At 39.3% G+C, this 57671-nt stretch carries 52 protein-coding genes (1 of these 52 running past the window's edge); 24 read left to right on the plus strand and 28 right to left on the minus strand.

All coding sequences use genetic code 11. From position 1 onward, the window contains the following. The first annotated feature begins 104 nt into the window (after window positions 1-104). Window positions 105-269, plus strand: coding sequence for a hypothetical protein (locus ACNQGS_RS07185; RefSeq protein WP_491486743.1), 165 nt, complete (start codon window positions 105-107; stop codon window positions 267-269). 237 nt (window positions 270-506) lie between these two features. Here the strand turns inward: ACNQGS_RS07185 and ACNQGS_RS07190 are convergent, their stop codons facing one another. Both ACNQGS_RS07190 and ACNQGS_RS07195 read right to left on the minus strand, forming a co-directional pair. Further along, a complete protein-coding gene (locus tag ACNQGS_RS07190) occupies window positions 507-1760 on the minus strand; it encodes a DHH family phosphoesterase (protein ID WP_491486852.1) in 1254 nt (417 codons plus the stop codon). Window positions 1761-1873: 113 nt separating this feature from the next. Then, window positions 1874-2551, minus strand: coding sequence for a M50 family metallopeptidase (locus ACNQGS_RS07195; protein ID WP_423798780.1), 678 nt, complete (start codon window positions 2549-2551; stop codon window positions 1874-1876). Between the two features lie 189 nt (window positions 2552-2740). Here ACNQGS_RS07195 and ACNQGS_RS07200 point away from each other — a divergent pair, with 189 nt between their 5' ends. Continuing rightward, window positions 2741-3865 carry an ABC transporter ATP-binding protein gene (locus tag ACNQGS_RS07200; protein WP_491486744.1) on the plus strand — a complete coding sequence of 375 codons (1125 nt, stop codon included), beginning with the start codon at window positions 2741-2743 and terminating at the stop codon, window positions 3863-3865. Further along, on the plus strand, window positions 3865-5424 hold the full coding sequence (locus ACNQGS_RS07205; protein WP_491486745.1) for an ABC transporter permease/substrate-binding protein: 1560 nt from the start codon (window positions 3865-3867) through the stop codon (window positions 5422-5424). The genes ACNQGS_RS07200 and ACNQGS_RS07205 overlap by 1 nt, the downstream gene beginning before the upstream one ends. Before the next feature lie 36 nt (window positions 5425-5460). Here the strand turns inward: ACNQGS_RS07205 and ACNQGS_RS07210 are convergent, their stop codons facing one another. Then, a complete protein-coding gene (locus tag ACNQGS_RS07210) occupies window positions 5461-6078 on the minus strand; it encodes a GntR family transcriptional regulator (protein WP_491486746.1) in 618 nt (205 codons plus the stop codon). Between the two features lie 158 nt (window positions 6079-6236). Here ACNQGS_RS07210 and ACNQGS_RS07215 point away from each other — a divergent pair, with 158 nt between their 5' ends. After that, the gene (locus tag ACNQGS_RS07215) at window positions 6237-6803 is read left to right on the plus strand and encodes a DUF2238 domain-containing protein (protein WP_491486747.1); all 567 of its coding nucleotides are present in this window, start codon (window positions 6237-6239) and stop codon (window positions 6801-6803) included. A 15-nt stretch (window positions 6804-6818) separates the two neighbouring features. Beyond that, a complete protein-coding gene (locus ACNQGS_RS07220; protein WP_491486748.1) occupies window positions 6819-7397 on the plus strand; it encodes a DUF2238 domain-containing protein in 579 nt (192 codons plus the stop codon). A gap of 32 nt (window positions 7398-7429) precedes the next feature. Here the strand turns inward: ACNQGS_RS07220 and ACNQGS_RS07225 are convergent, their stop codons facing one another. From ACNQGS_RS07225 to ACNQGS_RS07260, 8 genes are all read right to left on the minus strand, one after another. Then, window positions 7430-8791 carry an aspartate kinase gene (locus tag ACNQGS_RS07225; protein WP_491486749.1) on the minus strand — a complete coding sequence of 454 codons (1362 nt, stop codon included), beginning with the start codon at window positions 8789-8791 and terminating at the stop codon, window positions 7430-7432. 172 nt (window positions 8792-8963) lie between these two features. Continuing rightward, window positions 8964-9584: an NUDIX hydrolase gene (locus tag ACNQGS_RS07230; RefSeq protein WP_491486750.1), complete on the minus strand. Its 621-nt coding sequence runs from the start codon at window positions 9582-9584 to the stop codon at window positions 8964-8966. A 109-nt stretch (window positions 9585-9693) separates the two neighbouring features. After that, entirely contained in the window at window positions 9694-10857 is a 1164-nt protein-coding gene (locus ACNQGS_RS07235; protein WP_491486751.1) for a homogentisate 1,2-dioxygenase, read from the minus strand. 40 nt (window positions 10858-10897) lie between these two features. After that, a complete protein-coding gene (gene hppD / locus ACNQGS_RS07240) occupies window positions 10898-12013 on the minus strand; it encodes a 4-hydroxyphenylpyruvate dioxygenase (protein ID WP_491486752.1) in 1116 nt (371 codons plus the stop codon). A 223-nt stretch (window positions 12014-12236) separates the two neighbouring features. After that, entirely contained in the window at window positions 12237-13031 is a 795-nt protein-coding gene (locus tag ACNQGS_RS07245) for an ABC transporter ATP-binding protein (RefSeq protein WP_213145206.1), read from the minus strand. Further along, window positions 13006-14037: an ABC transporter permease gene (locus ACNQGS_RS07250; RefSeq protein WP_378583553.1), complete on the minus strand. Its 1032-nt coding sequence runs from the start codon at window positions 14035-14037 to the stop codon at window positions 13006-13008. Before ACNQGS_RS07250 ends, ACNQGS_RS07245 begins: the two co-directional genes overlap by 26 nt. 168 nt (window positions 14038-14205) lie before the next feature. Further along, window positions 14206-15204, minus strand: coding sequence for an ABC transporter substrate-binding protein (locus tag ACNQGS_RS07255; protein ID WP_491486753.1), 999 nt, complete (start codon window positions 15202-15204; stop codon window positions 14206-14208). A gap of 223 nt (window positions 15205-15427) precedes the next feature. Then, the gene (locus ACNQGS_RS07260) at window positions 15428-15556 is read right to left on the minus strand and encodes a hypothetical protein (protein ID WP_491486754.1); all 129 of its coding nucleotides are present in this window, start codon (window positions 15554-15556) and stop codon (window positions 15428-15430) included. 235 nt (window positions 15557-15791) lie between these two features. On the opposite strand from ACNQGS_RS07260, the gene ACNQGS_RS07265 reads away from it, so the two are divergent. Both ACNQGS_RS07265 and ACNQGS_RS07270 read left to right on the plus strand, forming a co-directional pair. Further along, window positions 15792-16328 (plus strand): cupredoxin domain-containing protein, encoded by a 537-nt coding sequence (locus ACNQGS_RS07265; RefSeq protein ID WP_213145203.1) that lies wholly within the window; start codon window positions 15792-15794, stop codon window positions 16326-16328. A 2-nt stretch (window positions 16329-16330) separates the two neighbouring features. After that, complete coding sequence (locus tag ACNQGS_RS07270) at window positions 16331-17809, plus strand: cbb3-type cytochrome c oxidase subunit I (protein ID WP_491486755.1); 1479 nt, start codon at window positions 16331-16333, stop codon at window positions 17807-17809. Between the two features lie 36 nt (window positions 17810-17845). Here the strand turns inward: ACNQGS_RS07270 and ACNQGS_RS07275 are convergent, their stop codons facing one another. The 3 genes from ACNQGS_RS07275 to ltaS form a co-directional block, all read right to left on the minus strand. After that, window positions 17846-19006: a cation:proton antiporter gene (locus tag ACNQGS_RS07275; RefSeq protein WP_491486756.1), complete on the minus strand. Its 1161-nt coding sequence runs from the start codon at window positions 19004-19006 to the stop codon at window positions 17846-17848. A 208-nt stretch (window positions 19007-19214) separates the two neighbouring features. Further along, on the minus strand, window positions 19215-22616 hold the full coding sequence (locus tag ACNQGS_RS07280; RefSeq protein ID WP_491486757.1) for a hypothetical protein: 3402 nt from the start codon (window positions 22614-22616) through the stop codon (window positions 19215-19217). A gap of 241 nt (window positions 22617-22857) precedes the next feature. Beyond that, complete coding sequence (gene ltaS, locus ACNQGS_RS07285; RefSeq protein WP_491486758.1) at window positions 22858-24816, minus strand: lipoteichoic acid synthase; 1959 nt, start codon at window positions 24814-24816, stop codon at window positions 22858-22860. Between the two features lie 431 nt (window positions 24817-25247). Between ltaS and ACNQGS_RS07290 the strand changes: the two genes are divergently transcribed. Further along, a complete protein-coding gene (locus ACNQGS_RS07290) occupies window positions 25248-25427 on the plus strand; it encodes an H-type small acid-soluble spore protein (RefSeq protein WP_213145198.1) in 180 nt (59 codons plus the stop codon). 36 nt (window positions 25428-25463) lie between these two features. Further along, on the plus strand, window positions 25464-25625 hold the full coding sequence (locus ACNQGS_RS07295) for a hypothetical protein (RefSeq protein WP_241113956.1): 162 nt from the start codon (window positions 25464-25466) through the stop codon (window positions 25623-25625). A gap of 68 nt (window positions 25626-25693) precedes the next feature. Here ACNQGS_RS07295 and ACNQGS_RS07300 read toward each other — a convergent pair whose 3' ends face one another. From ACNQGS_RS07300 to ACNQGS_RS07310, 3 genes are all read right to left on the minus strand, one after another. Continuing rightward, a complete protein-coding gene (locus tag ACNQGS_RS07300; RefSeq protein WP_491486759.1) occupies window positions 25694-26842 on the minus strand; it encodes an acyl-CoA dehydrogenase family protein in 1149 nt (382 codons plus the stop codon). Between the two features lie 71 nt (window positions 26843-26913). Continuing rightward, window positions 26914-27567 (minus strand): potassium channel family protein, encoded by a 654-nt coding sequence (locus tag ACNQGS_RS07305; protein ID WP_491486760.1) that lies wholly within the window; start codon window positions 27565-27567, stop codon window positions 26914-26916. 28 nt (window positions 27568-27595) lie between these two features. Further along, entirely contained in the window at window positions 27596-28936 is a 1341-nt protein-coding gene (locus ACNQGS_RS07310; protein ID WP_491486761.1) for a TrkH family potassium uptake protein, read from the minus strand. Between the two features lie 307 nt (window positions 28937-29243). Between ACNQGS_RS07310 and ACNQGS_RS07315 the strand changes: the two genes are divergently transcribed. From ACNQGS_RS07315 to ACNQGS_RS07325, 3 genes are all read left to right on the plus strand, one after another. Then, a complete protein-coding gene (locus ACNQGS_RS07315; RefSeq protein WP_491486762.1) occupies window positions 29244-30728 on the plus strand; it encodes a nitrate/nitrite transporter in 1485 nt (494 codons plus the stop codon). A gap of 262 nt (window positions 30729-30990) precedes the next feature. Next, entirely contained in the window at window positions 30991-32445 is a 1455-nt protein-coding gene (locus ACNQGS_RS07320) for a zinc ribbon domain-containing protein (protein ID WP_491486763.1), read from the plus strand. A gap of 830 nt (window positions 32446-33275) precedes the next feature. Next, complete coding sequence (locus ACNQGS_RS07325) at window positions 33276-34583, plus strand: MFS transporter (RefSeq protein WP_491486764.1); 1308 nt, start codon at window positions 33276-33278, stop codon at window positions 34581-34583. 802 nt (window positions 34584-35385) lie between these two features. On the opposite strand, the gene ACNQGS_RS07330 is transcribed toward ACNQGS_RS07325, so the two are convergent. From ACNQGS_RS07330 to ACNQGS_RS07340, 3 genes are all read right to left on the minus strand, one after another. Continuing rightward, window positions 35386-36231 carry a 3D domain-containing protein gene (locus ACNQGS_RS07330; protein ID WP_491486765.1) on the minus strand — a complete coding sequence of 282 codons (846 nt, stop codon included), beginning with the start codon at window positions 36229-36231 and terminating at the stop codon, window positions 35386-35388. Between the two features lie 220 nt (window positions 36232-36451). Beyond that, on the minus strand, window positions 36452-38494 hold the full coding sequence (fdhF, locus tag ACNQGS_RS07335) for a formate dehydrogenase subunit alpha (RefSeq protein WP_491486853.1): 2043 nt from the start codon (window positions 38492-38494) through the stop codon (window positions 36452-36454). A gap of 149 nt (window positions 38495-38643) precedes the next feature. Then, a complete protein-coding gene (locus ACNQGS_RS07340; protein WP_491486766.1) occupies window positions 38644-40824 on the minus strand; it encodes a PAS domain S-box protein in 2181 nt (726 codons plus the stop codon). Window positions 40825-41092: 268 nt separating this feature from the next. On the opposite strand from ACNQGS_RS07340, the gene yhfH (ACNQGS_RS07345) reads away from it, so the two are divergent. From yhfH (ACNQGS_RS07345) to ACNQGS_RS07355, 3 genes are all read left to right on the plus strand, one after another. Further along, the gene (yhfH, locus tag ACNQGS_RS07345; protein WP_213120552.1) at window positions 41093-41227 is read left to right on the plus strand and encodes a protein YhfH; all 135 of its coding nucleotides are present in this window, start codon (window positions 41093-41095) and stop codon (window positions 41225-41227) included. 85 nt (window positions 41228-41312) lie between these two features. After that, window positions 41313-41447 carry a protein YhfH gene (gene yhfH, locus ACNQGS_RS07350; protein ID WP_213145188.1) on the plus strand — a complete coding sequence of 45 codons (135 nt, stop codon included), beginning with the start codon at window positions 41313-41315 and terminating at the stop codon, window positions 41445-41447. Window positions 41448-41552: 105 nt separating this feature from the next. Further along, window positions 41553-41738 carry a hypothetical protein gene (locus tag ACNQGS_RS07355; protein ID WP_213145187.1) on the plus strand — a complete coding sequence of 62 codons (186 nt, stop codon included), beginning with the start codon at window positions 41553-41555 and terminating at the stop codon, window positions 41736-41738. Between the two features lie 58 nt (window positions 41739-41796). On the opposite strand, the gene ACNQGS_RS07360 is transcribed toward ACNQGS_RS07355, so the two are convergent. After that, window positions 41797-42030 carry a cold-inducible protein YdjO-related protein gene (locus tag ACNQGS_RS07360; protein WP_491486767.1) on the minus strand — a complete coding sequence of 78 codons (234 nt, stop codon included), beginning with the start codon at window positions 42028-42030 and terminating at the stop codon, window positions 41797-41799. A 35-nt stretch (window positions 42031-42065) separates the two neighbouring features. On the opposite strand from ACNQGS_RS07360, the gene ACNQGS_RS07365 reads away from it, so the two are divergent. Continuing rightward, window positions 42066-42203, plus strand: coding sequence for a hypothetical protein (locus ACNQGS_RS07365; protein WP_423798803.1), 138 nt, complete (start codon window positions 42066-42068; stop codon window positions 42201-42203). Window positions 42204-42355: 152 nt separating this feature from the next. Here the strand turns inward: ACNQGS_RS07365 and ACNQGS_RS07370 are convergent, their stop codons facing one another. Further along, window positions 42356-44293: an endonuclease MutS2 gene (locus ACNQGS_RS07370; protein ID WP_491486768.1), complete on the minus strand. Its 1938-nt coding sequence runs from the start codon at window positions 44291-44293 to the stop codon at window positions 42356-42358. A 423-nt stretch (window positions 44294-44716) separates the two neighbouring features. On the opposite strand from ACNQGS_RS07370, the gene ACNQGS_RS07375 reads away from it, so the two are divergent. Continuing rightward, window positions 44717-45319: an SCO family protein gene (locus ACNQGS_RS07375; RefSeq protein ID WP_491486769.1), complete on the plus strand. Its 603-nt coding sequence runs from the start codon at window positions 44717-44719 to the stop codon at window positions 45317-45319. A 50-nt stretch (window positions 45320-45369) separates the two neighbouring features. Here ACNQGS_RS07375 and ACNQGS_RS07380 read toward each other — a convergent pair whose 3' ends face one another. Beyond that, window positions 45370-45507 (minus strand): hypothetical protein, encoded by a 138-nt coding sequence (locus tag ACNQGS_RS07380; RefSeq protein WP_213145184.1) that lies wholly within the window; start codon window positions 45505-45507, stop codon window positions 45370-45372. Window positions 45508-45738: 231 nt separating this feature from the next. Between ACNQGS_RS07380 and ACNQGS_RS07385 the strand changes: the two genes are divergently transcribed. After that, a complete protein-coding gene (locus tag ACNQGS_RS07385) occupies window positions 45739-47358 on the plus strand; it encodes an ABC-F family ATP-binding cassette domain-containing protein (protein WP_491486770.1) in 1620 nt (539 codons plus the stop codon). 187 nt (window positions 47359-47545) lie between these two features. Here the strand turns inward: ACNQGS_RS07385 and ACNQGS_RS07390 are convergent, their stop codons facing one another. Then, complete coding sequence (locus tag ACNQGS_RS07390) at window positions 47546-47686, minus strand: YuzL family protein (RefSeq protein WP_213120545.1); 141 nt, start codon at window positions 47684-47686, stop codon at window positions 47546-47548. Window positions 47687-47782: 96 nt separating this feature from the next. Between ACNQGS_RS07390 and ACNQGS_RS07395 the strand changes: the two genes are divergently transcribed. After that, complete coding sequence (locus tag ACNQGS_RS07395; RefSeq protein WP_213145182.1) at window positions 47783-48025, plus strand: YkuS family protein; 243 nt, start codon at window positions 47783-47785, stop codon at window positions 48023-48025. 40 nt (window positions 48026-48065) lie between these two features. On the opposite strand, the gene ACNQGS_RS07400 is transcribed toward ACNQGS_RS07395, so the two are convergent. After that, the gene (locus ACNQGS_RS07400) at window positions 48066-48482 is read right to left on the minus strand and encodes a hypothetical protein (protein ID WP_241113954.1); all 417 of its coding nucleotides are present in this window, start codon (window positions 48480-48482) and stop codon (window positions 48066-48068) included. 85 nt (window positions 48483-48567) lie between these two features. Then, entirely contained in the window at window positions 48568-49059 is a 492-nt protein-coding gene (locus ACNQGS_RS07405) for an Hsp20/alpha crystallin family protein (RefSeq protein WP_491486771.1), read from the minus strand. A 149-nt stretch (window positions 49060-49208) separates the two neighbouring features. Between ACNQGS_RS07405 and ACNQGS_RS07410 the strand changes: the two genes are divergently transcribed. After that, window positions 49209-49481: a hypothetical protein gene (locus ACNQGS_RS07410; RefSeq protein WP_213145180.1), complete on the plus strand. Its 273-nt coding sequence runs from the start codon at window positions 49209-49211 to the stop codon at window positions 49479-49481. Window positions 49482-49586: 105 nt separating this feature from the next. Then, window positions 49587-50249, plus strand: a complete 663-nt coding sequence (gene modB, locus ACNQGS_RS07415; RefSeq protein WP_423798809.1) for a molybdate ABC transporter permease subunit — start codon at window positions 49587-49589, stop codon at window positions 50247-50249. Between the two features lie 32 nt (window positions 50250-50281). On the opposite strand, the gene ACNQGS_RS07420 is transcribed toward modB, so the two are convergent. Together ACNQGS_RS07420 and mprF are read right to left on the minus strand one after the other, a co-directional pair. Beyond that, window positions 50282-51442 carry a D-alanyl-D-alanine carboxypeptidase family protein gene (locus tag ACNQGS_RS07420; protein ID WP_491486854.1) on the minus strand — a complete coding sequence of 387 codons (1161 nt, stop codon included), beginning with the start codon at window positions 51440-51442 and terminating at the stop codon, window positions 50282-50284. Window positions 51443-51561: 119 nt separating this feature from the next. After that, complete coding sequence (gene mprF / locus ACNQGS_RS07425; protein WP_491486772.1) at window positions 51562-54102, minus strand: bifunctional lysylphosphatidylglycerol flippase/synthetase MprF; 2541 nt, start codon at window positions 54100-54102, stop codon at window positions 51562-51564. Between the two features lie 223 nt (window positions 54103-54325). Here mprF and ACNQGS_RS07430 point away from each other — a divergent pair, with 223 nt between their 5' ends. From ACNQGS_RS07430 to pflA, 3 genes are all read left to right on the plus strand, one after another. Next, entirely contained in the window at window positions 54326-54778 is a 453-nt protein-coding gene (locus ACNQGS_RS07430; RefSeq protein ID WP_491486773.1) for a cupredoxin domain-containing protein, read from the plus strand. Between the two features lie 290 nt (window positions 54779-55068). Next, complete coding sequence (gene pflB / locus ACNQGS_RS07435) at window positions 55069-57294, plus strand: formate C-acetyltransferase (RefSeq protein WP_491486774.1); 2226 nt, start codon at window positions 55069-55071, stop codon at window positions 57292-57294. Between the two features lie 55 nt (window positions 57295-57349). Further along, window positions 57350-57671: the start of a pyruvate formate-lyase-activating protein gene (gene pflA, locus ACNQGS_RS07440; protein ID WP_491486775.1), read on the plus strand. Its footprint extends 428 nt past the window's final position; the window shows 322 of its 750 coding nt (coding positions 1-322); the start codon lies at window positions 57350-57352; the stop codon falls past the right edge of the window.

A 57671-nucleotide genomic window follows, 5' to 3' on the forward strand; every position in this document is an offset into this window, starting at 1 on the left:
TAATAAAAACTTCAACTCACAAGATGATGTAACTACCTTCTTACCAGAAAAACGATGAAGAACAAAATCGATGAAATCCAGGAGGAAATGTCCCTCTAAAACTAATGAAGGACAAAATTGAAGGAATCTTCGAGGGAAATGCCTTTTATAAAGCCGATGAAGGACAAAAGCAAAAAATCCAAAAGAAAATGTCTATGATAAAGGCCACACACTTAGCATTGTTCGAAAAAGTGTGTGGCAATGATGTAGGTTGTTTTCCTCCCTGTTGATTGGAGCGGAGGGCACTCGACTCCTGCGGGAAATAGAGGTCACTGGAGACCCCGCAGGCGCTTTCAGCGCCGAGGAGGCTCCAGGATCTCCCCGCGGAAAGCGAGTGCCCGGAGCGGAAATCAACAGGCCCGCTAGCATAGATAAATCTTTTAATAAAAATCGGAACTTCGAATTCAGAAAAAATAGAAACTGCGAGAAAAATACCCTTTCTCGATTATCTGAAGCCGCTCCAGCTCTCATTTTCCTCCAACGATATCCACCAATCGATTGGTGATAATTTCTGCATAGTTTTCCTTTAATTCCTTCTCTGATATCTTTAAGTATTTGGAAAGTTCTACAAGGTACTCTCGGTCATACCGCAGCCATGAGGAAAAGCTTCTTTTAACAAATCGCTCAGCTTCCATAAAGGTCGAGAACATCGGCGAGACCTTTTCACCGTTATGAAAGACATAAAACTCCCCGTCTCCAGAGGGGAATATATAAGAAATCTCCCCTTTATGATTCTGGTAGCTGCTCCCTGTTTCCGACTCCTTCAGATTAAATTCATTGCGGTCAGCATCGGGTTTAAGCGGTAAGATATCAAATACATTAATAACAAATGTTTCAAAGGCCGCTTTGGTCAAATCTGCCCCTGAAGCTTTCGGATGTCCCCCTCCTCCATACCTTTTAGCAAACTCCGCGACATTCACTTCATCATGAATGGTCCTAAAGCCCATCTTTTTTCCACCCAAATTAAGAAGGACGATCATATCCAAATGTGGATTTTGCGTGTTTAATGCATTCCCCAGCTCTGACATGTTTTGTTCCGCAGGGACAATACCAACACAATAATCTTCCACAAAGGTTTGGACCATTTGCCTGCTTTTAGAATGGATATATCGGTTAATTTTTTGTTCCTCGATATCCAAAATTATGTTTTCTGTTTCGGTAAAATCAAATGATTCCCTGTTCTCCGTTAACCTTTTTATCATTTCCTCTTCAAACTGTTCCCGGTTCATAATATGGAACAAATCATTTAAGCGTTTGGCCTTAATATTGTTATTTTCATCCCATTCCCAGGTATCGTACTGCCTGATTAAGTCTACAAATTCATCGAGCGCTTTGCTTTTATCCAGTCTTCCCTTCTCAATTAGATAGTCGTAAAACAGCGATGTGGCACAGGTTTTATTTCCAGATTCATATTCTGTTTTGACACTGCCCCATTTGTAGTTATTAAAATGCAACGCTGTCACATGATGATCAATCACCTGAATATGTTTTCCAGCCTGAAATCTTTCGGCTAATTTTTTCTCAGTTTCTTCATTTACAGCTAAATCGGTAATAAACGTTTCTTCATTATTATTTTCTTGGTTAGTTATAAAAGCTTCGACCCGCTGATTTAAATTACGATAAGAGCAATAGGATACTTTTGCCTGTTCCCCAAAAGCGAGCTTTGCCAACACCCCGCTGCCAAGGCCATCTAAATCAACATCAGTAAAAAGTTTGACCATTCCATACACCATCCCATATTTTTTCCATAACGTATATTTTGGTTTTGATTTTATCTTCTTATTCATTAGAAAAGCTGACCCGATTAGAGCCAGCTCCATTCCCTAGTATAAGCTTAAGTTTTGTAATATCCTCTTTTTAGGCCGTAATAACAAAACCAGAGTGCCTGAAAGAAAAAGAGTGCTCCCCAAAAAGGGGCGGGAATAATTATGGTCAAATTCGCCAAATTCGCTGCATCTCCCGCAAATTGCGGGCTTAGTAAACTTATATAAAATATTTCATATGCACTTTGAACCGAATCCACCAGTAAAATGGAGGCGATCAGCATCAATAAATGATCTCTAAATCCTTGGCTCCCTTTAATGAGCAGGAACAGGAACCCCGCAGCAAATGAACTTAGCCAAAAGATTCCATATGGGTTACGTACCCAGAAAAGGAGATTAATAAAAATGAATCCCAATATGATATCGATCAATAGTATCTGCTTTTTCCTTCCAAGTAATAAAAAGAAAAGGAAGGCTGAAAATGATGCAAATGTATAACCCGCCAAACTGGTAAAAAAACTGCCAATCCAAGTGGACTGATTGCTATACGTGGCACCTTCAGAATTCATAAATAACGAAATTCTTTCCACATTACCGCCCAGTAAAGCCACAAATGCGTGTCCGGACTCATGAATTAATGTATTTATCATCCGAAAATAATTCCCCATAAACGGAATATGAATTAACAGAACGCTAGTCACGAGGAAAAGAAAAAACTTCGCACTGAATTTTTCACGAACAAAGCTCAATTGACATTCTCCTCTGCTTTAAAAATTTTCAATATTTTCTATATTTTATCACTATTAATTAAAAAAGAATAACAATAACCACGCCATTTTATAGCCGCATATCTTTAGGACAATTTTTGAAAGGATTCGACAACCAACAACTTATGTGTTACCATAAAGTTGTTACATCCCAAAAAGGAGGGAATGAGATTGATAGAGTTTAAGAATATTATTAAAAAATATCGATCCAAAACAGTTATAAATTCTTTTTCATTAAAAGTTGAAGCTGGACAGCTTGTTGTTTTTATCGGTCCAAGTGGCTGCGGGAAGACAACCTTGCTAAAAATGATTAATAAGCTGATACAGCCAACTTCTGGGAAGATTGTGGTAAATGGATCTGATATTTCTACCGTGAATCCGATTGAGCTTCGCCGAAATATTGGCTATGTCATTCAAAACACGGGTTTGTTCCCACATATGACGATTAAGGAAAACTTGGAGTTGATTCCTAAACTGAAGGGTGAAGATCCTGCTGCTATTGAGAAGAAAACGAACGAGTTACTTGAAATAGTAGGGTTAGATCCTAAAGAGTATCTGCACCGTTATCCAAAGGAATTAAGCGGCGGTCAGCAGCAGCGAATTGGCGTAGCAAGAGCCTTCTCCACAAACTCCGACATTATCTTAATGGATGAACCATTCAGTGCACTCGATCCCGTCACACGATCATCACTTCAGGATGAACTGTTCCAAATGCAAAAGGAATTAAACAAAACAATCATCTTTGTCACTCATGATATGGATGAGGCTATTAAAATAGCTGACAAGATTTGTATTTTAAAAGACGGGGATATTCTACAGTATGACACGCCAGAAAACATCTTAAAAAATCCTGCTAATGATTTTGTTTCCGATTTTATCGGCAAGCGCAGGGTATGGAATAATCCTGAATTGTTAATGGCCGAGGATATCATGATTCCAAATCCGGTTAAAATTACCGCCAAACGGAACGTCCTGCAGGCAATTGAAATCATGAAGGAAAACAAAGTAGACAGTTTATTGGTAACTGACAAGAATAACCGTCTTATCGGGTTGGTGACCTTGAAAGGAATTCAATTGTTAAACCGCAACTCCGAAATTGAATGGATAATGGAGAAGAATGTCCTGTCGGTATCACAGGATGCCAATTTGATTTCCGTTCTCGCAACCATGAATGAACATAAGATTGGTTATGTGCCTGTTATTAACAGTACTGGACAGTTAACAGGTCTGATTACAAGAAGCAGTATTTTATCTGCACTAAGCAGCCAATTAATCGATATGGAGGTGGCCTTTTAATGGGTGAATTATGGAACTATGCAAGTAACAACTATAACCAACTCCTTGAACTTTTAGGACAGCATATATATTTAAGTGTCATGTCTGTTCTGATTGCTACCGTTATTGGAATTCCACTTGGAATATTGATTTCCAGAGAGCCAAAGCTTTCTAAACCAATCATAGGCACTACAAATGTCATTCAGGCGGTGCCAAGTCTGGCCTTGCTCGGATTTCTAATTCCATTTATCGGCATCGGCAGTACCCCTGCCATTGTAATGGTGGTATTGTACTCCCTGCTTCCAATTGTGAAAAATACCTATACGGGATTAACCAATATTGATCGAGACATTCTGGAAGCCGCCAAAGGCATCGGTCTGACCAAGGGTCAAACAATGAGAAAAGTGCAGCTGCCGCTGGCCTTCCCGATGATTATGGCGGGTATCAGAATTTCAGCCGTTACGGCTGTTGGGTTAATGACGATTGCAGCCTTCGTAGGAGCAGGCGGATTGGGTTATCTTGTCTTCTCCGGTGTGCAAACGGTCGATAATGCCATGATTTTGGCTGGTGCGATTCCGGCCTGTATTCTTGCATTATTAATCGACTTTATTGTCGGAAAGCTTGAGACCTCCCTATCTTATAAGACAAAACAATCGTCTGCGTCGAAAACAGGAAAAACAACCAAAAAAATCATTCTTTCTTTTGCCAGTGTCCTTCTCGTCATTGCCGGCGTCTTTACCGTTTATTCAAAGGCCCAGGCTGGCGATAAAATTGTCATTGGTTCGAAGAATTTCAGTGAGCAGCTGATTCTTGGTAATATGCTTGCCGACTTAATTGAAAATAAAACTGATTTAGAAGTTGAAAGAAAGCTGAATCTCGGCGGTTCTCAGGTTACCTTCAGTGCCCTTAACAGCGGCGATATTGATGTTTATGTAGAATACACTGGAACAGGACTTGTCAATATTTTAAAACAGCCGCCACAGAATAATCCTGAACAGGTTTATGATTATGTTCAAAAGGAATTTAACAAAAAGTATGGGATTAGATTGTTAAAGCCGCTTGGTTTTAATAACACCTACGCATTGGCCATCCGTAAGGATACCGCTGATCAATATGGACTCAAAACCATCTCCGACTTGGCCAAGGTAAGCAATGAGTTAATCATGGGACCGACCATCGAGTTCCCAAATCGAGAAGACGGACTAATCGGTCTCTCCAAAACGTATAATATGCAATTTAAAGACGTTAAAGCCGTTGACGGCGGCCTGCGTTATACAGCGCTCGACAACCACAAAAGCGACGTTATTGACGCTTTCTCAACCGATGGCTTGATTGAAGCCTTTAAGCTAAAAGTGTTAAAGGATGATAAGAACTTCTTCCCGCCTTATTATGCAGTTCCAATCATCAAGGAGGAAACTTTAAAAGAACATCCTGAACTGAAAAATGTTCTTAACAGCCTTGCCGGCAAGATTACAGAGGATAAAATGAGGGAACTAAATTATAAGGTTGATAGTCTAAAACAATCCCCAGCAAAAGTTGCGAAGGAATTTTTAGAAAAAGAGGGATTATTAGATAAATAAAACAACAGGAGGCTGACAACACGTCGCCTCCTGTTCTTATTCCTGTATAAAATGAACCACCCTGTCATAGGTTTCCTCGCTGCCAATCACGAGCAATACATCCCCTTCTAGAATGAGCGCGTACGGTCCTGGAGAAATCACGAGGCCTCCTTCTCTTTTAATCCCAATTACCGTGCCGCCAGTATTTTGCCAAAATTTCAACTCTGAAATAGTCTTGCCGATATGGCTGCAGTTTGGAAGAATTTCAATTTCAATCGGGGCAAGCGGATTTGTGTGACGAAGCTTCCCTGAATAATCCAATATTTTTCGGAGCGTATCAAACAACTGGTCATCCAGCTTATTTCGTTCCAACATAACTGTATTCATTTGTTTTTCTAATTCCTTAATGCTAGCCAGATCCGAAAAACGTGAAATATATTTAAAAGCATTTTCACGGGATGAGATGACAATTCCGCTTCCCTTTGTGGACTGGACAATTTCCACATCCTCCAAAATCTTGATGGCCCTCCTGACTGTTTCAGGAGATACCTTGTAATCACTAGCCAATGTTGATCTTCCATGAATCTTATCCCCAACTTTAAATTCCCCATCGTAAATTCGGTTGGCCAAATCGATGGCGATTCGTTCATATGTCGGTATTTGTGCCCTTTGCATAAGAAGCCTCCACAAAGTTATTCAATATACGTTACTATCTATTCCAGTATTACTATACATTTTTAATAAGCAGTTGGCGAGTGCCGGATACATACTTGGGTAAAATCGGAACATAATGGGCATAATATCAGGCAGAACTCTTGTAAAGAGGTGCAATTATGTGGCGAAAGGTTCTTGGTATTTTAAGTGTAATTTTTATTTTATTTATGGCTGTCCTATTTATTATATACATTATGAAGGGGGACTCATCCAGATGGGAAGTAGCCCTTGGCGGAATTTTGGTCAGTGCCCTTCCTCTTTTGCTATTGCGCTTTAAAAACAATCCGTTCAACATCCCCCTTATCATAGGGTATTATTTCTTTTTATTTTGCTCGTTATATTTAGGGTCCATCGCAAGTTTTTATTTGCATCACAAATGGTGGGATTCCACTCTTCATTTTTATAAAGGAGTGTATGTGGGAATTGTAGGAATTGCCTTATTTAAGAATATGATAAGAGCGAACATAAGAAATGAGGTCTCCTCCTGGATTCTTTTTCTGTTTGTCCTCTCATTATCCGTTTTAGCAAGTGCCCTATGGGAGATTTACGAGTTTTTAGGGGATATCACCTTTACGCACACGATGCAAAGAGGCGGCAATAAAGATACGATGCTAGATTTGCTGTTCGGTCTTGCAGGGGGAATCCTCGTGGCTGTTTATGCAAAGGTTAGAAAACAGACTGTTTAGGTTAGGGTGGCATATATGAATCGAAAACTTGTCCTATTTTTAAGTAGTTTGTACGTAATTTTCATGGCAATTTTAGCCGTCTATTACCATAATCAGGGGCAATCCTTTAAATCAACGGTGGCGATAGGCGGCATTGTCTGCGGGGCAATCCCTCTTCTCTTGGCGTTATTTACAAAGCTCCAATTTAATCTGCCCATAGTCATCTCCTATTTAATTTTTTTAGTGGGTTCACAATATTTGGGTTCTATCCGCGGCTGGTATGGGCTCGGCTGGTGGGACACCTTTATGCATGTGGTCAGTGGGGCAATTTTAGCTTTTGCCGCCATCGCCTTGTATGAACGGCTGATACACAGGTCCGCCGGAGGAGATATATCTCCATGGTTTGTGTTTTTATTTACGTTATCATTTGCCGTTCTCGGCGGTGTGCTATGGGAGGTTTATGAATTTAGCTGTGACCAGTTTTTGGGGATGACTCTACAAGGCGGCGGGAATAAAGATACAATGACCGACCTGATTGCCGACACCCTTGGCGGTTTAGTGATAGCGATATGGTCCGGGATAAGGACAAAGATAAAACTGAACAAAATAAGATAAAAGCAGCCCCAATCACAAAGGCTGCTTTTATCTTATACGGTCACCGCTGTAAAAAACTCCTCATAAATCGCCTTTACCGCTCTTTTTTCATCAACTGATTTAACACCGAACATCATACTAACCTCGGAGGAACCCTGATTAATCATTTCGATATTAACCTTGGCTTTTGCCAAGGCCTTGGAGGCTCTGGCCATTGTCCCTACATTTCGGCGCATTCCCTCTCCAACCACCATAATCAGAGAAAGTCCATGAACAAGCTTTACTTCATCTGCGTGTAGTTCTGTTTTAATACGCTGCAGAATTTCCTTTTCCATTTCCCCGTCAAACTGGTTTTCTCGTAAAATCACGGAAATATCATCAATTCCTGACGGCGTATGCTCATATGATAATCCGAAATCTTCTAAAATCCCAAGAAGTTTACGTCCGAAGCCCACTTCACGGTTCATTAAGTATTTGCTCACATAAATGCTGCAAAAGCCTTTATCACTGGCAATCCCGATGGCAGGACCGTTGGTGTTTTCCCGCTCAGCCACAATCCTCGTACCTGGGGCACTTGGATTATTAGTGTTCTTGACATGAACTGGAATTCCCGCACGGAAGGCCGGCACAAGCGCCTCATCATGCAATACACTAAAACCTGCATAGGAAAGCTCCCGCATTTCCCGGTATGTTAATTCCTTTATTTCCTTTGGTTTTTCAACAATATAAGGGTTAACGGAATAAACGGCATCCACATCCGTAAAGTTCTCATACAAATCAGCCTTTAAAGCATTCGCGAGAATGGAACCAGTAATATCGGAGCCGCTTCGCGAAAACGTAAAGACTTCACCTTCTTCGCTGTAGCCAAAGAATCCTGGGAAAATTAAAATGCCAGGCTGATTCCGGAGTGCAAACAAGCGTTCATATGCTTCAGGCAGTGCCTGTGCATTTCCCGGTTCTGGGCTTACAACCAGCCCAGCCTCTTTCGGATTGACATAATAGGCCTCCACTTCCCGCTTGCGGAAAAATGCTGCCACCAATTTGGCATTATTATCTTCACCAGCGGCTTTTAACCGGTCTATGTAACGATCAGGCTTATCCTTGTCACCGTTCAATCTTGCAAATAAATCATCCTCGATATCTGCAATGATTTCTCCTGGAAGCGATAGCTCCTCTGCAATATCCCGATATCTTGCTAGAACGGTGTTAATTTCTTCTACAGGATTACTGTTTGCCAGCGATTTTTCGGCACATGTTATTAATAAATCAGTTACTTTTATATCTTCCGGGTTCCGCTTACCCGGTGCTGATACAACAACCACTTTTCGTTCAGGATCTGACATGACAATTTGGAATACCTTTTCAAGTTGTTTTCCTGAAGCTAAAGAGGAGCCCCCAAACTTAACGACCTTCATTCTGACATCTCCTAATTTTTAAAAATATAAACTTAATTTTAGTACAATTTTGAAATTATTCAAGTGTTTTTTCCGTTATACGTGTACAAATGTTCATTCCAGGTGGACATTTGGAAAAAATGGGCAAAAAAACAGTGTATTTTTAAGATAAACACACTGTCTAGGCGAAAGCTTATTCTCCGCGGATTAGCTCAATAAAATGGGCAAGAATTCTGGCTGTTAATCCCCAAATGACCTTATCTTCATAAAGATAGAAATATTCCTCCATCCCTCGTGCACGCCAATTATAATTCTCACCGCCAACAATCAAATCAAACGGAAAATTTTTCTCCGGCTCCATTTTAAATTCAATATGATAAACTTCCGGCTCTTTTTCAAAAAAGAAGGACAACGGCACGGTAAAAACTTCTCCAACTTCAGATGGATTTGGATTTACCTTTTCCGGATTCTTTATGAACCCTGCATAAGGATATATAATCATGCCAAAGGGCGAAACCATGTAATCAAGCGGATAGACTTTTGATATCTCTTCTCTGTCAATCCGGAGTTCCTCATTTGTCTCACGGATGGCAGCGGCTTCAGCGTCCTCGTCATGGGAATCAATCTTTCCGCCAGGAAAACAGATTTCACCCGGCTGTCTTTTTAATTGAAGAGACCGAACCTCAAATAAGACGTGAACTTCATCACCTTTTAATACTAGCGGCACCATAACCGCATATTTTGAAAATTTCTTGCTCCCTAGTATTTCTGGAGTATGCTCCTTTAATTTTGCTAATATAGCTTCCAAATTCATTCATTTCACCTCTCACAAAACCTCTATCTAAAGCATACCATTTTTATTAAAATAATCCTCCTTAAATGAAAAAACAACCCAACCTTAATGTTGGATTGCTTCAGCCATTCTATTCTTTCCTTTCGTACCAGGAATACATATAGGCAGGGTCCTCATATTCATGAGCATTTTTTACAGCCTTCAATGGGTGAAAGGTATCAATCATAACAGCCAATTCAAGTGTCTCTTTCTTCCCAATGCTCGCCTCCGTTTTCCCCGGGTGAGGTCCATGCGGAATTCCGCTCGGGTGCAGGGTAATCGATCCTTCCTGGATACCCTTACGGCTCATAAAATTGCCCTTTACATAATAGAGAAGCTCGTCACTGTTTACATTGCTATGATAATATGGTGCCGGGATGGCCTCAGGATGATAATCGTAAAGACGCGGAACAAATGAACAAACAACAAAATTTTTTCCTTCAAATGTTTGATGAACCGGCGGCGGCTGATGAATCCTTCCTGTAATTGGTTCAAAGTTTTCTATATTAAAGGCCCACGGGTACAAATAACCGTCCCAGCCTGCCACATCAAGCGGATGATGGCCAATAATGTGCGAATGGATAGCCCCGCGTGACTTCGTTAACACCTCGAATTCCCCAGATTGATTATAGGTTTCTAACCTTTCCGGACCGCGGATGTCCCGTTCGCAAAACGGACTATGCTCCAGCAGCTGCCCGTATTCGTTCCGATAACGCCGCGGTGTCGTAATTTGACTGAATGCCTCAACAAAGAGAATCTTTGTCGGTTCAGCACCGTTAGGAAGCAATCTGTATATTGTTCCTATCGGAATGAGCAGGTAATCACCTGGTCCGTACGATAACGTCCCAAACATCGTCTCCAGCTTTCCTGTGCCGGTATGAATAAACAGCATCTCATCTCCGTCACCATTTCGATAAAAGCTGTTTATCCCTTTTGTGACAGTAGCTGTCCCGATTAACAGATCTTGATTTCCCAAAAGGTACTCTCTCGCGTTTAAAAAATCTCCACGCCTGTTAATTTTATTTGTAAAAAAATGTCGATGCTTAAGCGGTTGTTGCTCTTCATATTCCGGAAGATAACTGCCCTTTAGTTCCGCTTTTACAACTTCTGTCGGCATGTAATGATGGTAAAGAATTGATTGTGTGCCGGAAAACCCCCTGGTACCCATAACCTGCTCTCTATAAAGGCTCCCATCCTCTTTTTTAAATATCGTATGCCGCTTGCGGGGCAGCTTTCCCATTTGACGGTAGTACATTCTTCACCACGCCCTTTTAAAAACAGCTAATTTTCTATTTTTATAAATTTCCTCTTTTCTCCTGCTCACGTTCAATGGATTCAAATAGAGCCTTAAAGTTTCCTTCACCAAAGCCCCTTGCCCCTTTACGCTGGATGATTTCAATAAACAGGGTCGGACGGTCGACAATCGGCTTTGTGAAGATTTGCAGCAAATATCCCTCATCATCACGGTCTACTAAAATATTCAATTCACGCAGTTTTCCAATCTCTTCATCAATCTTTCCAATCCGCTCTGCTAATGAATCATAATAGGCTCCCGGAGTAGACAGGAATTCCACACCATTTTTCCTTAACGCCGTTACCGTTGAAACGATATCCTCAGTTAAAATGGCCAGATGCTGAACCCCCGGGCCATTATAGAATTCTAGGTATTCTTGAATTTGCGACTTGCGCTTACCCTCTGCAGGTTCATTAATCGGGAATTTGATTCTACCGCCGTTATGCATCACTTTTGACATGAGTGCCGAATATTCGGTTGTGATATCCTTATCACTAAAATGCTTCATTTCCTTAAAGCCCATCACCTTGGAATAGTACTCTACCCATTCCTCCATGCTTTCAACATTGCCAACAACATGGTCAAACCCAATTAAACCTGTTTCCTCTACCGACAGATTGTTAGAATAAGGCTTATACCCAGGCAAAAAGGCACCTTGATAATTTTTCCGTTCTATAAGCGTATGAAGGGTATCGCCGTAAGTACCGAGAACGGCTTTTTTCACGACACCATTTTCATCTTTCAATTCAAATGGAGCGGCAATTGCAATAGCTCCTCTGTTTACTGCCTCCTCAAAGGCCTTTGTAACATCGTCAACCAGCAGGGCCACATCCTTTACGCCGTCACCATGTTGTTTAACAAATAGGGCTGTCCGCGTATTTTCTGTGTAGGATCCGGTAAGAACAAGGCGGATATTTCCCTGTTTCAATACATAGGAAACGTTTTCGCGATTCCCGGTTTCAAGCCCGGAATAGGCAATTGGCCTAAACCCAAAGGCAGTGCAAAAATAATGGCATGCCTGCTTGGCATTCCCGGTATAAATTTCTATATAATCCACGTCCCTTACAGGGAAAAAGTCCTCGACCAACTGCTCTGCTCTCGATAGCCTCTCTTTCATGTTTTATACCCCCCTTAACTTTATTTATAATATAGATACATTGTAAAAAGAGTCAGCCTATTCCCTCAAGAATAGAGTGCAAAGCAATAACGCTTTGAGGCATTAAACACTAATTTTTTTAAAATAAAAAAGAAACATACCAGACAGCGGTATGTTTCTACTATTTAAGTGTTGGAAATGTATTTCAATAAAATTTTGTCCGTCTTTCCAGCAAAAAAATTTTTTACGAGAGGACGGCACGGTCGCTGGCCATTTGGACGCCGCGGATTCGTTTGAATTCCTCGAGTAATCCTTCAATAGTTAGACCTTTCTTCTGTTCCTCGTTTACTTCTAAAATTATTTGACCTTTATCCATCATAATCAAGCGGTTCCCAAGGTCTATAGCCTGCTGCATATTATGGGTAACCATTAGGGTAGTAAGCTTATATTTATCGACGATTTCCTTTGTCAAATTCGTAATTAACTCTGCACGAGATGGATCAAGGGCAGCGGTATGTTCATCCAAAAGGAGAATCGATGGCTCTGTGAACGTTGCCATTAATAATGATAAGGCTTGACGTTCCCCACCTGACAGGAGCCCGACCTTTGCACTGAGGCGATTTTCCAGTCCAAGATGAAGCGACTCTAAAACCTCTCGGAAATAATCGCGGCGTTTTTTTGTAACACCCCTGCTAAGGGTTCTTGTTTTATTCCGGGAATATGCCATTGCCAGATTCTCTTCAATTGTCATGCTTGGTGCGGTACCGGCCATCGGATCCTGGAAGACGCGGCCAATCATTTTAGCACGTTTATACTCGGACATTGTGGTCACATTTTTACCGTCGATAAAAACTTCCCCAATATCAGGTAGTATACCGCCGGAAATGATATTCATCAGCGTCGACTTACCCGCTCCGTTACTTCCGATTACTGTAACGAAATCTCCCTTTTTCATAGTTAAATTAATATGATCAATGGCAATCTTTTCATCCGGCGAACCTTCGTTGAAAATTTTATGAATCTGATTTAACTGCAGCATGATTTTCACCCTTCCGCTCTACAGATGCTTGCATTACGCCCAGTTTTTCTGCTTTTCTGCGAGCTTTCCGCTTTTTCTCTTTTGAACGCTCAATAATCTTAGGTGTTGTCAAAGCAAGAATGACAATTATGGCGGTTATCAGCTTCATATCTCCTGGATCGAGGAATTCAATTCTTAGTGCCATTGAAACGACAATCCGGTAGATAATGGAGCCTCCAATAACAGCAAGTGTGGTTCTGGCAATTGTTTTAGTACCGAACAATGCTTCACCAATGATAACAGATGCAAGCCCGATAATAATCATCCCGATACCCATTCCGACATCCGCAAAACCGCCTTGCTGGGCAATCAGTGCGCCTGAAAAAGCTACTAAAGCATTGGAGAGTCCCAAACCAAGAACAGTCAAAAGATTTGTATTGGCTGAAAAACTGCGGATCATGCGCTGATTATTTCCTGTCGCTCTGACAGCAAGCCCGATTTCCGTTTGTAAAAACCAATCAGTCAGGAATTTAATCATAAAGGTAACGACAAGCATGAAAATAAGAATGCCCCATGTTTCAGGAAGACTATCACCTAAGCCTGCTGCCGTTAACAGTCCGTTAAGGAAAGAATCAATTCCTGATTTTTCGAAAATATCGCCAATTTTCGTGAAGGCTGTATCTGTATTTAATAATGGAATGTTGGAACGCCCCATGATTCTTAAGTTAATGGAGTAGAGGGCAATCATCATTAGAATACCGGCAAGCAGATTGTTAATTTTTCCAAAGGTATGCAGGATCCCGGTCATACATCCAGCAAGAAAACCGGCAAATAAAGCCATTATTGTTGCTAAAAAGGGATTTGCTCCCCCCGCAATCATGACCGCAGCAATAGCGCCGCCTGTAACAAAACTTCCATCTACCGTTAAATCCGGGAAATCTAGAATACGAAAGGATAGATAGACGCCCAGCGCCATAATCGCATAGATGATACCTGCCTCGAATGATCCAAATATGGCTGTAAACATTGTGTTCATCCTTTCCTTTTTTGACATTTAGCCAAAAACAATTTGACCTACATTAATTCGTGTCAAGCACATAAGGAGTCAATCCTAAAGAAAGATTGACTCCTGGTAATCTATTCGTCACTCTTATTTGTTCTAGCTCCAGCGCCTAAACAAGGCGCTTCCGCTTTTCTATTTTCCTTCATAAAACTCGCCAAGCTTGCTCCATTCTTCTTTCACTTCAAGTCCTTGAGCCTCGGCAGCTTTTTTATTAATGACCAATTTTAAAGTCTTCGGCAGCTCAACCGGAATTTCGGAAGTTTTTTTCTTTCCGGATAGTATGTCAGCAGCCATTACACCAGATTGATAGCCAATGTCATAATAATTGAATCCAGTTGCAGCAACGGCACCTTTTTTCATAGAATCAAGTTCACCGACAAATAGAGGAATCTTTTTGCTGTTAGCTACGCTGATAACTGAATCAAGAGCCGTAACAACCGTATTGTCAGTCGGTACGTAAATGGCATCCACTCGGCCTACCAAGGATTCAGCTGCCTGCTTAACCTCTGAAGTATTGGCAACAGAAACCTCTACAAGCTTAGCACCCTTCTCTTCTACTAACTTCTTAACCTCTTTTACTTGGACTTCGGAATTTTGCTCACCGGAGTTATAAATGACGCCAACATTCTTGGCTTTTACTTCATCCGTAATGAAATTTATTGTTTTCTTTGTTGCTTCTGGGTGGTTATCAGTTGTTCCAGTAATATTTTTTCCAGGCTGGTCAAAAGCTTTTACTAGACCTGCACCAACTGGATCAGTTACTGATGTAAAAATAATTGGAATGTCTTTTGTTGCATTCAAGGCTGCTGTAGCACTTGGAGTAGCATTTGCAAAGATTAAATCAACCTTGTCACCTACAAAATTCTTAGCAATTGTTTGGGTGTTGTTCATATCTGCTTGAGCATTTTGTTCATCAAACTTCACTTTGATTCCTTTGTCTGCTAATGCCTTTTTAAAGCCTTCTGTTGCTGCATCCAATGAAGGGTGCGGTGCAAACTGGCTGATTCCGACTTTAAATTCCTTATCCGCTCCGCCTTTTTCCGAGCCGCTGGAAGTTTCCTTACTTCCACAGCCGGCAAGAAGCAGCATTCCGGCTAGAGCTATGGAAAGACCTTTTACTTTTTTCTTCATTAAGTAATCCCCCTAATTTATTTTTCTAAAAATTTATTATATTAAAAATTATTCTAGTATTTTTTTAGTACAAAAGCAATAGAAAATTCAAAATTTATTTTTTGCTTTAAAGCGGCAAATCGAAAGAGTTTCACTGTTTTAGTATTTTTTTAAATAAAAAAAACCTTCCAATAATGGAAGGCAAAATCTATAAAAAGTATTCGGAGGAACTAGAGTCTAATTTTCACCAATCTTTTGTACGGTCAAGCAGCTTGTCAATTTCCACCAGTTTTAATTTTCCAATATTTTTCTCAGATGTTAGATCTGAAGTAGCTTCTAGTAATTTGTCAATGTCAATCAATAAGGTTCCCATCATCTAACCTCCCGAGTATCTTAATTTACTAAAATATTCGAATACGTTATGTAAATGTTGGGGGTACTTTCCTATTTTTTTTGAAAAAAAGTTATTTAACTAGGAAAATTTTCAGTTTTACCGGAATGTATGATTTTTTTCACTATTTTGTCACAAGAAGGACATTAAAATGTAAAGGAATAACAAGTTGTTGGGGGATGACTTGTTTTTTGAAACAATATTGGGAGGGGATTTCATGTACCAATCTATTGCATGGTACGCTACACTGTTCTTTGTTTTCCTCATTGCACTTGCTTTTTCGTTCGTTTATGGGGAGTCGAGGAAACAACGTGAGTATGGGCCTATTCAAGAGAAAGGCTACAAAATCCGGAAGTTTTATTTTTTAGGGCTTGTTGCTGTGATGGGGTTCGCTACTGCCCTGTCATTAAGTAAACTGCCTTATCATGCCCAGCATGCCAAAGCAGATACAAAAAGTAAGATTGTGGATGTTGCAGGGATGCAATTTTCCTGGGAACTAAGTGATGACCACTTTGTCGTTGGAGAACCAGTTCAGTTTCGTGTCACTAGCAAGGATGTAACCCATGGATTTGGACTATATGATCCAAACATGCAGTTAATTGCCCAGACGCAGGCAATGCCTGAATATACCAATGTAGTGGAGATAACATTTACAAAACCGGGCACCTACAAAATATTATGCTTGGAATATTGCAGTACCGGACATCATGTCATGATTAAGGATATTGTCGTCAAGCCAAAAGGAGGTAACTAAATATGAGTAACAATGCACGTAAATCTATTAAAAAAGGCGTGGCTTTTTCGTTAGTGGTTACCTCAGTTGTACTGGTTATGATGATGATTTTCGGCGTAATTATGCTGTTGAACCAAGGAAATGTTATTAAAATTTCACCGGAGATGTTTTATAAGGTGATGACCATTCATGGAACAGGTATGATTGGGATTGCTTCATTGGGCGGCAGTGCCATCATGTGGTACTTTCTATCAAAATATATCCAATTAAATCATAAAGTCTTTTTTGCCAATTTGGTCTTGTCTTTAATTGGTGTTGTTTTAATTCTGACTGCCATTTTCGGATTTAATTTTTCGGATGGATGGACGTTCTTGTACCCGCTTCCATCGTTTTCAGCAAAATTCAAAGGGATGACTGGGGCATTGTTGTTCCTGTTTGGGCTTCTAATTCTTGGTGTCGGCTACCTTGTTATGTATTTCTATTTGGCAGCAAGACTGATCAAGGAATACGGCGGCTTAGGAAAATCGCTGGGCTGGGATTATATCTTTAGAGGGAAACAGGGATATGGACCGCCGGCGGCAGTTGTGGCAACAACAATGGTAATTATTTGTAATTCGGTTGGAATTCTTGCTGGTGCTACTGCACTAATGGAATCAATCATAAACATTATCAATCCAAATTTCACCTTTGATCCGATGCTTGCAAAGCATTTGACCTATGCGTTTGGGCATATTTTCGCTAACTGTACAATTTATATGGCTGTTATTGCGGTTTATGAAATCCTGCAGGAATATACAGGACGTCCATGGAAATCAAATAAAGCCTTTTTGATTGCTTGGAACTTCTCTACCTTATTCACACTTATGATTTATACTCACCATCTGTTAATGGACTTTGCCGTACCGCGATGGATGCTAATTATCGGACAAATATTTTCCTATGCAAACGGCCTTCCTGTCATGGTTGTAACAGCCTATGGCGCCTTAATGATTATTTTCCGCTCTAGTGTGAAATGGGATTTTGCCTCAAGCATGATGTTCCTAGCGATGTTCGGCTGGGTGGCAGGCGCTGTACCGGCTATTATTGATGCAACGATTGTCGTTAACCATGTCATGCACAATACGAAATGGGTTCCCGGCCATTTCCATACCTACATGGGAATGGGTGTAATCGCGATGATTTTCGGTTTCATGTATTACTTCAATAAAACAGAAGGTACTCAGAAACAAACAGCTTTTGATAAATTAGCTATTTCCACTTATTTTATTTTCTTTACCGGATTGGTTGGTTCATTCCTTTATGCCGGAAAAATCAGTGCACCAAGAAGGTGGGCCGTGCACTTACCTGAGTGGACTGGATCTGACCAGGTTGGGGCATTGTGCGGGATTTTCATTATTGCTGCAGCCTTAATATTTACCACCAGATTTATAATGGGATTGAGGAATGTTGGCAAAAAGACACCTGACAATACACTTTCAAGTCCATTAAAATCTGTTAGCTGATACGGCATTGGCTGCCCCAGGAGGGCAGCCAATCCTTTATGCCGTACTCTTCATTGCATTTTGCTTGACGCCCCGCTGAAAGAAAAACTTCATCATTGGCGGGGTTACAATTGTAGTCACAAGAACAACGATAACTAGGATGGAAAACAGCTGCAGGTTGATTAATTTAGCCTCAATACCGATTGTGGCAAGAATCAAAGCAACCTCACCTCGGGATACCATGGCTGCACCGATTCCAAGTGAACTGTTCCATGAGAAACGGGCCAATTTAGCTCCCGCAGCTGCACCAATAAGTTTTGTTAAAATAGCAATTATGCTAAGGACAATAATAAGCCCGATATTTTGCGCAAGGCCTTCGAAGCTAGCCTTTACACCAATCGATGTAAAGAACACTGGAACAAAAATGGAATAACCGATCGTTTCCACTTTTTCAAAGACTTCCTTTTTGAAGTCTGTTAAACTGATCGCCACACCCGCAATATACGCACCAATAATGGCCGCCACACCAGTTACCTCAGCTAAATAGGCATAAAGGAAACAAATGATTAATGCCGCGGAAATAACTGACTCGGTAACCTTTAATGGGGCAAACTTTTTTAAAACCCATGGAACAAGCTTCCAAGCCGCTAAAATGGCACCACCGAAAAAGAGCACCTTTTTAATAATGACCATGCTTAAATTTACATCGCCGCCGGCCATGCTCATTAAAAACGCCAGTGCAATAATAACCACGACATCATCGATGACCGCTGCCCCAAGAATTGCTGCTCCCTCTTTTGACTGCATTTTATTTAACTCTTTAAGCGCCTGGACAGAAATACTGACACTTGTGGCAGAAAGAAGCAGCCCTAAAAATATGGCTTCAATCGTGGTCATATTCATGAGAATTCCGGCCAGAAAACCGACCGCCAAAGGAACAATTATTCCACTTAACCCCACAAAGGTGGCAGCTTTTCCTGAACGCTTAAATTCATCCAAATCTGTTTCCATGCCAGCAATGAACATTAACAAAATGACTCCTATTTGGCTGAGCTGTTCTAGTGTAGTTGTTTCTTCGACTAGCCCTAAAACAGCCGGCCCTAGAATAATACCGATAACCAGTTTTCCCAACACAGAAGGCTGTCCCAGTCTGACACTGATATCCCCCGCTATTTTGGAGGCAATTAAAATAACCGCCAATTGAAATAATAATTCCATCAAAATCACCTTTCCTTCTAAAAAATAAAAAAGAGTCTGAATTTTACAAACAGACTCTTCACAAAAATGGAAACAAAAAAAGCCTGTCAACAAAGGGCATACGTATCCCTAAGTGACAGACTCCTCCTAAATGACAAATATTAAGTTAACACTATACTAACAGACTTTATGATATTTTTCAAGAAATATAGACAAAATTCCAGATGGGTTAATCCCATCTCTTGATTCGATCAATTGTCTTTTCCTTTAAAACAGTAATAAAAGTCGTTTCCCCTTTCAAAAGTTTTTGTTTATGCCATTCATTAAAGCTGGCTACAGTAATCAGAATAAGTCCGGCGATTAACAAATAAGCCCACCATGGCATATTTCCCCAATAAGGTCTTGTCTGCAAAAATACATTCAGAAGTAAAACACCTGCACCTGTAAAAAAGTAAGCTTTTATTTGCAAATACATTCCCGCAAGCATGGACAGTAAGGAAAGGGAACCAAGAATAATGGCATCATAAATAGTATTGCTTGCCAGCCCATCCTGGATTAATAATAATGAAACAATGATAAGGACGACCCATTGAATCGATTTAGTTATTTGTGAGTACCTGCCTTTTAATAAGCGGCGAATAAATATCACCAAGACAATGAAAGGCAGCACCTGGACTTCCCTCGCCCATAAAAGAGGAATATCGAGGAGCCCAATAATGGCATAGTATGGCTGCAATAAATAAGCGAGGCCGATTATCCCGATAAAAACCGAGAAATTTGCGGTTACTCTTTTTCTTTGCGAGAAAAAGTTACCGGCAATTAATATGCCAGGGAGAGCATGACTCCATAGTGATTCATCCATAAAGAAGTACATAAGCCAAAAACACAAAAAGGAAATGATGGTATAGCCGTCTATTTTGATAGCAATAAGATTTGTTCCCTTGGTTATCAGCTTTTCGTATACCTTATGTCCAATTGCCGACATCAAAATCCCCACCCCGCCTGAAAGGAGCAAATTTTGTACAGGGGTCAAGCCGCCTAAATAAGAAAATTGTGCCGTTGCCGCAAACAAGAAAAACAATGGAATGATACCAAGCACATCCCATTTTGTTTTATGCAAATAAAGTAACGTGACCAAAGTGTATGCAATTATCACGATATAAGGCTGCCAGGTAAACGGATACGTCCAAAGAAGACAGCCAATTCCGAAAATAGCGAATGGAATCAAATAGTAGGCCGTTCTCTTTTTATATTCATCATTCACCAGCAAGGAGTATAATAGAATGAAAGCCGCTGTAATTGGGAATTCATACAATCCCACAACAGAATCCAGCCATTTATCCATACCAGTTGAAATTAGTAAAAATAACGAAGTAAAAGCACCGTAAAGGAATATTTTGATATTCCATTCTTTTTTAGCCATATTTGCACTCAGACCGTATACAATCAATGATATGGCAAAGCTATATAGCGCCTCCGTGTGATAAAGAACCAACGTAGATGCCAGCGCAATTGGATATAAGATATGCCCCGTCCAAACAAAGGCAGCTGACAAGACGGAATCTATTTTTCTGATTAAATAAGCGATTCCCAGCAAGAATACTGCACTTGTTGTAGCCATTAAGGAACTCGTTAGTTGGCCAAATTCAACCTTCAGGGAAACGGAATGGATGACCGAAAAATAAACTAACATTGTATTGATGCTTACAAGAAACGGTGCCCACTCCGTTCCATTCTTTTTATATAGGTAAAAGTAAAGTGCAACGCCTATAGCAATAATTATTGGCTGTACCCATAACTGGTTAACTGGCCCAAATAAAGCATGGGCAATGGCAATCGCATAAAGGCTGGCCGATGAATAAAGGGAAGTTTTGATTAACTTTTTCTCACTCCACTTTTTCCAAAGTACTGCAGATAAGACCACCAGAATGGCCCCTGCCGCAAAATTGACAGCATTTCCAAACTCAACAGAATAGTATTCATTTCGTATATTTAATTCCTGTCCAAAGCTAACCACTGAAAAACCAAGTGAAACTGGCAGAGTCCAAAGAGCCATTTCCTTAAAAATAACTCTTACTTTCTTCTTCAAAATCAAATAAGTGACCATAACCGTTAGAAGAAGCATAACCCCAAGCTCCCACCATTGGTTAAACAGGATAGCGGCCATTAAGCTAGCAGCCATTACTGCTAAGCCAACATCCTTGGAACTTGTATGAATAATAGATAGCCATTTAACTTTTACTACTTCTATTAAAGTGAACAAGAGGAATCCACTGCAAAATATCGAGAGTGAAATATCAATACCTTCAATTTTCCATAAGACTAAATGGATTGCCTCATAAAGTCCTGATGCCATGAATGTAGAACTTAAATATGGAAACAGTTTTTTTCCGCTGCTATAAGCTAAATAGATAAAGTTTGCTGCTATGATAAAATAGGCAAGCATTAGTACAAGAGAAGGGCTTCCGGAGCGGAGTAAAATGCCCTCCAAGCTAATATAAATAAAAGCAAACCCAGAGATAATGGCACTTGTATATTGAAATACCCGGTCAAGTGAAAACTTATTATCTAGCGCTTTCGGAATAAACACAAAGGCAAAACCGATTAAGGCATACACAATCTCTCCAAAGTAATCCAGGAAACTGTTTTCAATCAACTGATAAGCTCCATAAACAATCATCACACTAAATATGAAGTGATATTCCTTTCTTCCACTTACATACATCATCGATAAATAAACCACAGCGGTCAAAAGAAGGTTAAAACTATAGAGAACCTCATTGTCATATAAAAACAGCATGAATAAGGTGCAAAGGACGAGATTGACCTGTATAAAGGGCACAAATTCTTTGGTAAACAATTTATAAGTTTCTTTGCCTTTAAGCTGGTGATAAATATAAATAACAACCGCATTAAACAGCATCATCCCAAAATAAAAGAAGTCGACATTTAGTTTTAGTCCTGCCAGCAAAAAAGCAGCACCCGCAGAAACCGATACATAGGAAAACCAGACGAACAGCCTGGATCCCAAGTTTTTGGCAAAATGAAGATAAACAATGACCGGAACAATACTCCCCAGCATACCAAGCAAATATCTGCCTTCCCCTTTGATGGATAAATACCCGCCTAATAGTCCAAACCAGCCTAACGATAGAATAAAAATAGGCAGAAATAAACTCCCAAGAACAATAAAGGCAAACGCTGTTTTTTCAATTTTCAGTACTTTTTTTGCAAGCATGGCGATTCCAAAAAACATTAATGCAACCACTGCAATTGATCCGCTTTTCATCACACTTGTCATGGATTCCCAATTGCTTGTGGCTACGAATAATCCGCCAATCAACAAAAAGATAACTCCAATGTTTAATGACCAAGTGATATTTCTCTCACGAATCTCTTCCGCTGTTAGTACCTTTTTAGCCTTTTGGGGTTTTGGTGCCATTTTTTTGACAGGCTCCGTTTTTTTCGTTTGGATAGGTATTCTCTCATGCTCTAATAATTCCAAATGGTATTGATGGTGTGCTTTTGCAACCGTTTCGACGATTGCCTCAGAAAGGTATCCTTCTTCTCTAAGAGTGAAAAGCTCCTGGCGAAAAATTTTTCGCCTCTCTTCTCTTTTGCTAGGTTCCATTTCATCACCTTCTTCATTAATGAACATTTTTCCATTAAATACAATTATATCCCTTTAGTGAAATTTTACACTATTATTGGGTTTTTTCAACATTTTTATTTCAAATACTAAAAAAACAGAGGGAAGACTTTTCATCTTCCCTCTGTCAGGCTGTCAACAGGGACAAAAAATAAAAAAATTGTCGAGAAAAAAACCTTTCTCGACAATTCGAAAGAGGGAAGATTTTAATCTTCCCTCTGGTTTAGTTGCTTTCAGTTGTTTTAGATGTCTTGCTTGTTTTAGGTCCCAGGTATTCATAGTCGTTCGGATTAATTGACGTATATCCTTCCGGCTGATAAAAACGAAGCAGGTCTTTGTAGACAACTTCATCAGACATTTGCAGTTCTGAGCTTACCTTTTCAGCAATATCCTTGCACGCCTCTGAATTCTCAAGAAGCTCACCTGTTTCGGTCGAATAGCATTTGTCTTTTACTTGAATAACATCTGAGGAAACAAAATCCCCGTTTCTGAATAAAGCCCAATTGCGATGATTTGGTGACAGTAAATCTGAGCCAAACTCAAGGTAATCCTTCGTATCAATACCAAGCAAATGAAGAACGGTCGGACGAACATCTACTTCGCCGCCAAATTGCTTTTGAATCCCGCCTTGTACTCCTGGTACATGGATAAATAAAGGGACCCGCTGTAATTTAGCATTAATAGCAGGAGTTATTTCATCCACTCCTAGCACTTGTGCCATGGCATCGTTGTGGTTTTCGGAAATGCCATAATGGTCACCGTACATAACAACCACTGTATTATCATATAAACCTGCAGCCTTTAAATCATTAAAGAACTGTTCCAAAGCCTGATCCATATAATGCGCAGATTGGAAGTATTGATTAACGACCGTATCTTCAGTATTACCTGCAGGGAAGTCTGTGTCCTCCGGATCCATTTCAAAAGGAAAATGGTTCGATAAGGTAATAAACTTTGTATAGAATGGCTGCTTTAAGCTCTTTAGCATTGGCATAGACTCAGCAAAGAACGGTTTATCCTTTAAGCCATAGTTTTTCGTGTTTTCATCCGTCATGTTGTAATATTCCGCATCAAAAAACTGATCATACCCTAAGGCCTTATACATTACATTCCGATTCCAGAATGTTTTATAGTTGCCATGAAAAACGGCGGAATTATAGCCGTTCCCTTTTAAAATGGCCGGCATAGCCTGATAAGTGTTTTGGGCTTTGTTAACAAACACAGCACCTTGAGCCATCGGGTATAATGAGTTTTCCATTAAAAACTCGGCATCCGAGGTTTTTCCCTGCCCAGTTTGATGGAAAAAGTTTTCAAAATAAAATGTATTCTGATCATGTGTTAATGAATTTAGAAACGGTGTAACTTCCTGGCCATCCTGCATCTTGTAATCAATCATAAAGGTTTGAAATGATTCCATTGAAACATAAATCACATTCATTCCCTTTGCCTTGCCAAAGTAATCAGGATTTGGTGCGGCATGATTGGCTTTAACATAGTTTTCTACCGCAGTAACATCTGTTGAATTTGCCAATGCTCTTTGGCTCGATGATTTGATATTTTGAATGACATCATAAATCGTGAAGTTATAAGCACCTAGATATTTCACTAAATAATTTCGATCAAAAGAACGAGTCAATAGCTGCGGACGATCCTTTTCCGCAAGACCCAAGTTAAACAAAAATGTCGTAATCGAAAACAAAAGAACGATTTTAAATGACTTCCTGTTTGTAACCGTCACTTGTTTGAACATAGTTACCGCAAGGGCGATTAGAATAAAGAAGTCTGTAAAATAAAAAATATCAAGTGGGGACATGAGTGAAAGAGCGCTATCGCCCAATTGTCCGGCATTTGTTTTCGTCTGCATTAAAACAGGTACGGTTATAAAATCATTAAAAAAGCGATAATAAGCAATGTTTGCGTAAAGTAAAAAGGACATTATAAAATTTGTGATAATCATAACAAGCTTAGTACGCTTTTTAAAGAGCAAGGCAATTCCAAAAAAGAATAACGCCGAACTCAATGGATTGATAAATAATAAAAATTCTTGTAGGCTGTTATCAATTCCTAAATTAAATTCAATTTGATATGCCGCGTAGGTTTTTAGCCAAAATAAAACAACGGCAATGACGTAAAATGTAATATGACTTTTGTTTACTTTTTTTAAAAGTCTTTCCTTAATCATTTTTAAAACTTCTCCTCTCACTTACCAAATTTAACTTCGGTAAACGAACCTCAATAACTATATCATATTTTCTATAAAAAGAAAAACATTAACATGATGCTGAATGTCCCTTTATTCTTATGCTATTATGGAGTTGGACATGACTATTTTCAAATTCAATAATATAAGACGAATGAAAGTAAATTTAGTTTCAGCATTTTCTTATTAATTTATTTTTTGGACTGCCTTATTTTACTTTCCGGCTTTTCTGTAGATTTGTATTTCTAACTAGCATATACATTCGGTTCCTCGTGTGCAATCGGATATTAGTCTTATCTTTTATAGGAGTTTTTTGTATATATAATAGAAGAAAGCGGTTACATAGACATCGTTGCATAAAATCACTTCTTTCATCACAGACTAAAATGATTATTAATGGAGGAGTGAAAGTAATGAATGTCAATAGGGTAAAACAAATCCTATCTTCATCCGCTGATATCATGGTTAAATACAATGGTGCATCTGTATGGATTGACCAGTTAAATGAGGATGGAAGAACCGCGACCGTCCATTTACGCGGACCGCTTGAAGAAAGAACAACAGTGGAAATCAGCGAGCTTATCGAAGAGTAAAATATTTCTTACTTTATAAAAAAGGAATGAATATAAATGCCGCGAGGGAAAGAAATGGAACAGCTGCCGATGTCTAATATTGCGCCTGGTGCAGGAAAAGACCCAGGTAAATATGATAGGGAAGTTCTAGGAACAATTACTCAACAAGCACAGCCGCAGCCGGCTGATCTCGAAAAGGAAAATGAGGACATGGTGTAAGGCAGGAAGCTTAGTTCCTGCCTTACAATTTTTTATTGTACTTTAATTGGTCTGTTGGTTTCTACAGGTTAGTTATTGGTGATACTATGCTTTGCCAGCAGCTGGATAGTCATGTCATCCATTGGCGGATTATGGAGCCCTGCCCTCACGTCGCGGTAATACCGCTGCAGTGGGTTTTGGGATGTAAGACTTTTTGCCCCGACTATTCTCATTGCAAGGTCCACGATGGAAATAGCGGAGTTTGTCACCGTTAATTTGGCGGCCCCCAATACAGGAGTCAGCTTTTCTCTTTCTTCCTCAGTTGATTCATCCCATTGTTTGGCGGCACCATACAAGAAAAATTCCGCCTGCATGATTTTCAATTCCATTTCCCCAATTTTTTGCTGAACATTTGGCAAATCAATTATTGTACCTTGGATGCTATTTGGCGAATATTCCTTGGCAAAATTTATGGAATACCTTTTTGCCGCTTTCGCAATTCCTAAATAGCAGGCAGGAATATGAAGCAGCCAGCCCATCGCCCTCTTTTTACCCGGTTTAATTGGCTCGACCATATACTCTTCTGGTATAATGACATCCTCCAATACCAAATCATGGCTTCCCGTACCCCTCATGGCTATAACGTCCCAGGTTTCCTCGATTTTTAGTCCTTCAGCAGATCGAGGAATAAGAAAATTTGCAATTTCTTCAGTACCCTTTAGACTTGCACTGACGATAAAATAATCAAGAACTGGAGACATCGTGGTAAAGGTTTTCCTTCCATTGAGAAGCCACCTGCCGCCCTTTTGTTCAGCCGTTGTCTCCGGCCTGCCGCCGCGCGTCGGGCTCCCTGTTTTTGGTTCAGTGGCAGCGCTGTTAATTAACGAGCCTGCCATTACCTGTTCACATAAAAATTTGAAAATAGGTTCTTTCCATGAATTTTTTTCGTTCAAATTATAAATAATGCCCATATGCCAGCCAATCGCCAGGGCAGTTGAACCATCCCCTTCAGCAATCAATTCTTGAAGTTTAATCATTTCGTAAAGTGAGATTCCATTCCCGCCATACTTTTTAGGTACTGTTAATGTAGTATAGCCCGTGTCTTTCAGGTCTTGAATATTATCAAAAGGAAACCCACCCTCCGCATCTACCTTATGGGCTCTCGATTGGAAACGAGTTGCTAATGTTTTCATTAATTCTAACCGTTCTGTGGTGGTTTCTAAATCAGTAAATTTCATCTCGACCTCTCCTCTCAACATAATTATATTTTCGCAAATTAAATCCCCCCATTCAAATGGGGGGACTTAGATTATTCGAGATTTGCAAATCGCTCAAGGTCTCGGTTTTCTCCAATGACGACTAGAACATCACCTTGGTCTATAATTTTATCGGGTGAAGGGGAAATAAAAATATCGTCATGGTGGCGAATTGCGATGACGCTAAGATTATACTTGGCACGCAAATCGAGTTCTCTTAAGGTTTTATCCGTCATTTTTTCAGGTATTTTTACTTCTTCAACACTATAATCCTTGGACAATTCAATAAAGTTCAGCACCTTTGGGGATATCAGTTGATGGGCCACTCTTATTCCCATATCCCGTTCCGGAAAGACAACCCAATCGGCCCCTACCTTTTTTAAAACTTCCCCATGGAGTTTATTTAAGGCTTTGGCAATGACTTTTTTTACTCCTATTTCCTTTAAAAGCAAGACACTTAAAATGCTGGCCTGAATATCATTGCCGATTGCGACTATGACGGTATCAAAATTGCGAATTCCAATTGATTTTAACGCCTCCGGATCGGTCGAATCCGCGATAACGGAATGGGTTACATAGCTCTGTGCCTCATCTGCCCTTTCCTCGTTTACATCAACACCGAGCACATCCCTTCCAGATTCATATAACTTATTGGCGATGCTTAGTCCAAATCTGCCTAATCCAATAACTGCAAATTGATCTGCCATTTTTCGAAGTATCCTCCTCGCTGTCAGTTTAGCCAATCATGATTTTGCCTTTAGGATATCGGAAAGCATCCGGGTTTCTGCGTATGGTGACTGCATAAGCGATTGTGAGCGGTCCAACCCGTCCAGCAAACATCGTAAATATAATGATTCCTTTGCCAATAGAAGACAGTTCTGGTGTCAGTCCCATCGAGAGGCCGACTGTTGCAAATGCAGAAGTCGCTTCAAACATTATCATTAAAAAGTCCTTCCCAGTTTCGGTTATAGTGAGGACAAGTGTAACCACCATAACGAGAAACAGTCCACTAAGTGTTACCGTAAGGGCCTTATAAATCGTTTCATAACCAATTCGCTGCCTGTAGAAAATCACATCCTCTTTCCCGCGGATTTGCGACCAAACCGCTCCCATTAAAGTGGTAAAAGTGGTCGTTTTAATCCCGCCTCCAGTAGAACCTGGAGATGCACCAATAAACATAAGTACAATTATCAAAAATAACGAAGCATGACTTAGATCGCCGATGCTTAAGGTATTTGCCCCTGCCGTTCTTGCTGTTACCGATTGAAATAGGGAACCAAGGATTTTTCCAGACAGTGTCAATGGCTTAATCGTTTTATCATTTGTAAGTTCGAGGAGGAAAATTCCGACTGTTCCAAGTGCCACAAAAAAAATCGTGGTAACAAGAACAATCTTTGTATGCAGTGACAACTTCTTGGAGATTCGATATTCGTAAAGCTCATTCATAACGATGAAGCCAATTCCGCCCAATATTATTAATGCACAAACTGTTAAGGTAACAATTGGGTCGTCTACATAACTTGTTAAGCTATGAAATTCACCCATTAAATCAAAACCGGCATTATTAAAATTCGAAATGGAATGAAATACTCCATAGTAAATGGCTTTTCCAATGGGAAAATCAAATGAAAAACGAATGGTTAATAGTACTGCACCTGTTAACTCAATGACGAATGTAAAAATTAAAATCCGTTTTGCAAGGCGGACAATCCCCTCCATCGAAATATTATTTAAGGATTCCTGAAGGAGGATTCGCTCTTTTAATGAAATTCTTTTACCGAGGAGGAAGGCAAACAGGGTGGCGAACGTCATAAAGCCCAGGCCGCCTACTTGAATCATGGATAAAATGACCAATTGGCCGAACAAAGTAAAAGTGGTTCCCGTATCTACCACCACCAGGCCAGTCACGCAGGTGGCTGAAGTTGCGGTAAACAAGGCATTTAAAAAATGCAGACCTTTTCCATCCATTGTAGAAACCGGGAGGGTCAACAGGATAGCGCCAATCAAAATAATTAGAGCAAATCCAAGCACAAGTATTTGTGGCGGATCAAGATAAATTCTTTTTTTTCGCTTCATACATTCCTTCCTCACCTTTTAACTTTAAATGCCTAAAAGTCCGAAACTCTTGTCATATTTTTTCCATTCATCCCATGAAATATTAATTCTATTGACATTCTATCCTTCTTCTCACCCTATAACATTGGCTGATACTGATGAATTTTGAACTTTATTAAACAATTTTCCTACATTTATGTGTCATTCCTCACAGAATGTGACAGTTTTATGTAATATAATGCTTCGGAGGAAATAATTCGTTGGTGGTGCATGAAATAAATTAGGAAGATTTATTTTTAATTTATTGTATGGCAGAGGAGGAATATGAATGAATCAAGGAACAAGGCAGCTATTTTTGCAAACAGGAAGCCTAATCGGCGGGTTTATGGTATGGGTGCTCATTTCTTCATTAATGCCTTTTATTAAGGCAGATATTGCACTTTCTTCAACGGAAATTGCCTGGGCCACAGCGGTACCCGTTATACTTGGGTCACTCCTTAGAGTTCCGATCGGCTATTGGACTAATCGCTTTGGAGCAAGAATATTATTTTCAATCAGTTTTGTACTTCTCATCGTACCGATTGCTATCATCAGTTATGCCAATTCAATGTTTATGTTAATTGCAGGCGGATTTGTGCTTGGGATTGGCGGAGCGATATTTTCCGTTGGGGTAACTTCTCTCCCAAAATATTATGCCAAAACAAAGCATGGTTTTATTAATGGCATATATGGTGCAGGTAATATCGGCACAGCTATTACATCCTTCCTCGCACCAATACTGGCCAATGAGTTTGGCTGGAGAACAACGATACAAATATATCTGATTATTGTGATCATTTTTGCCTTATTAAATTTTCTTTTTGGTGACCGTGAGGAACAAAGGGCTAACCTTCCATTATCGGAACAAATTAATAAAGTTTATCGAAATCCGAAGCTTTGGTTTTTAAGCTTGTTTTATTTTATAACCTTTGGAGCCTTTGTGGCCTTTACGATTTATCTGCCGTCCTTCTTAGTGAATCACTTTGATTTATCGAAGGTGGATGCTGGTCTACGTACTGCAGGATTTATTGCTTTGGCTACTCTTTTCCGTCCGGTCGGCGGATGGTTAGGGGATAAAGTAAATCCTTTTATGATTCTTGCAACAGTTTTCTTCAGCCTTACATTTGCCGGCTTTTTACTGTCTTTTACCCCCTCCCTGCCTATTTATTCTTTTGGCTGTTTATTAGTTGCATTCTTTGCTGGAATCGGAAATGGGGCTATTTTTAAACTGGTTCCTCTCTATTTTTCAAAGCAGGCCGGAATTGTTAATGGCATTGTTTCCGCAATGGGAGGACTTGGAGGCTTTTTTCCGCCAATTATACTAACCATTCTCTTTAATCTTACAGGTCATTATGCCATTGGATTTATGGCCCTATCTGAATTTTCATTGGCCAGTCTGGTCATCGTCGTATGGCTTTACTTCCAAGAAAAACTTGATATTTCCACACAAATTGTGAACCATGCCGTCGATGGAATATGCGTCACTGATCCACATGGAATCATTCTAAGGGTGAATCCGGCTTTCACGAAAATTACCGGTTATCAACAGGAGGAAGTAATCGGAAAGACCCCAAGCGTTTTACAATCCGGAGAGCATAACAACGAATTTTACAAGCAAATGTGGGCGAGCCTTTCATCGACAGGGTACTGGGAAGGGCACATTTGGAATAAGCGTAAAAATAATGAGATTTATAAGGAATGGCTGACTATAACAGCGATTAAAGATGATTTAGGTGAAACCAAAAATTACGTTGGGATGTTTAAAGAGGTATGAAACAGCTACTTAAAATATAGATAAACACAATGAAACCTGTAGACATTATCTACAGGTTTTGCTATAATTCTAATAGAACATATGTTTGTATATTGATTGCTAAAACCTTGAGAAGTTTTGTGTGGCTAAAGTATATGCCTAATAATAAGTGGAAGATGTTTTATTAATTAAAATGTTTTTTTCAGCTTAGCTCTACAGGAGTAGAAGTCACAAAATAAAAGGATTATAGATTCCACCAAAAAATTATTAACAGGTGATGAAAATGGCAAAGAAAAACAAAAAAAGGAAGAAAAAACAGCCATTCAAAATTAATCGAGTATCACATACCGTTAGGCAACATAGCAAGATTGTAAGTGATTTCGAAGAAATCAAGTTAATTGCCAAACGGTATAAAAACGTTAAAAACTATGTGTTTTCCCGCTATTCCGGCATCCAAAGCTTTCTCTTGTTAAACGATTACAAGAAGGAAATTCGTGATAAATGGGTTAAATCCAAATTCACCGAACAATTTAAACTCCCGGCACGTTATTGGAAATTAGCTTTAGATGAAGCTATTTCCAACATTAAATCTCTGTGGACAAATGCGAAAAATGCCATCAAAAAGGCCATACATCATAATAGGCATTTAACGGAAGATGAAAAATATTATATGTATTACCTTTTAAAAGCTGATCATTTTCTTTTTTTCGTGCTAACAAAGAAAGAATTTGAGTTACCGAAGAAATTACTTCCCCTTCAACTCAGACAAACATACCTCCATCATCTCATTTGCCGCTATATCCGTAAGTACAAAGGGAAAGTCCCTTATTCCAATAAAGAAACTTCCTTCATGATCGATGCTCCTATGTATAACTATCTGACTGAAAATGGACGAAAATTCATTGAAATAACCTCTACCAAACATAGAAAAAGAATTAAAATTGGACTTTCCGAAGGCAATATTTATCATGGAAATATCCGTATTGTCATCAAGGATGATCGTTTAGAACTGCACCATTTTGTTAAAGGAAAACAGAAGCAATTTTGGAAAGAAGAGAATATTGTGGCGATTGATAAAGGGTACAAGACATTGATTGCTGCTTCCTCTGGCCGATTATATGGAGAAAAATTACATGATTTATTGAATAAAGAAACGGAACGGTTAAATGCCAAAAATCAAAAGCGGAATCAATATTGGGCTTTGATGGAGAAATATAAAAAGGTTGGAAATCTGGAGAAAGCTGAACGAATCCGCACCCATAATTTTGGTAAGAAAAAATATAACAAACAAAAAAAGTATCATGATGCGGAAGTAAAAAGTTTTATTAATTTCTGCCTAAATCAATTTTTCAAGCAGGAAAATCCTAGTGAAGTGGTTTCGGAGGACTTGTCCTTTGCCAATTGGAATAAAAAGTTTCCAAAACATATCAAACGGAAATTAGCCAGATGGATCAAAGGGTTTATTCGGGAACGTCTAAAGTTTAAATGTGAGAAATGGAACATTACTTTTACAGAAGTGAACGCCGCTTATACCTCTCAAGTTTGTCATAAGTGTGATCACTTCGGAACAAGAAATGGGGATGTTTTTACCTGTTCTAACTGTGGGACCATGCATGCAGATATAAACGCCAGTCAAAACATTAAGAAACGAAAAGACGATAAAGACATTACTTTATTTACACCATATAAAAAGGTGAAGGAAATTCTGGAACAGCGTTTAACCGTAAACGCAATTTAGGTAAAAAGAGAATAGGTCTACCCCATCACAAATGTGGTCGCCCTCATTTGAGAAGCCGCATTTTACCGCGAGGGGGTTGGGTAGGCCTACCCTGTATGACCAATTATACGGTTGTGGGAAGAACAGGTGATGGCGAAAGAGCAGTTGTTTCGTGCAACTTGTTCACTGGCTCAACCAAGACCTTGTTTTTTGAGGAGCGAATTACTTGAAAACCTAGATATTTGTATACAAATGTATAGATTTATATAGATTTTCAGGACCAGGAAAGTGCGTAAGTTAAAAAGCTACAGGGATCTTCGTTAATAACGGGTTCTCTTTTGAGGTGCAAAACGTAAAAAAACAGGTTAATTAACACATAAAAAAGCATGGTGATTCACATATGAATTCGCCATGCTTTTTTAAGCATCTTTAAATAGTTTTTACAATTCAAGTCAACCTGAATGAATTGACTTTTTTCTTAGACCGTAAGCACATATATTCAATCCTATTCCAATTAACATTAAAAGGCAGTTCAAAGAAATCAGCTTAGGATTTTGGAGAAATGCAAAAATAGGATGCCAAAATCATTGCGATTTTGCATCCTATTTGCTGTGCTATTTATAGTGTTTGCACCCTTAAAGAGAACCCGTTATCTTCGTTAAGAAGGTCTCTTTTTTTGCCAACACGGTAAATTTATTACAACTTTTTGTCAACTTGGGCGAGTTCACAGTTCCTTCACGATTTTTGTGACGTTCGTCACAAAAATCGTGTTATCCTTTGGTTTATATTAACATCATAAACAACTAAACTAACATTTTAAAAATAGAAATCCCACATTGGAGGAAATCAAAATGGCTCGAATAACGTATTGGAACCCAGAAGACGAAAAGTTCTGGAAAGCAGAAGGAAAAAAACACGCAAAAAGAAATCTATGGATCTCCGTCCCATCATTAATGCTTGCCTTCATCGTTTGGCAAATTTGGTCAGTGGTTGCCATACGCTTAAATGATATTGGCTTTAACTTTACGGAGGAACAGCTCTTTACTTTAGCCGCTATCCCTGGTCTTGTCGGAGCAACACTTCGCTTTGTTTATACATTTGCAGTCGGAACGATAGGCGGCAAAAACTGGACCGTCATTTCAACTGCGATATTAGCGATACCAGCTATAGGAATTGGCTTTGCAGTACAAAACCCAGATACACCATATTCTATTATGCTGACTCTTGCTGCACTGTGCGGATTAGGCGGCGGTAACTTCTCATCTTCAAGTGCGAATATCAGCTTTTTCTTTCCAAAGAGTGAAAAAGGAACTGCTCTTGGAATTAACGGCGGATTAGGAAATATGGGGGTTTCAGTTGTTCAATTTATCACTCCATTAGTCATTACTTCTGGAACATTTGCCTTAATTGGCGGTAAGCAGGTTTTATCTAATGGTCAAGAAGTTTGGTTACAAAACGCAGCATTTGTTTGGGTTATTCCAATTGTGATTGTAACATTACTTGCAGCATTTAAAATGGATAACGTTCCTGGCGCAAAACAATCAGTAGCAGATCAATTTGTGATTGTTAAGCGGAAACACACATGGATTATGACGGTTCTTTATATCGGTACATTCGGATCGTTTATTGGGTATTCAGCTGCATTCCCGTTATTATTAAAATCTCAATTCCCTGAATACATTTCACTTGCTTTCCTTGGAGCGTTAGTGGCAGCTGCCGCTAGGCCTGTAGGCGGTTGGATTGCAGATAAACTGGGTGGAGCAAAGGTTACAGCCTATGTATTTGTTGTTATGACTATTGGTGCTATTGGAGTAATCTATTTCCTTAATGCTAAACAATTTGCAGGATTTTTAATTTCTTTCTTAATTTTGTTCCTTGCATCAGGGATTGGTTCTGGCTCTACTTTCCAAATGATTCCAAATATTTTCATTCCAAAGGAAGCAGCACCAGTTATAGGCTTTTCAGCAGCATTTGCCGCTTACGGATCATTCTTAATTCCAAAACTATTCGGCTGGTCTGTTAATGCCACAGGCACACCAGTAACAGCGTTTTATTTCTTTATTGGATTTTATGCAATTTCATTCGCATTAAACTGGTACTTCTATCAAAGAAAAGCTACTGTTGCAAAAACCCAAGAACTTGCAAAACAAGCCGGATAATCATCCGGCTGGTCAGGCTGTCGAGAAACTTTCGACAGCTTTTTATTTTACTCATTTTATTTAACGATTCACCGCATTAATTTGTTGTAATATTATTAATATAAGGCTTTTTAACAAGTCTGTTGATTGGCGCTCCAGGCACTTCGCTTTCCGCGGGCGTGACGGGGAGCCTCCTCGTCGCTTCGCTCCTGCGGGGTCTCCCCTGCCCCGTACTCCCGCAGGAGTCTTCGTGCCTTCCGCGCCAATCAACAGGTGTATTCAATTAAGTCCTTCAACTCTAATAAAATAAGTGGTGAATTTAATATTAGGCCAAAAGAGTAAAGCCAAAGTGAATATGAATTTGTTTCTATTGAAGAATTGGTTCCAGATGATCACTTTCTTCGCTTGATTGAAAAATATATTCATTTCTCGTTTCTTCTTGAAAAAGTTCGTCTCTTTTATTGTGTTGCGGGGATTGAATAATGTAAGAGAACAGGCTCTTCTTACTGCAGAATGCCAAAATATGAAAATGATTGCAACACGATTATCAAGGATGGAAAATGTGTGTTGCAGTACTTAGGTTGATTTGCCTCCCTGTTGATTGGAGCGGAGGGCACTCGACTCCTGCGGGATATAGAGGTCACTGGAGACCCCGCAGGCGCTTCCAGCGCCGAGGAGGCTCCAGGACCTCCCGCGGAAAGCGAGTGCCCGGAGCGGAAATCAACAGGCCCATTAGCAGAGACAATAAATTTACTAAAAAAAATTGCCGAGAAGAATACCCTTTCTCGGCAATTTGACAGTCGGGATGTTGTTCCGGCTTGTTTTAGTTTAATATTTTAACTGTAATTGTTTTACGTCCCCATTTAAGTGCATCTTGTTCTGAAGGAATAAACACATCAATTTCATGTCCATTAATTCCCCCGCCAATATCACCAGCAATTGCTTCACCGTATCCCTCAACATATACCTTGCTTCCAAGTGGTATGACTGCTGGATCTACTGCAATCACTTTTGCATTTGGGTTAGTCTTTATATCAATACCCGTTTTGGTAATGCCGGAGCAGCCTTCACATGAAGCTGTATAAGCAGTGGCATCTACAGTGATCTCCTTTGGTTGATTTTGATTTACAACCGGCTGTGCATCGATGGTGTTGTTGTTATTATCATTTGTGGTTGCTTCGACAGCATTATTATTTTGATTGTTATTGTCAGGCGTTTCAGCAGACGCCTTATTTTCGACAACTGGCTGTTCCTGTGGTTTGCTGTTATCCTGCTGGTTAACGGCTATTTCAGGTTTGTCTTGTATTGGTGCAGCAGTTTCTGGTTTCTGCTCATTGTTCTCCACAACTTTTGGAGCAACAATCTGTGTTTCCGGACTAATAATCGTTTCATTTGCTTTAGCGACTGACTCTTGAATGTGATTAGCACTGTCCCAGAAAGTATCTGTTTTGTTAACAATCAATTGTTTTTCACTTTGTAACATTGGAATATCATTTAGAGTTGATATTTTCATCCAATCATTAAAAGTTTGCACATTTGTAATATTCATTATTGGGAGTTCTTTTAAAGAGTCCACTTGAGGCACTGCTAGCGCTGCAGCATGTGCATGCACCCCAAAACCCGCTGATAATCCAATAGCTGCAATGAATGTTTTTATTTTAAAAATCATTTAACTACCTCCTATGTTCCCATCGAAGCATGTCTAAGGTAATCTTAACATGGTTTCTTAACAGAAAAAGAACAAGGAGATGTTAATTCATTAACAAGAATGGCAATTATATTACAATAGCATTTCTAACGCATCAGAATCTTCCAGTCTGTCCATGATTTGGCGATACAGGAAAAAAAGAATAGTGGATTGCTCATTTCCACTATTCTTTATTACTTATTTAGCTTAATCGCTCAATCGCTACGGCACAAGCTTTATATTCGGCTGTTCCCGAAATCGGATCATATTCATTTAAAGTTAATACGTTTGTCGGTGTTTCGCTCCAGTGAAAACTCATAAAGACAAGCCCCGGTACAACCTGTTCCGTAATTTTGGCTTTTACTTGAAGTTCTCCTCTTCGTGAACGGACTTGGACGACTTCCCCATCCACTATTCCAAGAGATTTGGCGTCTTCAGGATGGATATCAACAGTCTCTTCTGTCTGTTTTATTTTCACTCCCGCAGCATAATGCCGAGTCTGTGTATGCGTGTTGTACGACTCATAACGTCTGCCTGTCGTCAACGTAAAAGGATACTCTTCATCCGGCGGCTCCATAGGCGGTGTATAATCGACAGGCACAAAAGGAGCTTTTTTAGAAGCCGCTTCGTCTTGATGGAACCTTTCATGCATAATAAATGTACCTGGGTGGTTTTCATCTGGACAAGGGTAATGAATGCTGTATTCCTTCTCAAGCCGCTCATACGAAATGCCCCCGTACATTTCCCATGCGATTTTCCTGACTTCATCCCAAATTTCTTCGCTGTTATTATAATGCATTGGATAACCCATCAATGTCGCCAGCTCGCAAAGAATGACCCAATCTTCCTTTGTATTCGGACCTGGCTCGACTGCCTTACGTACTCGTTGGATCCGCCGGTCCGTGTTTGTGTAAGTCCCTTCGACTTCACCCCAGGAACGGGCAGGAAGCACAATATCAGCCATTTTCGCGGTTTCAGTCAGAAAAATGTCCTGAACGATTAATAAATCCAGCTTTTTCAACAATGTTTTTGTATGGTTCATATCAACATCGGCGAGAAGTGGATTTTCCCCAATCACATATAGTCCTTTTAGCTCTCCCATCTCAAGCCGATCAAATGTCCTAGTTTGGGTGTCGCCCGCCTGGGGATTTAGGGTAATATTCCATTCCTTTTCATAACGTGCTCTGTATTCATCATTAGTTAAGCTCATTGCTCCTGCCAATTGATTTGGAAGACAGCCCATATCACCGGCACCTTGAACATTATTTTGTCCCCTTAGCGGCATAATTCCGGAGCCCGGCTTTCCAATGTTCCCGGTTAAAAGGGCAAGATTGGCAATGTCGAAAACATTGTTCACCCCACAGTGATGTTCGGTAATTCCGAGTGTATAAGCAATCATCGAAGCGCTCGCATTAGCATAGTCCCTGGCAGTGGCCACGATTTCTTCCGGGGCAAGACCTGTGATCTTGGCCGAATATTCCGGTGTATATAGCTCAACCTGATTTGCCAGTTTATCAAAATCAATTGTAAATTGCTCAATAAATTTTTGATTATAAAGACCTTCCTTTAGAATTACCCGAATCAAGGCATTTATTAGGGCAATATCAGTGCCTACATTGATTTGCAGGTGGCGGTGGGCCACTTTTGTCATTTCTATTTTTCTTGGGTCGACGACAATGATTTTGAGGCCGGCTTTTGCTGCCTTTTTCATGCGATTAGCGATAATCGGGTGTGCCTCTGTCGTGTTAGAGCCCATTAGGAGTAATACCTCTGCTTTGTCGATATCCTCCAAAGTGTTTGTTGGGAAACCGCTTCCAAAAATAGTTGCCAGACCGGCAACGCTTGGCGCATGTCACGTTCGGTTGCAGCCGTCAATATTGTTACTGCCGATGACCGTCCGCATAAATTTTTGTGTTATATAATTTGATTCGTTTGTGCTTCTCGCACAAGCGAACATGCTGATGGCATTTGATCCCCACTTGCTTTTTACGTCGGAAAGTTTGCTTGCAATAAATTGATAAGCTTCTTCCCAAGTAGTTTCCACCAGTTCCCCGGCCCTTCTTATTAAAGGTACTGTCAGCCGGTTTTTGGCATGGACATACTCATAGGCAAATGCACCTTTGACACAGGTTTGTCCTTTGTTAACAGGTGCTTCCTTGTCACCGCGGATTTTGACGATTTTATTATCCTGAACCTCTAGGACTAATCCGCAGCCTGTACCGCAATAGCCGCAAATTGTCTTCACTAAATTTGCTTCACCCAAAATGCTCCCTCCCTGTGGTAACTAAACTATCTATATAATCATATTAATCTAATTATTACATTTACGGCTTCCTTTTTTGCAAAAAATTTTGTCTATTTTTCAAAAAAAAACAGAAGATAGGCTCTTCCGTTTTAGGCTGTTTTTGCCGGTAATAGAATATTGAATGTTGTTCCCTTGTTTGGTTCACTTTCTACAAATACTTTCCCGTTATGGCTTTCGATAATTTTAAAACTGACCATTAACCCTAGTCCATTTCCATTTTTCTTGGTAGTGAAAAAAGGTTCTCCGAGCTTTTTCAGCTTTTCTTTTGGAATGCCAACACCGGTATCTTGAATGGATATTTGCACATTGTTCTCATGAATCACCGTTTTAACATGCAGATCCCCGCCATTCGGCATGGCCTCTATACCATTTTTTATAAAGTTTAAAAAGACCTGCTTCAAACGATTTTCATCACATTCTATCTGGATTATTTCCTGATTGCAGTTAAACATCAGACGGACGTTTTTCTTACGCGCCTCAAACTCAAGCAGTGAAACCACATTCTTAATAACAGGTACAACATTCTTTTCTTCCAATTCCACTGCCTTCGGTTTAGCCAAGACCATGAAGTCCTCGACAATCGTATTGACGCGCTCAATTTCATCTAAAATAATATTCAAAAATTCAAGGCGTTCAGGATCTTGCTCATCTAACTGCAAAAATTCCGTGTAACCCTTCATAGATGTCAGCGGGTTACGGATTTCATGTGCAACGCCGGCAGCTAATTGCCCAACCGCGGCAAGCTTATCCTGCCGGTGGAGGACTTCTTCCGTCTTTTTCCGTTCTGTTATATCATTGCGGATCGCCAAAAACTGATATGGCTTCCCCTGTTCATTGAGAAATGGAACAATAGTGGTATCAACCCAATAAAAAGTTCCATCTTTCGCTTTATTGCGGATTTCCCCTTTCCAAACCTTTCCTTCCCCAATCGTTTTCCATAGGTTTTTGAAAAAATCCCTGGAATGGTAACCGGAATTCAAGATATTATGGTCCTTCCCAATGATCTCTTCCCGGCTGTATTTGGATATCTCACAAAACTTGTCGTTTACGCTGGTAATTTTCCCCCGTGAATCTGTAAAGGCAACAATCGAAGACTGGTCCAAAGCAAATTTAATATCAGTGTTTTCCTTCATTGTTTCTTTTAAATGTCCCTCAGCACGTTTCCGGTCTGAAATATCGGTCCGAATCGCTACATATTGATACGGCTTCCCATGACTATTTAAAAAGGGAACAATCGTTGTATCCACCCAATATAGACCTCCATCCTTGGCACGGTTGCAAATCTCTCCGTGCCAAACATTACCTTGGCCAATTGTTTTCCACAAATCTTTAAAAAAGTCTTTTGAATGGTATCCGGAATTTAAAATGCGGTGATCCTGTCCGATTAATTCATCCCGGCAGTATTTCGATATCTCACTGAATTTATCATTAACAAATGTAATAATACCTTTTGAATTGGTTATCGCTACAATGGATGATTGATCTAAAGCAAAGGTAATATCTTTTACTTCTTTAATTGATTCCTTCAAGTTGAAATCGGATGTGGCTAGCTGTTTGCTAATTAAGGTACTTGAAACAATCAGTCCCGCCATTATAAGGACGGAAACAAACAGCACCAAATAAGTAAAAAACAGACTATCTGGAGCAGAGCTATTGACCATATTGTTATCGGTGATAAATAGTGTCGATTTCTTTAATAAAATATGTCCCTCGGCAATCGCCGCAGTTAAAATAATCGAACTTACTGGCTTTAGCCAAACTTGATTTTCAGTCGGAAAATTCCTTACAGAAAACAAAATCCAAAAAGAAAAGAAGAAGGCTGCGAACATTAACAGTCCAGAAAAAGCAAATAAAAGGAAATGATATTTAATTGTCACATTCATAGAATAAATGCCTATAATATGGATGGAAAAAACGGCTATTGTTAGTAATGAACTGCCAGCAAGCAGATGTGACATCTTAATTTCTTTTCCAAACAGCGGAAAAAACGCCATTCCAGTAAACGCTACTCCAATAAATATGGAAAGAATCGTTAATGGAATATGGTAGTTAGCAAACAGAGAACTATTTGTCGTTAATAATCCAATAAAATTAGTTACCCATATTCCAATTCCCATTGAAAGTGTGCCGCCTATAAAAAGCAGCCTTTTATTTTGATCTGAGGACCTAATTAAGGAAAACATGTCTAAGGCCGTATAAGAAGCCATAAAGGTTAGTCCAACAGCAATTATAAAAAGATAAGGATGAAAATCTCCTAAAAATGCATTCATTAACGTGCATTCCCCCATTTAACCTATTTCTACTATGATTGTAATGGAAAGTAAAATGTTAGGAAAGATAAATTTTTGTTTAATTTACCCTAAATTAAATCCTTCATAAATAATCATTAATAAACTTACTTGTCCGGGATAAAAGACTTATTTTTAAAAAATTTTAACTTTTTTAGAAAAAAGGCTACACATTTTTTATTTTTTTGTTTATACTGTACTATAACAAGAGGGATTAAAATAAACTGTATTAATAAAGGAGGAGTTTTAAATGTTAATGAGTCCGGTTGAATTTTTTCGTAATCTGCCTAAAAAGGAATGCCCTGAGTGTGGTCAGCATATGGAGGAGCAAGCTGAATCTTACCTAATGGAATGCGATCGCTGTTTATCTAAAAAAGCAGAATAAAAAGAGGGAAACTTTTATTTTTGACTATACTGTACTACAACAAATCTCAATAAAAATAACTGTACTATAAAGGAGATGTTTAATAATGTTAATGAGTCCAGTTGAATTTTTCCGTAACCTTCCTAAAAAAGAATGTCCAGAATGCGGTCAGCATATGGAAGAGCAGGCTGAATCTTACCTAATGGAATGTGACCACTGCCTATCAAAGAAAGAAGAATAACAAAAACTCTCCGGACGGACCGGAGAGTTTTTTCCGTTTTGGTCAAAAATAGGGAAGCATAGAAGCCAATTGGAATGCAAAACCTGTACGTAAGGAGATGATGAAATGGCAAAGAAGGAAGATTATTTGACAACCGCTCCAAAAGAAAAAACTATTACCATTAATAATGGGGCCATTTATCCAAATTTAAAAAATGTTCCAGGTGATTCGGTCGATGAGCATGAATTTCTTAAAGAAGCCAATTCAATTATTGCCGCCGGTGAAATCGGCCAGCAAAATGAAAATTTGTAGAAGATGTGGGTATAGATAAAGACTGTCATCAGCAAGACAGTCTTTGTCACGAAACTTATTATATTTTCGGAAGCTCACGAATTTCCTGTATCATTTCATTACCACACATTGGGCACAGTAAATCGTCAGATACAAAATCCTTTCTCATCCAGCCTATACATGAATTATCCATGCATGAAAAAATTTCAGTATCAACAAGAATTGTTTCCATTTCTTCTTCTTTTGCACGTTTACCAAAAAAAATCGGAACCGCCTCCTTTTCCTTTAGTATGTCCAAAATTAGCCTTTTCATTTCTTCATTTTTCTTTTTCGTTTGGAGGACTTAAGATGAACTCAAATCAGAAGCGTTATTCGATTGTTGGAACAGATATTGAAGAGGTAAAACGTTTAAACAGCCAGTCAGGTCTAAGCTATAACGAAGTTAAGCTGATGCTGGCTAAACAATATTTACAGAATAAAAAATAAAGAAAACTCGCCGATTGGCGAGCCCGTAAGGGCGAAGACAGAGGCGTAGTTGCACTTATGCGTTAAGGAAGTATAAAGCTTTCGACAGAAAGTTTATACTTCCTTATTAGCTAATAATAGAGGCTGTCCTTTTAGACAGCCTCTTCGAGGTTTTAAGGATTATCGTTATCTGAATGTTCAATTATAATTTCGTCATCATGTCTTTTTGATAGAATCTTGCTTTTTTTGCGATTTTCTTTCGTTTGAAAGATAATATCGAAATCATAATCGTCGGGATACAATTCATTTGCGGCAATATATAGCTTCATTCTTTTATGGTTAACCGATACTTTTTCACCCTTTATTTGGAGAATATAATTTCCTTGCTGATCTGGTCCTTTATAAACAATCCCAAATTCATTTCCCGGTGTGATTTTTACATTGTCCCCCTGCTGATATAAAGGCACTTGTTGGACAGGTTTTACAGCCGGCTTTTTGTCTTGGTGTTTATTGATGATAACCTGTTTTTCCATATCCTTAAGCTTCCAATCGTCCGAAACAGGAGAAACATAGGTTTTTTTTTCTTTATACGTTACGCTATGCGCTTTTTCAATGATTTTCGGATGGATCCCCAACTGCAAAGCAATCTCAAAGGCCTGGCTTTCGCCCCCTTTCCCTATCATTAAACGGTAGGTTGGACTTAAGCTCTTAAGATCAAACTCCATTGACCCATTTATAAATCCCGGATGCTGTTCGGCAAGATCTTTTATTTCACTATAATGGGTGGTGGCCAAAATCACAGCCCCCTTTTCGTAAAGAGTTTCAAGAATGGCAGTTGCTAGACCCATTCCCTCACCCGGATCAGTGCCGGAACCTAGTTCATCTATTAGAGTTAATGTGCGATTGTTTGCATTCTTTAAGATTTCAATGATATTAACGATTCTGGAACTGAAAGTACTTAAATTTTCGGCAATACTCTGACCATCCCCAATATCAACTAAAATGGCTTGAAAAATACTAATATTACTCTTTTCATCTGCAGTTATATGAAGTCCGCATTGGGCCATTAATGTGAGCAGCCCAACCGTCTTGATGGTAACCGTTTTCCCGCCCGTATTCGGACCCGTAATAATTAAGGCTCGTTTATTATCCCCCATACTAAAAGTCAATGGTACAGCTTTTTCACCTAACAACGGATGCTTTGCCTCAATTAATTCCATATCACCAGTGTCATTCATTCTCACCTTGGAGCCATGAATGGAACGGGAATACTTTGCTTTTGCAAACAAAAAATCATAGTGAATCATTGTTTCGACTGCCAGCCGAATTTGCGTTTCATATTGCTCCACCAATCCAGTTAGACAGCTGAGAACTTTTTGTACCTCGGTCTCTTCATCAGCCATAAGCCAGCTAAGTTGATCTTGGAATATAGCGATATCCTCAGGTTCAATAAACAATGTTGCTCCTGATGCCGATGTATCCAAGACTATCCCTTTAATTTTGGTCCGATACTCCTTTTTTATCGGTATCACAAATCTTCCATTTCGCTGACTGACAACCTGTTCCTGTAGATATGGCTTATATTTATTTGACTTTACCAGCTGCATGGTTTTTTCCTTCAGGCGCTCCTCCTGAATGGCCATTTGCTTCCTAATTTTTAATAACTCCTTGCTGGCATAATCGTCCACTCTGCCATTATGGATACAGCGATTAATTTCATTGGCAAGCTCCGGCAGTTCTTCAATTACATGGACATATGACGCAACTCTTGGTGCAAAATATTCCTTATCCTTCATATATCTTCTCATCTTTCCACAGCTATCCAAGAAATCGTACAGCTTCATTAACTGGTCCGGACGGAAGACCACTCCTTTATTTAAGTTGGAAAGCATCTGTTCCATCCCATCAAGTCCATGGACAGGAACACTGGCACTTTTTTTCAGAATCTCGACGGCTTCCGTAACCTCATCAAGCCAAGCCTCAATTTGCTTTTTAATAGAAGAAGGTGTCAGGCCTGCAATTTTCGCTTTTCCTTCCTTTGTCATGGCAAAGCCTGCAATAGTTTCTTTTATTTGTTTAAATTCCAATACATTAAAGGTATGCTGATTCAACTTATATTCCTCCCCAAAAAAAATAGCCGCAATGAACAATGTCATTGCGGCAAATGAAAAATACAACAAATTAAACCAAAATAAAAACTGTCTACACAAGTGTACACAGCTACATTGGTTATAAAATGTATGCTTATGACTGCCCATTGTTCTTAACCTCATTCCTTGCCCATACTCAAATAAACCTTTTTTGTTATTAAAAAACAAAAAAGCGGCCGGAATGAAAATATCCAATTAGTTGGATTAGTTAAGAACGACACCTAACATAAAACATACTCCTTTTAATAAGAAAACTTAATTTCAACTTCAGATTATTACATTTGGAATGAATTGTCAATATTATCACTGCCCATTTTTTGTTCACAAAATATCCATATCATTTTTGTGAAAACTTCTTTATCTTATTGTTAGGAGGGAATCGTGATGAAAAAAATCTACCTTATTTGCAGTTTAGCCATATTTATCGGTATTGCTGCCGGCATTTCCTATTTTCTTATTCGGGATGCAAACACCAAAATTCCAGGCAATGTTACATTAATCAATCAAAATGGTGATCAATATACATTCGGCAAGGATCAAACAAAATTAAAGCTCATTGAATTCATTTACACACACTGTCCTGATGTCTGCCCGACCACGACACAAAAAATGGCCGCTTTGAAAAAGGATTTAGAAAAAAGCGGGGTATTCGGCAAGGATATCGAATTCATTACGATTACGATTGACCCCTATCGTGATACTCCAGAAGTATTGTCCAATTATATGAAGGGGTTTGGAATTGAAAATAGCAAAGACTGGGTATTCCTAACCGGGGATAAACAAAATATTAAAAATGAGCAGAAAAAGATCAGGGAGATTGGTGAGGCATTGCAATTCCAATATAAAGACCCTGGAAACGGACAATTTGTCCACACCACATTCACTTACTTAATTGACGAAAACAATAAATTTGTTGCCAAATTTCCGATGGGCGATGGTTTTAATCGCGAAGAAGTTAAAAATAAAATCATGGATAAAATTAATTAGTATAAAAAAAGCGGTTAGTCCCTAGGATTAATCGCTTTTCACTACATATATTATTTAACAACAGATGAAGGATATTTTTTTAATTGCTGCAAAGATAAATGATAATTGGACTTTGGTTTCGTTAAACTCGCTTTGATACCTGCTTTTTTAAGCTTGTTTACGAGTTCTGCGAGCTGTTTTTTGGCCACACAATTCACCTTCTTTTAACTGCTTCTTACGATAATTTTACAACAAAAATATGAATAAAGTGTGAAAACAAAAAAATTTTTTTAGAAAATTTTTCTTTTTACTACTTTACTCCACCACAAAACTCAAAAAAAAATGATGCATTTTCCGCCAAAGATTTTTTTGTGAAATTCGCTCTTTTCCCTTATTAATGGTATAATACAAAGCAATATGTTTTTTTGGAGGATGCAAGAATGATTACTGTAAGTAATGTAAGTTTAAGATACGGAGACCGAAAGCTTTTTGAAGATGTGAATATTAAATTTACTCCCGGCAATTGCTACGGTCTCATCGGGGCGAACGGTGCCGGAAAATCTACTTTTATAAAAATACTCGCTGGAGAAATTGAAGCGCAGACGGGTACAGTCCAACTAGGACCGAACGAACGTATGGCTGTTTTAAAGCAGAACCACTTTGAATATGAGGAACATGAAGTTTTAAAAACGGTTATCATGGGTCACACCAGACTTTATCAGGTAATGCAGGAAAAAGACGCCATTTATATGAAAGAAAACTTCACGGATGAGGACGGCATGAAAGCTGCTGAACTCGAGGGTGAATTTGCCGAATTGAACGGCTGGGAAGCTGAATCTGAAGCGGCCATCCTGTTAAAAGGTCTGGGAATTGGCGAAGAGCTTCATTATAAAAAGTTGGCCGAATTAACAGGTGCTGAAAAGGTAAAAGTCCTTCTTGCACAGGCCCTATTTGGTCAGCCTGATGTATTACTTTTAGATGAGCCAACCAACCATCTGGATATTAAGGCCATCCAATGGCTTGAAGAATTCCTAATCAATTTTGAAAATACAGTGATTGTTGTATCCCATGACCGTCACTTCTTAAATAAGGTTTGTACCCATATTGCGGATTTAGACTTTGGCAAAATCCAAATCTATGTCGGCAACTACGACTTCTGGTATGAATCCAGTCAATTAGCTTCAAAAATGGCGCAGGACGCCAATAAGAAGAAAGAAGAAAAAATTAAAGAGTTGCAAAGCTTTATTGCCCGTTTTAGTGCGAATGCTTCAAAATCCAAGCAGGCAACATCACGGAAAAAGCTATTGGACAAAATTACCCTTGATGATATTAGACCATCTTCAAGACGTTATCCATATGTCGGCTTTACCCCAGATAGGGAAATTGGTAATGATTTGTTAAGAGTAGAAGGGCTGACGAAAACAATCGATGGCGTGAAGGTACTTGATAACATTAGCTTTATCATGAACAAGGGAGACAAAATCGCCCTCGTCGGAACAAATGAAACAGCCAAAACAACACTTTTTAAAATATTAATGGGTGAAATGGAAGCTGACAGCGGTACCTTTAAATGGGGAATCACCACCTCTCAAGCCTACTTTCCGAAGGATAACTCGGAATACTTTGAGAATAACGACTTAAATCTTGTTGATTGGCTTCGTCAGTTTTCACCAAAAGATGACAGTGAAAGCTTCCTACGTGGATTTTTAGGAAGAATGCTATTTTCCGGTGAAGAAGTTTTAAAGAAATCAAGCGTCCTTTCCGGAGGAGAAAAAGTCCGCTGTATGCTGTCCAAAATGATGCTTAGCGGGGCAAATGTCCTGCTCTTGGATGAGCCAACCAACCACTTGGATTTGGAGTCGATTACCGCTCTAAACAATGGATTAATTAATTTTAAGGGATCCATACTGTTTGCTTCCCATGACCATCAGTTTATCCAAACGATTGCCAACCGCATTTTTGAACTAACACCTGCTGGATTGGTCGATAAGCAAATGTCTTATGATGAATACCTAGAGAATACTGATATACAAAAACAAGTAGCAGAGATGTATAAATAATTAGAAAAGTGGAAGCGCCCGTTTAGCGGCGTATGGCCTGGAGCGCATCGACTGAGATAAAGGAAACACGGAGAGCGAAGCGATCCGATGTTGACTTATCGTAGGGAGATGAGCGAAGGACAATAGCCGCTGGGCGCTGGAGCTGGACAAATAAGAGGCTGTCAAATGGCAGCCTCTTATTTCATTATTACATTTGTTTCTGCTTTTTCCTTGAAGATGGCTGCATTCTGGAGCCAGTTTCTGTTGTGGTCGTTCCCTGTCCTTCTACTTCTGGTGAAGCCAACCCTATGGTTGAAGGGTCGGCTTTCTTTTTACTGCGTTTGCCCATAGTACACCTCCCATTTTAGCTTTTGAAAGATTATCCCCTGTTATTCGGAATATTTCTGTCAAACTTAGGCAACATAATGATTGAGGAGGTGTTTGTATGGCAAGGGTTGGAGTAGAACAATCTCTTACAAATGTTCAAGATGCTCTACGTGCAAAAGGATATGATGTTGTCGAGCTCAAACAGGAGTCTGACGCCCAAAATTGTGATTGCTGTGTCGTTACCGGCCTTGATTCGAACGTTATGGGAATGGCTGATACCGTTACGAAAGCACCGGTTATTGATGCAAACGGTTTGTCTGCTGATGAAGTATGCCAAGCGGTTGAAAGCAGACTTCAATAATGTTAACACAAAGACTAAAGGACTCCTCTTTAGTCTTTTTTTAATGGTCTTTTGGTTTAATATTTACCTTGGGTCCATTCGGTTTTTCTTGCTTCTTGATTCTTTCCTCTTTAGCTTCGGTTACTTTATCGTCTTCATCTCCGGTGAAATTTGGTGTAAATTCACTGCCGTATGTGGCACCTATGTTTAATTTTCCTTTCAATTCTTTAATCCCAAGCTGTCCGAAGTTATTATTCAATTCATATTTATCCAAAATAATTTTTTCGATATTTATTTTTTCAATTATTATAGGGGGATCCTTTGTTTTCACGGTTTCATCAGGCTTGTTTTGTGCCTTTAAGTCCCGCAGCGTTTGTTCCAATTCTTCTATATTTCTCTCTAAGGAAGTTATTTTTTTTCGGAGTTCTTTATCATAATCATTTTTGCGGAAAATAAGGAATAAATTTTTTATTGACATTGGTCTAAAACGCTCCCTTATTTTTAACCTTACTTCATTTATATGGAAAACACTGCTTATCAAGTCCTATTTTCATAAAAACCTGTTATTCAATTGGGATAATTTCGCCCTTTTGTACGAAGCGTTGATAACTGACTATTAATAAGCCATTCCAGAATTTAGCGCTGATATCCTGCGGATTTACGGTATCAGGTAAGGTAATCTGCCGATTGAATTCACCGTAAAACCTTTCCGAATAAGTATATTTCAAATGTGGATGAATGGGCAGCGCTCTTCCTTTGACGGTGAGAATATTGCCATTAAGCCCTAATTCTATGTTTTCTTTTAAGACACCAGGGAGCTCGATCACTACCATTACCTCCTCTTCCCCTTCCATTAAATCAATTGCAGGAAACGTTCTCTCGCTTTTCAGATCGGTGCCGGGCTGCTGCCGGTTTGAATGGGCATTAGGTGTCTTAAAAGGCGCTTCATTCATAAATTGTTGGGCAAACTCTTGGTCAAAGATATTGTTCCAGAAATCCCCGCCCTGCATATTTTTCGCCATCTCTAGCCATTGTTTCAACTTTTCCATATCCATCAATCCGCACCCCCTCTCCCCTAATCTAGGGAAGCAAAAAACAAAGCCTTACTTCATCATACTTAACTGAAAGTTATTTTAATCCTTAATTTCCTCATAAACATTAGGGAATTGCATATATTTAAAAGCAATTATAAGGAGGAGATGACATGCCCACTCCCGTTCCATATATTAATATAAATATATTTATGATTAAAATTAATTCCTTTGAAAATGCTTCTGCCGTAAATATTGGCCAAAACCTGCTGGCTGAGTGGCATAATTCCGACAAGAAAAATCAAGGCTACGGCCAAAATTTTGGTGATAAGAGTGATTTCTTTGGGAATAGGAGCTTTGTCGATGACCGAGATCAAATTGATTCCCCGAGCTCCTTCGATTCAGGCGCCCAGCAGCTACTGGCCAAAGACAAAGATGATCTATAAAAACTGCAATTTGGCAGTTTTTTTGTTTTATATCTTTTATGACTTGGAAGCTTTCGCTATAATGAGGGAATAATCAGCCGTTCGAGAGGAAGTATTTTATCTACTATGCTTAATGAATTTTGGCCCCCAATTTTATTGTCACTGAAAGTGGCCACAATTTCTGCCCTACTGGCACTAATCTTTGGTATTTTATTCGGCAGGTTATTTGCTGATAAACATTTTAAAGGAAAAATGATCATAGAGACCCTGATGCTGCTGCCTATTGTTTTGCCGCCTACCGTTATTGGCTTTTTATTAATTTTCTTTTTTGGAAAAAATAGTCCGGCAGGTGCTTTCATCGAAACCCTTTTCGACCGCTCCATCATTTTTACACCACTGGCAGCGATTATTGCCTCCACTATTGTTGCATTTCCGTTAATGTACCAATCTGTAAAAACTGGATTTCAAGCCGTGGACAAGGATATCGAAGAGGCTGCGAAAATGGATGGGGCAAGTGATTTTAATGTTTTTTTACAAGTAACTCTTCCACTATCAGTAAAATCGATTGTTTCCGGATTCATACTTAGCTTTGCTAGGGCATTGGGCGAATTTGGCGCCACGCTCATGTTTGCCGGCAATATCCCTGGGAAAACCCAGACGGCTCCCACTGCTGTATATGTTGCAATGGAAACAGGCAATATGAAATTAGCTTGGCTGTTAGTCATTTCAATGATCTTCATCTCCTTTTTAATGCTATTGACAACCAATTTAACACAAAGAAAGCCATGAAACTGAAGCATTTCATGGCTTTCTATATTCGTCTACATTTTACCTGTTATTTTTTTCCCGGCACCTATCAAAACGGCAGCAGCCGCAACTATAAAAATCCAAAAGTATGATGCTGAGTATTCCTGCTTATTAGTGGATTTACTCGATTTTAAAGAAGTTTTCACAGGTTTTGGTTCTTCCTTTTGTTTTAACTGAGCCACCTGAAGAACCTGACCATTTGGATTTTCAATAGATAACCGGCCGGTACTGTCGACTTTTTTTACAATTCCACTTTTATCCTCCGTTACAAGGAGATCCCTATCCAAAAGAATTTCCTGTTCGCCGCTCTTATAAACTTCCCCATGTTTTAGGGTAGAATGGACATATTCATTAAATCCATAATCAAACAGGATGGCTGTATCATCATATTTGTCTCTTTTTTGGTCTGATTTTAGGACAATCGCCGTTAATTTTAAATTCCCATTATCGGCAGTGGTGGCCAAAGTTTGTTTCGATACTGTGGTATATCCTGTTTTCCCCCCGGTTATTCCCGCGTATGGAAGTTCGCCTTTTAGCATAAGATGATGTGTGATTAGGTCAGTATTCCAAGACTGGCCCTCCCAATGTAATCTTTTTGTTCCAAAAATCTCGGCAAATTGAGGATTCTTCATGGCATAGTTCGTAATCAATGCCAAATCCATTGCAGTTGTATAATGATTGTCATCGTGAAGGCCGCTTGGATTTGTAAAGTGCGTATTTTTAACCCCAATAACTGTTTTTAAATATTCATTTATATGTTCCGCAAAAAGGTCAACACTGCCGTCTATATGTTCCGCAATCGCCACTGCGGCGTCATTCCCTGAATTGATCAGCATCCCTTGAATTAGTTTTTTTAGCGGTACTTGTTCACCTTCCACTAAGTAGACCCTTGTACCATCTTGTCTAACAGCATTGGCACTGACTGTCGCAATACTGTCTAAGTCCCCTTTTTCAATGGCATAAATAGCTGTAGCGATTTTCGTAACGCTGGCAGGATACATTTTTTCGTCCGCATTTTTCCCGTAGAGAACAGCATTCGTTTCAGTATCCAAAAGCACCGCCGATTCACTTTTTAATGACAAGTCCCCAGTCCCTTCTGCAAAGACGGGAATTTGGTTTAAAGATAAGAACAAGACTGTTATAAGAATTAAAATCCATTTACTCAATGACAACACCCTATCCATGACTAATTACCTAATTGATTTTACCAAATATTTATAGATATGAAGAGTCCTTTTTGGAAATTTATATAAAAAAAAGCGGCAGACTCATTGTCCCAGCCACTTTTCATTATCTATGCCCTTCTCTTCGAAATCAACAGGGTAATTTGTGCCATAATAAACGGAAGAGAAGATTTTTTCCGATAGGCTAAATATTTCGGTTCCCAAATATTTGTATATTTTTCTTTGAATTTTCTTAAGCCTTGAAAATGATAGAAAAAATGACCGTGCAGGAAAATCTGCGCCGCAATTTTCTCACTTAAAAAAGAAAACCTGGAAAGGCCAACATTCGCCAATGGGGCCATACCCATATTAAATCGCCGGTACCCCTGTTCCTTCGCCCAATCCATTAAGGAAAGAAACAGAAAATCCACGCTGCCTGATTCAACATCCGGACGGAATCTTATTAAATCCACTGAAATAGTCTGGTTATCATCATAAACATACATCATGCTCATGAAGCCAATAATTCTACTATTACGATCCTTTACAAGTGCAATAGGAGCCTTATTTAGGTAAGCTTCATCAAAGAATCCCAGCGAATATCCCTTTTCTTTGCTTCCCTGCAGCCAATCATTTGACACTTCACGCAGTTCCTTTAAAAGTTCACTCGAATGAGGCGGATTTACCAATTCGCAACGAAAATTTTCATGGGTAAATTTGTTTTTAATGGCCCGTAAACCTTTCATTTTGCTTCCAGCCAATGAAAATTCCCGCAATTTCACAAAGGCCTCTTCCCCCAATTTAAAAAAGGCAAATCCATGGTTATAAAGGTATGGAAGCATTTCTTCACTAACCTGATAGAATACAAGCGAAAATCCATACAGGTCGGCAATTTCCTGAAATTCTTCAATGGCGGAGGATAGATCATTTAGTTCACCAATTGGATCACCAAGGATCACCAGTTTATCCGCATATCTTTGAAATGAAATCATGACATTTCTTTTTTTGTTCCAGAAAATATATTTATCGTGCAAAAAAATCAGATGGGACAAGACTTTCCCCTGATATTTATGTAAATGCTGAACGATTTCCTGTTCTTGTGTCAACGATGATTCAAATTTCCATTTTTTCGATAAGCTGTTCAGATAGCCAATGGCAAGGATTGAAACAGCAATAAACAACCCAATTCCCGCACTCATAAATAAATCGTGATAATCGATAATGACATATGGCAATAATTTTGCAGGCAGCGCCAATTTGGCATCCGGTAAATTTAAATAGCCAATGATGATATACATCGATGTAATGATTACAATTAAAGCAATATCAAAGATTGTTCTTCCCCAGGTTAATACATAGCTTTCCCGATAGAACTGCCCTTTCGAAACTCTAAGTAGGATGGCGACAATAATTAAGAAGATGGCTTCTTCATAATCAATCCCTTTAAAAATGGAAAACAGTGCTGCAAGAATTAAGGCTGCCATTGTTAATTCATATGTCCGTTTCACTCTATATTCAATGCCTCGCGATAATCCTAACAGCAAGAATCCAGCAGCTACAGAGAGTTGATGAGAAACATTAATAATCGGAAACGATAACAGTTCCTGGGCAATTTTAAGCCTCGACATAATCCCCGGCACACTTGCAGATAAAAGCAGGATAAGCCCTGATAAAAACACTAGCATAGTCAAAATGACGTGGCTAAATACCTCTAATATCGCGTTAGGTAAATTATTCCACGACTGGTTCCATCTTTCCCAATAAAGCTTCACAAAAAAAATGAGGCTCACAATAAACGGCAGTAAGTAATAGCCTACCCGATACAAAAGAAGGAGAACGAGGACTTTTTCCTCGGCCATATGAAATTCCTGCATCCCCCAAATAAAAACTAAATCAAATGAGCCAAGACCGCCCGGTATCATACTGATAATTCCGGCACAAACAGCGGCAATATAGACAGGAAAAAGATCTTCGATTCGGATTGAGATGCCCAGAATTCTAGTCAATAGATAAATAGCAAAAAAGACAGCGATCCATTCAACAAAGGAAACCCCAATGAGCTTAGTTCCCTCTTTTACCGTAATCAAAGATTGCTTGCCCTTTTTAGCGTTCATTCTATGTATCATTAAAAAGACCGGTAGATAAAGGGCGACACCTAACACGGCAAAATAAAGCCATTTGGTATCGACAAATAGAGGAAACTTCCGGAACCATAGTGCCGCTGCCCACGATAACAATGAGATGCCTGCCAAATAAAATAGGGAAACTGTTGCTATAACACTAAGTAATCTCCGCTTGTCCTGTTCAAGTTTGTGAAAAAAGTACGTTCTTAACGCTGCCCCGATTAACCCGCCGAATCCGATTAAATTAGAAAAGGAATTGGCAATAAACGATTGCTCTAACAATTCTTTTTTTGGGACCTTTGCCCCTAAAATCCGAACTAAAATCACATCATACAAAAGCATCGGTAATACAGCCGAAAAGGTAATGCCAATGATAAGCAGCAACGTCAAAAAATTGAGTTGATTTAATTCGTTTTCTAGCAAATGAACATCTAAATTTCCCACAAACTTTTTTATTTCAAATATCGCAAAAATCAATAAAAGCAATGGGAATAAAAATTTTACAATCTTAAAAATTTTATCCTTCTGATAACCCTTCAAAATAATCACCTAGTATTCATATCATCCCTGATTTTACTATAAACGTTTATGAAAGAAATACAAAGCAATTTCTTACTTTCTTGAGGTGACTTATTACAAGTGTAGACATTTTATCGAACATTCAACCATTTGGTCAGAGGCAATTCGAAAATTCAGGAAAAAAAGTAGACAAGTTTTCCCACCTATCCGGCATATGAATAAACTAGGACAAATATTAGAGGGGGTTATACTTGTGAAATTTTTAATATTAAAAAAAGAAACACTTCTATTCGTTTTAGCTGTAGGTATTATGCTTGCTGCAATTTCATCTTGGTTTCTATTAAAAGCTGGGGATGCCGCGGTCTTTAATCAGAAGGTAGATGGGAAAATACGAGAAATCCATATGGTGACAGTTGAATACAAATCCAAAATGAAAAACGGGAAAAATATTGAGGCCTATCGTTGGGATCCGAGTCAAATCATTATAGAAAAAGACGAAAAGGTGAAATTATTTATAACCGGCATTAACGGGGAAGAGCATCCATTCTATATCGAAGGAACAGATATCAAGGGTACGGTAAAGAAAGGTGAAGAAACTGTCGTGCCGCTGCAATTCAAGAAAGAAGGCACATACCGGTTAATCTGTGAAGTTCATTCAAATCGTGCCCATAATGGTCCAATGATTGCTGATATTGTCGTAGATTAAAACAGGAGCATTTTTCTCCTGTTTTTTTATGCTGTTCACTAGGAATCACTATTTAGGTGCTGTTATTGTTGAATCCTTCTTATATAACAGGCGGTGTTTGTTATATAAATAAAGTGAAACAGTTTATCATTTTGTTCATAATTCGTTCAAATCCTCCCCAACAAATTCTTCATTTCACAATATCTTAACATTTATCCCTTATTTCAGATTGTTAACCTGTTATACTTTAAGTGTAGAAATAATAGCCAATCTGTTATATAAATTTTTATTTCATTTAGAGGTGAAAAAACATGGAAGCATGGAAGGCTTTTACAAAAGGGACTTGGACAAAAGAAATTAACGTACGTGACTTTATTCTTAAAAACTACTCTCCATATGAAGGTGATGACCGCTTTTTAGCCGGTGCTACAGATTCGACAAATAACTTATGGCAGCAAGTAATGGAATTGACGAAACAGGAAAGAGAAAATGGCGGAGTCCTAGAAATGGATACGGAGACCGTATCAACCATCACTTCCCATGGCCCCGGCTACTTAGATGAAGACCTTGAAAAAGTAGTCGGCGTGCAGACAGATAAGCCATTTAATCGCTCTCTTCAGCCATTCGGCGGAATTCGTATGGCTAAACAGGCTTGTGAAGCATATGGCTACAAATTAAATCCAGAGATTGAAAGAATATTTACCGAATTCCGAAAGACACATAACCAAGGTGTTTTCGATGCTTATACGAGTGAAATGATTTTAGCCCGAAAAGCAGGGATTATTACCGGTCTGCCAGATGCGTACGGGCGCGGCCGAATTATCGGGGATTACCGCCGTGTTGCTTTATATGGTGTCGATTTCTTAATGAAAGAAAAACAAAAAGATTTCAATAACACTAGCAAAGTAATGACTGAAGATAATATCCGGCTGCGCGAAGAGCTTTCTGAGCAATACCGGGCCTTGAAGGAACTTAAAGAACTAGCAGCAAGCTATGGGTTCGACCTTTCCGAACCAGCAAAAAATGCCGCCGAGGCCTTCCAATGGTTATACTTTGCCTATTTAGCAGCCATTAAAGAACAAAACGGCGCAGCGATGAGCCTTGGCCGTGTCTCCACCTTCCTTGATATTTATATCGAAAGAGACTTACAAAACGGTACCTTATCAGAGGAAGAAGCTCAAGAACTAGTTGACCATTTCGTGATGAAGCTCCGTCTCGTGAAATTTGCGCGTACACCGGATTACAATGAATTATTCAGCGGTGACCCTACCTGGGTAACGGAGTCTATTGGCGGTATGGCGATCGACGGCCGCCCGCTTGTTACAAAAAACTCTTTCCGGTTCCTGCACACCCTTGATAATCTTGGTCCTGCTCCAGAGCCGAACTTAACTGTACTATGGTCCGTACTGCTTCCTGAAAATTTCAAGAAGTATTGTGCGAAAATGTCCATTAAAACTAGCTCTATTCAATATGAAAATGATGATATCATGCGCCTTGAATATGGTGATGATTACGGGATCGCCTGTTGTGTTTCCGCCATGGAAATCGGCAAGCAAATGCAATTCTTCGGTGCCCGTGCCAACTTGGCAAAAGCACTGCTATATGCGATCAACGGCGGTGTCGATGAAAAATTAAAAAAACAGGTAGGACCAGAGTATCGGCCGATCTCTTCAGATATTTTGGATTTCGATGAGGTCATGCAAAAGTTCGATCAAATGATGGAATGGCTCGCCGGCCTATACATTAATACGTTGAATGTCATTCACTATATGCATGACAAATATAGCTATGAGAGAATTGAGATGGCTCTGCATGATACGCAGATTATTCGGACGATGGCAACTGGTATCGCTGGTTTAAGTGTAGTTGCCGACTCGCTCAGCGCGATAAAATACGGCCAGGTGAAAGTGATTCGCGATGAAAACGGCCTTGCTGTTGATTTTGAAATAAGCGGCGATTTCCCTAAATACGGAAACAATGATGACCGTGTAGACAGCATTGCCGTCGGAATTGTCGAAAGCTTTATGAAAAAGTTGCGTAAGCATCAAACCTATCGCAACTCTGTTCATACTTTATCAATATTAACTATCACTTCTAACGTGGTTTACGGTAAGAAAACAGGTAATACACCAGATGGCCGCCGCGCTGGCGAACCGTTTGCACCAGGAGCAAACCCAATGCACGGACGGGATACAAAAGGGACATTAGCATCACTTTCCTCTGTTGCCAAGCTTCCATACAGCTATGCAATGGATGGTATCTCCAATACTTTCTCTATCGTTCCGAAAGCATTAGGTAAGGAAGAAGAAAGTCAAATTTGCAACCTAGTGTCTATTTTAGATGGTTATGCCATTAAAGCAGGACATCATTTAAATATAAACGTCTTTAACAGGGAAACACTTTTAGATGCCATGGAGCATCCGGAGCTTTATCCGCAATTAACAATCCGCGTATCCGGATATGCTGTTAACTTTATTAAGCTAACAAAAGAACAGCAGCTTGATGTAATCAATCGCACCTTCCATGAATCGTTGTAAAAAAAAATAGAGGCTGTTCCCTTCAGCCTCTGCTTTTAATGAGAGGAGAATCATCATGAACGGAAACATTCATTCTTTTGAAACATTAGGAACCGTAGATGGGCCAGGAATCCGCTATGTCATTTTTACACAAGGCTGTCTGCTGCGCTGCCAATTTTGTCATAATGCCGATACTTGGGAAATCGGCACCGGAAAGGAAATGACAGTTTCCGAAATCATAGATGACTTGGAATCGTACCTCCCATTTATCCAAGCCTCAGGAGGAGGCATTACCGTCAGCGGGGGTGAACCCCTCCTGCAGGTTCCCTTTCTCATTGAGTTATTTAAGGAATGTAAAAAGAAAGGAATTCATACAACCATCGATTCCTCCGGGGGCT

It is taken from the genome of Neobacillus sp. PVCKKU3 (assembly GCF_058323225.1).

Bases quoted from the DNA above. Each gene is read 5' to 3' on its own strand.
- ACNQGS_RS07185 (WP_491486743.1), top strand. From the start codon at position 105: ATGAAGGACAAAATTGAAGGAATCTTCGAGGGAAATGCCTTTTATAAA.
- ACNQGS_RS07190 (WP_491486852.1), bottom strand. From the start codon at position 1,760: ATGGTCAAACTTTTTACTGATGTTGATTTAGATGGCCTTGGCAGCGGG.
- ACNQGS_RS07205 (WP_491486745.1), top strand. From the start codon at position 3,865: ATGGGTGAATTATGGAACTATGCAAGTAACAACTATAACCAACTCCTT.
- ACNQGS_RS07210 (WP_491486746.1), bottom strand. From the start codon at position 6,078: ATGCAAAGGGCACAAATACCGACATATGAACGAATCGCCATCGATTTG.
- ACNQGS_RS07215 (WP_491486747.1), top strand. From the start codon at position 6,237: ATGTGGCGAAAGGTTCTTGGTATTTTAAGTGTAATTTTTATTTTATTT.
- ACNQGS_RS07220 (WP_491486748.1), top strand. From the start codon at position 6,819: ATGAATCGAAAACTTGTCCTATTTTTAAGTAGTTTGTACGTAATTTTC.
- ACNQGS_RS07225 (WP_491486749.1), bottom strand. From the start codon at position 8,791: ATGAAGGTCGTTAAGTTTGGGGGCTCCTCTTTAGCTTCAGGAAAACAA.
- ACNQGS_RS07230 (WP_491486750.1), bottom strand. From the start codon at position 9,584: ATGAATTTGGAAGCTATATTAGCAAAATTAAAGGAGCATACTCCAGAA.
- ACNQGS_RS07235 (WP_491486751.1), bottom strand. From the start codon at position 10,857: ATGTACTACCGTCAAATGGGAAAGCTGCCCCGCAAGCGGCATACGATA.
- hppD (WP_491486752.1), bottom strand. From the start codon at position 12,013: ATGAAAGAGAGGCTATCGAGAGCAGAGCAGTTGGTCGAGGACTTTTTC.
- ACNQGS_RS07245 (WP_213145206.1), bottom strand. From the start codon at position 13,031: ATGCTGCAGTTAAATCAGATTCATAAAATTTTCAACGAAGGTTCGCCG.
- ACNQGS_RS07250 (WP_378583553.1), bottom strand. From the start codon at position 14,037: ATGTTTACAGCCATATTTGGATCATTCGAGGCAGGTATCATCTATGCG.
- ACNQGS_RS07255 (WP_491486753.1), bottom strand. From the start codon at position 15,204: ATGAAGAAAAAAGTAAAAGGTCTTTCCATAGCTCTAGCCGGAATGCTG.
- ACNQGS_RS07260 (WP_491486754.1), bottom strand. From the start codon at position 15,556: ATGGGAACCTTATTGATTGACATTGACAAATTACTAGAAGCTACTTCA.
- ACNQGS_RS07265 (WP_213145203.1), top strand. From the start codon at position 15,792: ATGTACCAATCTATTGCATGGTACGCTACACTGTTCTTTGTTTTCCTC.
- ACNQGS_RS07270 (WP_491486755.1), top strand. From the start codon at position 16,331: ATGAGTAACAATGCACGTAAATCTATTAAAAAAGGCGTGGCTTTTTCG.
- ACNQGS_RS07275 (WP_491486756.1), bottom strand. From the start codon at position 19,006: ATGGAATTATTATTTCAATTGGCGGTTATTTTAATTGCCTCCAAAATA.
- ACNQGS_RS07280 (WP_491486757.1), bottom strand. From the start codon at position 22,616: ATGGAACCTAGCAAAAGAGAAGAGAGGCGAAAAATTTTTCGCCAGGAG.
- ltaS (WP_491486758.1), bottom strand. From the start codon at position 24,816: ATGATTAAGGAAAGACTTTTAAAAAAAGTAAACAAAAGTCATATTACA.
- ACNQGS_RS07290 (WP_213145198.1), top strand. From the start codon at position 25,248: ATGAATGTCAATAGGGTAAAACAAATCCTATCTTCATCCGCTGATATC.
- ACNQGS_RS07295 (WP_241113956.1), top strand. From the start codon at position 25,464: ATGCCGCGAGGGAAAGAAATGGAACAGCTGCCGATGTCTAATATTGCG.
- ACNQGS_RS07300 (WP_491486759.1), bottom strand. From the start codon at position 26,842: ATGAAATTTACTGATTTAGAAACCACCACAGAACGGTTAGAATTAATG.
- ACNQGS_RS07305 (WP_491486760.1), bottom strand. From the start codon at position 27,567: ATGGCAGATCAATTTGCAGTTATTGGATTAGGCAGATTTGGACTAAGC.
- ACNQGS_RS07310 (WP_491486761.1), bottom strand. From the start codon at position 28,936: ATGAAGCGAAAAAAAAGAATTTATCTTGATCCGCCACAAATACTTGTG.
- ACNQGS_RS07315 (WP_491486762.1), top strand. From the start codon at position 29,244: ATGAATCAAGGAACAAGGCAGCTATTTTTGCAAACAGGAAGCCTAATC.
- ACNQGS_RS07320 (WP_491486763.1), top strand. From the start codon at position 30,991: ATGGCAAAGAAAAACAAAAAAAGGAAGAAAAAACAGCCATTCAAAATT.
- ACNQGS_RS07325 (WP_491486764.1), top strand. From the start codon at position 33,276: ATGGCTCGAATAACGTATTGGAACCCAGAAGACGAAAAGTTCTGGAAA.
- ACNQGS_RS07330 (WP_491486765.1), bottom strand. From the start codon at position 36,231: ATGATTTTTAAAATAAAAACATTCATTGCAGCTATTGGATTATCAGCG.
- ACNQGS_RS07340 (WP_491486766.1), bottom strand. From the start codon at position 40,824: ATGAATGCATTTTTAGGAGATTTTCATCCTTATCTTTTTATAATTGCT.
- yhfH (WP_213120552.1), top strand. From the start codon at position 41,093: ATGTTAATGAGTCCGGTTGAATTTTTTCGTAATCTGCCTAAAAAGGAA.
- yhfH (WP_213145188.1), top strand. From the start codon at position 41,313: ATGTTAATGAGTCCAGTTGAATTTTTCCGTAACCTTCCTAAAAAAGAA.
- ACNQGS_RS07355 (WP_213145187.1), top strand. From the start codon at position 41,553: ATGGCAAAGAAGGAAGATTATTTGACAACCGCTCCAAAAGAAAAAACT.
- ACNQGS_RS07360 (WP_491486767.1), bottom strand. From the start codon at position 42,030: ATGAAAAGGCTAATTTTGGACATACTAAAGGAAAAGGAGGCGGTTCCG.
- ACNQGS_RS07365 (WP_423798803.1), top strand. From the start codon at position 42,066: ATGAACTCAAATCAGAAGCGTTATTCGATTGTTGGAACAGATATTGAA.
- ACNQGS_RS07375 (WP_491486769.1), top strand. From the start codon at position 44,717: ATGAAAAAAATCTACCTTATTTGCAGTTTAGCCATATTTATCGGTATT.
- ACNQGS_RS07385 (WP_491486770.1), top strand. From the start codon at position 45,739: ATGATTACTGTAAGTAATGTAAGTTTAAGATACGGAGACCGAAAGCTT.
- ACNQGS_RS07390 (WP_213120545.1), bottom strand. From the start codon at position 47,686: ATGGGCAAACGCAGTAAAAAGAAAGCCGACCCTTCAACCATAGGGTTG.
- ACNQGS_RS07395 (WP_213145182.1), top strand. From the start codon at position 47,783: ATGGCAAGGGTTGGAGTAGAACAATCTCTTACAAATGTTCAAGATGCT.
- ACNQGS_RS07400 (WP_241113954.1), bottom strand. From the start codon at position 48,482: ATGTCAATAAAAAATTTATTCCTTATTTTCCGCAAAAATGATTATGAT.
- ACNQGS_RS07405 (WP_491486771.1), bottom strand. From the start codon at position 49,059: ATGGATATGGAAAAGTTGAAACAATGGCTAGAGATGGCGAAAAATATG.
- ACNQGS_RS07410 (WP_213145180.1), top strand. From the start codon at position 49,209: ATGCCCACTCCCGTTCCATATATTAATATAAATATATTTATGATTAAA.
- modB (WP_423798809.1), top strand. From the start codon at position 49,587: ATGCTTAATGAATTTTGGCCCCCAATTTTATTGTCACTGAAAGTGGCC.
- pflB (WP_491486774.1), top strand. From the start codon at position 55,069: ATGGAAGCATGGAAGGCTTTTACAAAAGGGACTTGGACAAAAGAAATT.